This window comes from Bradyrhizobium sp. CCGB12 (assembly GCF_024199845.1).
Classification (GTDB): domain Bacteria; phylum Pseudomonadota; class Alphaproteobacteria; order Rhizobiales; family Xanthobacteraceae; genus Bradyrhizobium.
Genome location: NZ_JANADO010000001.1, coordinates 3,001,991 through 3,056,798, shown reverse-complemented (window position 1 = coordinate 3,056,798; position 54,808 = coordinate 3,001,991). Strand labels below are relative to the sequence as shown.

General features: G+C 63.6%; 58 protein-coding genes (2 of these 58 cut by a window edge). 26 read left to right on the top strand and 32 right to left on the bottom strand.

Going from position 1 to position 54,808, the window contains the following annotated elements; genetic code table 11:
• Window positions 1–119: the end of a L,D-transpeptidase gene (locus NLM27_RS14680; protein ID WP_254148825.1), read on the top strand. Its footprint begins 478 nt before the window's first position; 119 of the gene's 597 nt are visible here — the last part of the coding sequence; its start codon lies off the left edge, out of view; its stop codon occupies window positions 117–119.
• A 55-nt stretch (window positions 120–174) separates the two neighbouring features.
• Here the strand turns inward: NLM27_RS14680 and NLM27_RS14675 are convergent, their stop codons facing one another.
• Window positions 175–606, bottom strand: a complete 432-nt coding sequence (locus NLM27_RS14675) for a hypothetical protein (RefSeq protein WP_254143982.1) — start codon at window positions 604–606, stop codon at window positions 175–177.
• Window positions 607–727: 121 nt separating this feature from the next.
• Window positions 728–1,192, bottom strand: coding sequence for a MarR family transcriptional regulator (locus NLM27_RS14670; protein ID WP_254143981.1), 465 nt, complete (start codon window positions 1,190–1,192; stop codon window positions 728–730).
• A gap of 104 nt (window positions 1,193–1,296) precedes the next feature.
• On the opposite strand from NLM27_RS14670, the gene NLM27_RS14665 reads away from it, so the two are divergent.
• The 5 genes from NLM27_RS14665 to NLM27_RS14645 all read left to right on the top strand — a co-directional run bounded on the left by NLM27_RS14665 (window position 1,297) and on the right by NLM27_RS14645 (window position 5,652).
• Complete coding sequence (locus NLM27_RS14665; RefSeq protein ID WP_254143980.1) at window positions 1,297–3,219, top strand: FAD-binding monooxygenase; 1,923 nt, start codon at window positions 1,297–1,299, stop codon at window positions 3,217–3,219.
• 155 nt (window positions 3,220–3,374) lie between these two features.
• Window positions 3,375–4,355, top strand: a complete 981-nt coding sequence (locus NLM27_RS14660) for an SH3 domain-containing protein (protein ID WP_254143979.1) — start codon at window positions 3,375–3,377, stop codon at window positions 4,353–4,355.
• Window positions 4,356–4,516: 161 nt separating this feature from the next.
• Window positions 4,517–4,795 carry a hypothetical protein gene (locus NLM27_RS14655; RefSeq protein WP_254143978.1) on the top strand — a complete coding sequence of 93 codons (279 nt, stop codon included), beginning with the start codon at window positions 4,517–4,519 and terminating at the stop codon, window positions 4,793–4,795.
• Between the two features lie 259 nt (window positions 4,796–5,054).
• Window positions 5,055–5,261 carry a hypothetical protein gene (locus tag NLM27_RS14650; RefSeq protein WP_254143977.1) on the top strand — a complete coding sequence of 69 codons (207 nt, stop codon included), beginning with the start codon at window positions 5,055–5,057 and terminating at the stop codon, window positions 5,259–5,261.
• Between the two features lie 70 nt (window positions 5,262–5,331).
• A complete protein-coding gene (locus NLM27_RS14645) occupies window positions 5,332–5,652 on the top strand; it encodes a hypothetical protein (RefSeq protein WP_254143976.1) in 321 nt (106 codons plus the stop codon).
• 17 nt (window positions 5,653–5,669) lie between these two features.
• Here the strand turns inward: NLM27_RS14645 and NLM27_RS14640 are convergent, their stop codons facing one another.
• The 3 genes from NLM27_RS14640 to NLM27_RS14630 all read right to left on the bottom strand — a co-directional run bounded on the left by NLM27_RS14640 (window position 5,670) and on the right by NLM27_RS14630 (window position 7,497).
• The gene (locus NLM27_RS14640; RefSeq protein WP_254143975.1) at window positions 5,670–6,239 is read right to left on the bottom strand and encodes a TetR family transcriptional regulator; all 570 of its coding nucleotides are present in this window, start codon (window positions 6,237–6,239) and stop codon (window positions 5,670–5,672) included.
• The gene (locus tag NLM27_RS14635) at window positions 6,239–6,583 is read right to left on the bottom strand and encodes a multidrug efflux SMR transporter (protein ID WP_254143974.1); all 345 of its coding nucleotides are present in this window, start codon (window positions 6,581–6,583) and stop codon (window positions 6,239–6,241) included. Before NLM27_RS14635 ends, NLM27_RS14640 begins: the two co-directional genes overlap by 1 nt.
• Before the next feature lie 248 nt (window positions 6,584–6,831).
• Window positions 6,832–7,497: an O-methyltransferase gene (locus NLM27_RS14630; RefSeq protein WP_254143973.1), complete on the bottom strand. Its 666-nt coding sequence runs from the start codon at window positions 7,495–7,497 to the stop codon at window positions 6,832–6,834.
• A gap of 97 nt (window positions 7,498–7,594) precedes the next feature.
• On the opposite strand from NLM27_RS14630, the gene NLM27_RS14625 reads away from it, so the two are divergent.
• The 3 genes from NLM27_RS14625 (at window position 7,595) to pdxY (ending at window position 9,829) form a co-directional block, all read left to right on the top strand.
• The gene (locus NLM27_RS14625; protein ID WP_254143972.1) at window positions 7,595–8,227 is read left to right on the top strand and encodes a TetR family transcriptional regulator; all 633 of its coding nucleotides are present in this window, start codon (window positions 7,595–7,597) and stop codon (window positions 8,225–8,227) included.
• A 101-nt stretch (window positions 8,228–8,328) separates the two neighbouring features.
• Window positions 8,329–8,970, top strand: a complete 642-nt coding sequence (locus NLM27_RS14620; protein ID WP_254143971.1) for an FMN-binding negative transcriptional regulator — start codon at window positions 8,329–8,331, stop codon at window positions 8,968–8,970.
• A gap of 40 nt (window positions 8,971–9,010) precedes the next feature.
• Entirely contained in the window at window positions 9,011–9,829 is an 819-nt protein-coding gene (pdxY, locus tag NLM27_RS14615; protein WP_254143970.1) for a pyridoxal kinase, read from the top strand.
• Window positions 9,830–9,834: 5 nt separating this feature from the next.
• Here pdxY and NLM27_RS14610 read toward each other — a convergent pair whose 3' ends face one another.
• The gene (locus tag NLM27_RS14610) at window positions 9,835–11,151 is read right to left on the bottom strand and encodes a hypothetical protein (RefSeq protein ID WP_254143969.1); all 1,317 of its coding nucleotides are present in this window, start codon (window positions 11,149–11,151) and stop codon (window positions 9,835–9,837) included.
• Between the two features lie 361 nt (window positions 11,152–11,512).
• On the opposite strand from NLM27_RS14610, the gene NLM27_RS14605 reads away from it, so the two are divergent.
• From NLM27_RS14605 to NLM27_RS14590, 4 genes are all read left to right on the top strand, one after another.
• The gene (locus NLM27_RS14605) at window positions 11,513–11,677 is read left to right on the top strand and encodes a Flp family type IVb pilin (protein WP_256570218.1); all 165 of its coding nucleotides are present in this window, start codon (window positions 11,513–11,515) and stop codon (window positions 11,675–11,677) included.
• An 85-nt stretch (window positions 11,678–11,762) separates the two neighbouring features.
• Entirely contained in the window at window positions 11,763–11,969 is a 207-nt protein-coding gene (locus tag NLM27_RS14600) for a hypothetical protein (RefSeq protein ID WP_254143967.1), read from the top strand.
• 170 nt (window positions 11,970–12,139) lie between these two features.
• Window positions 12,140–12,388, top strand: a complete 249-nt coding sequence (locus NLM27_RS14595; RefSeq protein WP_254143966.1) for a hypothetical protein — start codon at window positions 12,140–12,142, stop codon at window positions 12,386–12,388.
• 313 nt (window positions 12,389–12,701) lie between these two features.
• On the top strand, window positions 12,702–12,848 hold the full coding sequence (locus NLM27_RS14590; RefSeq protein WP_254143965.1) for a hypothetical protein: 147 nt from the start codon (window positions 12,702–12,704) through the stop codon (window positions 12,846–12,848).
• Here NLM27_RS14590 and NLM27_RS14585 read toward each other — a convergent pair.
• Window positions 12,815–13,429 (bottom strand): bifunctional transcriptional activator/DNA repair enzyme AdaA, encoded by a 615-nt coding sequence (locus NLM27_RS14585; protein ID WP_254143964.1) that lies wholly within the window; start codon window positions 13,427–13,429, stop codon window positions 12,815–12,817. The two genes, NLM27_RS14590 and NLM27_RS14585, sit on opposite strands and share 34 nt — an antisense overlap.
• A 131-nt stretch (window positions 13,430–13,560) precedes the next feature.
• On the opposite strand from NLM27_RS14585, the gene NLM27_RS14580 reads away from it, so the two are divergent.
• From NLM27_RS14580 to NLM27_RS14565, 4 genes are all read left to right on the top strand, one after another.
• Window positions 13,561–13,977: a nuclear transport factor 2 family protein gene (locus NLM27_RS14580; RefSeq protein WP_254143963.1), complete on the top strand. Its 417-nt coding sequence runs from the start codon at window positions 13,561–13,563 to the stop codon at window positions 13,975–13,977.
• An 87-nt stretch (window positions 13,978–14,064) separates the two neighbouring features.
• Complete coding sequence (locus tag NLM27_RS14575) at window positions 14,065–14,988, top strand: DMT family transporter (protein ID WP_254143962.1); 924 nt, start codon at window positions 14,065–14,067, stop codon at window positions 14,986–14,988.
• A 380-nt stretch (window positions 14,989–15,368) separates the two neighbouring features.
• Window positions 15,369–15,770, top strand: a complete 402-nt coding sequence (locus NLM27_RS14570; RefSeq protein ID WP_254143961.1) for a VOC family protein — start codon at window positions 15,369–15,371, stop codon at window positions 15,768–15,770.
• A gap of 235 nt (window positions 15,771–16,005) precedes the next feature.
• Window positions 16,006–16,662, top strand: coding sequence for a cell envelope biogenesis protein TolA (locus tag NLM27_RS14565; protein WP_254143960.1), 657 nt, complete (start codon window positions 16,006–16,008; stop codon window positions 16,660–16,662).
• A gap of 245 nt (window positions 16,663–16,907) precedes the next feature.
• Here the strand turns inward: NLM27_RS14565 and NLM27_RS14560 are convergent, their stop codons facing one another.
• Window positions 16,908–17,165, bottom strand: a complete 258-nt coding sequence (locus NLM27_RS14560; protein ID WP_254143959.1) for a hypothetical protein — start codon at window positions 17,163–17,165, stop codon at window positions 16,908–16,910.
• 234 nt (window positions 17,166–17,399) lie between these two features.
• Here NLM27_RS14560 and NLM27_RS14555 point away from each other — a divergent pair, with 234 nt between their 5' ends.
• A complete protein-coding gene (locus tag NLM27_RS14555; protein WP_254143958.1) occupies window positions 17,400–17,681 on the top strand; it encodes a hypothetical protein in 282 nt (93 codons plus the stop codon).
• A 405-nt stretch (window positions 17,682–18,086) separates the two neighbouring features.
• Window positions 18,087–18,593 carry a hypothetical protein gene (locus NLM27_RS14550; protein WP_254143957.1) on the top strand — a complete coding sequence of 169 codons (507 nt, stop codon included), beginning with the start codon at window positions 18,087–18,089 and terminating at the stop codon, window positions 18,591–18,593.
• A 1,735-nt stretch (window positions 18,594–20,328) separates the two neighbouring features.
• On the opposite strand, the gene NLM27_RS14545 is transcribed toward NLM27_RS14550, so the two are convergent.
• Window positions 20,329–21,084: a ThuA domain-containing protein gene (locus NLM27_RS14545; RefSeq protein ID WP_254143956.1), complete on the bottom strand. Its 756-nt coding sequence runs from the start codon at window positions 21,082–21,084 to the stop codon at window positions 20,329–20,331.
• Window positions 21,085–21,449: 365 nt separating this feature from the next.
• On the opposite strand from NLM27_RS14545, the gene NLM27_RS14540 reads away from it, so the two are divergent.
• Complete coding sequence (locus NLM27_RS14540) at window positions 21,450–22,406, top strand: ABC transporter substrate-binding protein (RefSeq protein ID WP_254143955.1); 957 nt, start codon at window positions 21,450–21,452, stop codon at window positions 22,404–22,406.
• Window positions 22,407–22,541: 135 nt separating this feature from the next.
• On the opposite strand, the gene NLM27_RS14535 is transcribed toward NLM27_RS14540, so the two are convergent.
• From NLM27_RS14535 to NLM27_RS14525, 3 genes are all read right to left on the bottom strand, one after another.
• The gene (locus tag NLM27_RS14535) at window positions 22,542–23,612 is read right to left on the bottom strand and encodes a hypothetical protein (protein ID WP_254143954.1); all 1,071 of its coding nucleotides are present in this window, start codon (window positions 23,610–23,612) and stop codon (window positions 22,542–22,544) included.
• A 358-nt stretch (window positions 23,613–23,970) separates the two neighbouring features.
• Window positions 23,971–24,483, bottom strand: a complete 513-nt coding sequence (locus tag NLM27_RS14530) for a GNAT family N-acetyltransferase (protein ID WP_254143953.1) — start codon at window positions 24,481–24,483, stop codon at window positions 23,971–23,973.
• A 195-nt stretch (window positions 24,484–24,678) separates the two neighbouring features.
• Entirely contained in the window at window positions 24,679–25,476 is a 798-nt protein-coding gene (locus NLM27_RS14525; protein ID WP_254143952.1) for a transglycosylase SLT domain-containing protein, read from the bottom strand.
• Between the two features lie 206 nt (window positions 25,477–25,682).
• Here NLM27_RS14525 and NLM27_RS14520 point away from each other — a divergent pair, with 206 nt between their 5' ends.
• On the top strand, window positions 25,683–26,723 hold the full coding sequence (locus NLM27_RS14520) for an acyl-CoA desaturase (RefSeq protein WP_254143951.1): 1,041 nt from the start codon (window positions 25,683–25,685) through the stop codon (window positions 26,721–26,723).
• Between the two features lie 103 nt (window positions 26,724–26,826).
• On the opposite strand, the gene NLM27_RS14515 is transcribed toward NLM27_RS14520, so the two are convergent.
• From NLM27_RS14515 to NLM27_RS14500, 4 genes are all read right to left on the bottom strand, one after another.
• Window positions 26,827–27,879 (bottom strand): hypothetical protein, encoded by a 1,053-nt coding sequence (locus tag NLM27_RS14515; RefSeq protein WP_254143950.1) that lies wholly within the window; start codon window positions 27,877–27,879, stop codon window positions 26,827–26,829.
• Window positions 27,880–28,157: 278 nt separating this feature from the next.
• Window positions 28,158–28,829 carry a phasin family protein gene (locus NLM27_RS14510; RefSeq protein ID WP_254143949.1) on the bottom strand — a complete coding sequence of 224 codons (672 nt, stop codon included), beginning with the start codon at window positions 28,827–28,829 and terminating at the stop codon, window positions 28,158–28,160.
• A 90-nt stretch (window positions 28,830–28,919) separates the two neighbouring features.
• The gene (locus tag NLM27_RS14505) at window positions 28,920–30,125 is read right to left on the bottom strand and encodes a calcium-binding protein (protein WP_254143948.1); all 1,206 of its coding nucleotides are present in this window, start codon (window positions 30,123–30,125) and stop codon (window positions 28,920–28,922) included.
• Between the two features lie 122 nt (window positions 30,126–30,247).
• Window positions 30,248–31,450: a calcium-binding protein gene (locus NLM27_RS14500; RefSeq protein WP_254143947.1), complete on the bottom strand. Its 1,203-nt coding sequence runs from the start codon at window positions 31,448–31,450 to the stop codon at window positions 30,248–30,250.
• A 461-nt stretch (window positions 31,451–31,911) separates the two neighbouring features.
• Between NLM27_RS14500 and NLM27_RS14495 the strand changes: the two genes are divergently transcribed.
• Entirely contained in the window at window positions 31,912–32,178 is a 267-nt protein-coding gene (locus tag NLM27_RS14495) for a DUF2312 domain-containing protein (RefSeq protein WP_025575662.1), read from the top strand.
• An 82-nt stretch (window positions 32,179–32,260) separates the two neighbouring features.
• Here the strand turns inward: NLM27_RS14495 and NLM27_RS14490 are convergent, their stop codons facing one another.
• The 5 genes from NLM27_RS14490 to NLM27_RS14470 all read right to left on the bottom strand — a co-directional run bounded on the left by NLM27_RS14490 (window position 32,261) and on the right by NLM27_RS14470 (window position 39,311).
• Window positions 32,261–32,776 (bottom strand): ParB N-terminal domain-containing protein, encoded by a 516-nt coding sequence (locus tag NLM27_RS14490; RefSeq protein WP_254143946.1) that lies wholly within the window; start codon window positions 32,774–32,776, stop codon window positions 32,261–32,263.
• A gap of 299 nt (window positions 32,777–33,075) precedes the next feature.
• Entirely contained in the window at window positions 33,076–33,984 is a 909-nt protein-coding gene (locus tag NLM27_RS14485; RefSeq protein ID WP_254143945.1) for a DUF2971 domain-containing protein, read from the bottom strand.
• A 99-nt stretch (window positions 33,985–34,083) separates the two neighbouring features.
• Window positions 34,084–34,887, bottom strand: a complete 804-nt coding sequence (locus NLM27_RS14480; protein ID WP_254143944.1) for a hypothetical protein — start codon at window positions 34,885–34,887, stop codon at window positions 34,084–34,086.
• A 21-nt stretch (window positions 34,888–34,908) separates the two neighbouring features.
• Complete coding sequence (locus NLM27_RS14475) at window positions 34,909–35,451, bottom strand: hypothetical protein (protein ID WP_254143943.1); 543 nt, start codon at window positions 35,449–35,451, stop codon at window positions 34,909–34,911.
• 89 nt (window positions 35,452–35,540) lie between these two features.
• Complete coding sequence (locus tag NLM27_RS14470) at window positions 35,541–39,311, bottom strand: vitamin B12-dependent ribonucleotide reductase (protein ID WP_254143942.1); 3,771 nt, start codon at window positions 39,309–39,311, stop codon at window positions 35,541–35,543.
• A gap of 764 nt (window positions 39,312–40,075) precedes the next feature.
• Between NLM27_RS14470 and NLM27_RS14465 the strand changes: the two genes are divergently transcribed.
• Entirely contained in the window at window positions 40,076–40,972 is an 897-nt protein-coding gene (locus NLM27_RS14465; RefSeq protein WP_254143941.1) for a DMT family transporter, read from the top strand.
• A gap of 12 nt (window positions 40,973–40,984) precedes the next feature.
• Here NLM27_RS14465 and NLM27_RS14460 read toward each other — a convergent pair whose 3' ends face one another.
• The 3 genes from NLM27_RS14460 to NLM27_RS14450 all read right to left on the bottom strand — a co-directional run bounded on the left by NLM27_RS14460 (window position 40,985) and on the right by NLM27_RS14450 (window position 44,625).
• Window positions 40,985–43,237, bottom strand: a complete 2,253-nt coding sequence (locus NLM27_RS14460) for a CHASE3 domain-containing protein (protein ID WP_254143940.1) — start codon at window positions 43,235–43,237, stop codon at window positions 40,985–40,987.
• A complete protein-coding gene (locus NLM27_RS14455; RefSeq protein WP_254143939.1) occupies window positions 43,234–43,656 on the bottom strand; it encodes a response regulator in 423 nt (140 codons plus the stop codon). The genes NLM27_RS14460 and NLM27_RS14455 overlap by 4 nt, the downstream gene beginning before the upstream one ends.
• A gap of 210 nt (window positions 43,657–43,866) precedes the next feature.
• Window positions 43,867–44,625 (bottom strand): BA14K family protein, encoded by a 759-nt coding sequence (locus NLM27_RS14450; protein ID WP_254143938.1) that lies wholly within the window; start codon window positions 44,623–44,625, stop codon window positions 43,867–43,869.
• Window positions 44,626–44,869: 244 nt separating this feature from the next.
• On the opposite strand from NLM27_RS14450, the gene NLM27_RS14445 reads away from it, so the two are divergent.
• Complete coding sequence (locus NLM27_RS14445) at window positions 44,870–45,277, top strand: NADH:ubiquinone oxidoreductase subunit NDUFA12 (protein ID WP_254143937.1); 408 nt, start codon at window positions 44,870–44,872, stop codon at window positions 45,275–45,277.
• Between the two features lie 486 nt (window positions 45,278–45,763).
• Here NLM27_RS14445 and NLM27_RS14440 read toward each other — a convergent pair whose 3' ends face one another.
• Window positions 45,764–46,450: a DJ-1/PfpI family protein gene (locus tag NLM27_RS14440; protein ID WP_254143936.1), complete on the bottom strand. Its 687-nt coding sequence runs from the start codon at window positions 46,448–46,450 to the stop codon at window positions 45,764–45,766.
• A 91-nt stretch (window positions 46,451–46,541) separates the two neighbouring features.
• On the opposite strand from NLM27_RS14440, the gene NLM27_RS14435 reads away from it, so the two are divergent.
• A complete protein-coding gene (locus NLM27_RS14435) occupies window positions 46,542–47,480 on the top strand; it encodes a GlxA family transcriptional regulator (RefSeq protein ID WP_254143935.1) in 939 nt (312 codons plus the stop codon).
• Here the strand turns inward: NLM27_RS14435 and NLM27_RS14430 are convergent.
• Both NLM27_RS14430 and NLM27_RS14425 read right to left on the bottom strand, forming a co-directional pair.
• Window positions 47,477–48,481, bottom strand: a complete 1,005-nt coding sequence (locus NLM27_RS14430; RefSeq protein WP_254143934.1) for a Na+-dependent transporter — start codon at window positions 48,479–48,481, stop codon at window positions 47,477–47,479. The two genes, NLM27_RS14435 and NLM27_RS14430, sit on opposite strands and share 4 nt — an antisense overlap.
• A 117-nt stretch (window positions 48,482–48,598) precedes the next feature.
• Window positions 48,599–49,546: an alpha/beta hydrolase gene (locus NLM27_RS14425; RefSeq protein WP_254143933.1), complete on the bottom strand. Its 948-nt coding sequence runs from the start codon at window positions 49,544–49,546 to the stop codon at window positions 48,599–48,601.
• Between the two features lie 207 nt (window positions 49,547–49,753).
• Between NLM27_RS14425 and NLM27_RS14420 the strand changes: the two genes are divergently transcribed.
• On the top strand, window positions 49,754–50,776 hold the full coding sequence (locus NLM27_RS14420; protein WP_254143932.1) for a DUF2155 domain-containing protein: 1,023 nt from the start codon (window positions 49,754–49,756) through the stop codon (window positions 50,774–50,776).
• 9 nt (window positions 50,777–50,785) lie between these two features.
• Here NLM27_RS14420 and aat read toward each other — a convergent pair whose 3' ends face one another.
• From aat to accC, 5 genes are all read right to left on the bottom strand, one after another.
• Entirely contained in the window at window positions 50,786–51,466 is a 681-nt protein-coding gene (gene aat / locus NLM27_RS14415; protein ID WP_254143931.1) for a leucyl/phenylalanyl-tRNA--protein transferase, read from the bottom strand.
• Between the two features lie 62 nt (window positions 51,467–51,528).
• On the bottom strand, window positions 51,529–52,632 hold the full coding sequence (locus NLM27_RS14410; RefSeq protein ID WP_254143930.1) for a sensor histidine kinase: 1,104 nt from the start codon (window positions 52,630–52,632) through the stop codon (window positions 51,529–51,531).
• Window positions 52,629–53,069, bottom strand: coding sequence for a response regulator (locus NLM27_RS14405; RefSeq protein WP_254143929.1), 441 nt, complete (start codon window positions 53,067–53,069; stop codon window positions 52,629–52,631). Before NLM27_RS14405 ends, NLM27_RS14410 begins: the two co-directional genes overlap by 4 nt.
• On the bottom strand, window positions 53,066–54,586 hold the full coding sequence (locus NLM27_RS14400) for a CHASE3 domain-containing protein (protein WP_254143928.1): 1,521 nt from the start codon (window positions 54,584–54,586) through the stop codon (window positions 53,066–53,068). Before NLM27_RS14400 ends, NLM27_RS14405 begins: the two co-directional genes overlap by 4 nt.
• Window positions 54,587–54,692: 106 nt before the next feature.
• Window positions 54,693–54,808, bottom strand: the 3' end of a protein-coding gene (gene accC / locus NLM27_RS14395) for an acetyl-CoA carboxylase biotin carboxylase subunit (protein ID WP_254143927.1). The gene runs 1,243 nt beyond the window's last position; the window shows 116 of its 1,359 coding nt (coding positions 1,244–1,359); its start codon lies off the right edge, out of view; the stop codon is at window positions 54,693–54,695.

Here is a 54,808-nt window from a genome sequence, read left to right as displayed (position 1 = left end):
GGATGCGCAACGAGGACGTCATCGATCTCTATGACCGGGTGAAGCTCAATTCGGTGGTCGTGGTGCTGCCGCCCGGGCAGAACGCGCAGGCCGAGACGGGTGCGCGCTGGCGCGGCTGAGGAAAGCTCACTCGAGCGTCAATCTATCCGGCATCCGCGGCGCACGGATCTCGCCCTAATCGGCAGGCCGCGCGACGCGCCATTGCAGCGTCATGGCATTGCCGTTGGCATCGCCGGGCGCCTTGTCGGCGGGCGAGGTGTAGAGCGGGCGATAGCGGTACGCCCACATCTTGCTGCCGTCGTCGCGGTTGATGACGGTAAAGTCGCCAACGGCTCTGGCGTCGGCGGTTGCAGCCAGGGGCACCCAGCTCTCGGTGCACTTGCCGTTGCAGTTCGACGTCTTACCGGTGGTGTCGTACTCGTAATAATAGAGCGTCATACCCTTGAGATCGACGAGCTTGGGGCCCTGCTTGGTCAGGATCACCTTTGCCGGTGCGGTCTGCGCCTCGGGTTTCGGTGGAGGAGGGTCGCCGCCGCCATGGCCGTTTGCGAGCGCATGACCGGTCGAGAGCGCGATCGCCGCGGCCGCAATGACGAACCTGAACATCCTGATCTCCCCAACCGCAAAGTTAATCGCGCGTTAAGCGCCGAATGGAGCCGAGCGTAGCAGCCGAAGGTTAGTTCCAGGTTTCGCGATCTTGCGGCAATTACGGACAAACCATCCGAAGCTACGCCTGCGCCTCGCGCAGCGGTGCGCGGCTGAGCTCATTGCCGGCGGCAATCGCCTTGCGCAGCAACCGCATCAATTCCTCGCCTTCCTTTGCGCTCAGTCCTCGCAGCAGGACGCGCTGCGCGGACTCGACGGCTGGCGTGATCCTGCGCAGCGTGCGCCGCCCTTCGTCGGTGGTCTCGAGCTCCCGTGCGCGGCGGTCTCGGCTGGAAGCGCGCCGTTCGACAAGGCCCTTCTGCACCAGGCGATCGATCACGCCGGTGATGGTGGTGCGGTCGTAGGCGATCAATCCTGCAAGCGTCACCTGGTCGAGTCCCGGATTGGCCTTGATGGTCGCGAGCGCGGCATATTGTACCGGCGTGAGATCGAAGCCGGCATCTCCGACTTCAGCCAGGAACACCGCGACCGCGATCTGCTGGAACCGGCGCGCCAGATGCCCGGGCATGTCGTTATTGTCTTTCACCGAATTCTCCGTTTGGGGCAGGGACGGTGCGGATCGTTGACAAGTATACTGATAGTCAGCATACTGAGCAATATCCAAACAGAAATTTGGCGGGAGAGGTGCTCATGCAGTTCCATCTGAATGGATTTCGGCCGGGCGATCCCGAGATTGCGGATCCTGCCGAGCGCGCTCAGGCCTCGGGTGCTGCGGGCGCCGTGCCCGAAGAGGTCGACATCCTCATCGTCGGCTGCGGGCCCGCCGGCCTGACGCTTGCAGCCCAGCTCGCGCAATTCCCTGATATCAAGACCTGCATCGTCGAGCAGAAGCCGGGCCGCCTGCTGGTCGGGCAGGCCGACGGCATCGCCTGCCGCACCATGGAGATGTTTCACGCCTTTGGCTTCAGCGAGCGCGTGCTGAAGGAGGCTTATTGGGTCAATGAGACGACCTTCTGGAAGCCGGATGAAGCGGCGCCGGAGACCATCGTCCGCAGCGGCCGGGTGCAGGACGTCGAAGACGGGCTGTCGGAATTCCCGCATGTCATCCTCAACCAGGCGCGCATTCATGACGGCTTTCTCGACATCATGCGCAAATCGCCGGCCAAGCTCGATCCGTATTACGGCCGGCGCGTGCTTGATCTCCATGTCGATCCGGTTGCCGGTCCCGCCGATCACGCCGTGACGGTGCGCCTCGAGCGCGTCGATGCCGGAGGCGAGGGCAGGGTCGAGACGATCAAGGCTCGTTATGTCGTCGGCTGCGACGGCGCGCGCAGCACGGTGCGCAGATCGATCGGTCGCGAGCTGCACGGCGATTCCGCCAACCACGCCTGGGGTGTGATGGACGTGCTGGCGGTGACAGACTTCCCGGACATCCGCTTCAAGTCGCTGATCCAGTCCGCCAAGGACGGCAGCCTGCTGATCATTCCGCGCGAGGGCGGTTACATGGTCCGCCTTTATGTCGAGCTCGCAAAGCTCGATGTCGGCGAGCGCGTCGCGAGCCGCAACATCACCGCCGATGACGTGATCGCCAAGGCGCGGCGGATCTTGAAGCCGCATACGCTCGACGTGAAGGAGATCGCCTGGTGGTCGGTCTACGAGATCGGCCAGCGTCTCACCGACAAGTTCGACGACGTGCCGGAGCCTGACGTCGCGACCCGCCTGCCGCGCATCTTCATAGCGGGTGATGCCTGCCACACCCACAGCCCGAAGGCGGGGCAGGGCATGAACGTCTCGATGCAGGATGCATTCAATCTCGGCTGGAAGCTCGCCGCTGTCCTGCGCAGGCAGTGTGCGCCGAGCCTGCTGCATTCCTATTCGGCCGAACGCCAGGCGGTTGCGAGGGAGCTGATCGACTTCGATCGCGAATGGGCGGGGATCCTCGCTTCCGCCGCGAAGGCCGGCGGCGGCGACGCCGCCAAGACGCAGGACTATTTCGTCAGGCACGGCCGCTATACCGCCGGTACTGCGACGCATTACTGTCCGTCGGTTCTCACGGGTGCGTCCTCCCATCAGCATCTCGCGGAAGGCCTTGTCATCGGCAAGCGCTTCCATTCCACGCCGGTGATCCGGCTGGCAGATGCCAAGCCGGTGCATCTCGGCCACGCGGCGCAGGCCGATGGCCGCTTCCGCATCTACGCGTTTTCGCCCGCGGAAGATCCTGCCGCCGCCGGCTCGGCCATTCGCGCCTTGTGCAATTTCCTCACTGAAGCCAAGGAGTCTCCGATCAAGCGCCATACCTCCGCGGGCGCCGACATCGACAGCGTGATCGACCTGCGCACAGTCTTCCAGCAGGATCATCGCGAGCTTGCCGTCGAAGCGATGCCGTCGCTGCTACTCCCGCGCAAGGGCCGCCATGGTCTGATCGATTACGAGAAGATGTTTTGTCCGGACCTCAAGAGCGGTCACGACGTCTTCGCAATGCGCGGTATCGACCGGAGAGCCGGCTGCATGGTCGTGGTGCGGCCGGACCAGTACGTCGCGACCGTGCTGCCGCTCGATGATTTTGCTGCGCTTGCGTCGTACTTCGACAGGTTCATGCTGCAGGCGAATTGACGGGCTGGCGGCGCGCCCTGGGCGCTGTGCCGATGAACGGCGAATGAATATTGAACCGCGCGCGGCCTGCGCCTTAGTCTTTCGACGGTTGAAATCACCGTACGCGGAACGCCCGTTCCGCTCGCGCGTTCCGACTGCCAGAGGAGGAACACGCCATGAGACTCAAGAGCGTTCTACTTGCCGCATTGCTGCTCGCCCCGACGGCCGCGCTGGCCGCGCCGGGCATCGTCACCGTCTCGACCGGCCTGCGCGCCGGACCGGGCACGGGCTTTCCCCTGGTCGATCGCGTCCCCGGGGGTGCCCGCGTCAACATCCATGGGTGCCTGCGCGGCAATGCCTGGTGTGACGTGAGCTTCTCCGACGATCGTGGTTGGGTGTCGTCACAATATCTCGAATATCTCTATCGCAATCACTACGTTTATCTCCCCGACTATGTCGATGAGATCGACGTTCCGATCGCCCCCTTCGTACTGACGTCGTACTGGTCGAGTCACTATGGAGGACGGCCCTGGTATCGCCGCCACGCCTATTGGAATAATTACTGGACCTCGCACCAGCGCGTCGCGACGCGGATGACGATTGATCCGCGTGCGGCTCGCATCGGTCGCGCGGCGACGCGCGATGCTGCGATCGCACTCGAACGCAGCGGCGTGCGCGGCAAAGGTGATGCCGCAATCTCCAGACGTGACGCCACGACGCCGCGGCACGACGCAGCCATTGCCAAGCGCAATGCTGCGGTTGCGGCCGACAGGACTCGCGCCGGACGGAGCGAACGCACCATGAATGAGCGAGCCGCCGTGCAGAGCCGTAGCCCGCGCGACGCGCAGGCGCGCATGACGCACGACCGGGCTGCGAGCCGCGCCGTCGTCCGCACGCAGCCGATGACGCGTGCGCATGAAGCGCCGCGCGTGTCGGCCGCGCCTGCGGCTCGGCCTGCGACGCCGCAGACGCCGCACATGGCTCGGCCGAATGTGAGCCACGGTTCGCCGATGAATGCTCGGGCGCAGATGCCGGCGGCGCGCGCGACCGCGCCTGCGATGCCGCATTCGGGCGGCGGCGCTCCGCACGTCAATGCGGCGCCGCGCGGTGGCAATCCCCCGGCTGGCGGCCCTGGCGGCGGCCATCAAAAGCACTAGGATTGCCTGGAAAAGCCCGGCCATCGTGCCGGGCTTTTCTTTGGTTGCTCCAAGCGCATAAAGTTTAAGACAGTTCTTCGCGGGCAGATTTCATCGATCGTAATATGTCTACTCAAAGGTGTAAGCATCCACTCGGGGCAGCGGGGCACGGGAGGATGATGATGAGACAGAGCCAGGCGCATACGCGCCGCCAAAATGTCGCGAAGCGGTCGATGACCAAGGAGGCCAAGCAGCTGACCGGCCTGATTGCCGGACTGCGCAAATCCCTCGAAGGAATTCACAAGGAACGCTCGAGCGCAAAGCTCACCGGCGCCGAGATGGGCATGCTCGACGAGCGCCGCAACAATCTGCTGCTGACCATCGCAGCCCTCGACGACCGCCTCTCGGCGGTGCAGGGACTGATCGATCTCGGCAGGCCGCACGTGATCCGCGTCCACTAGCGAGGCCGGACGGGCGCCATGGGTTCCCTCACAGTCGTGACGGAGCCGGCAGCCGATTCAGCACGACATGATGGACCTGCGGCGCTGCACACTCGGCGGCAAACACGCCCGCGACAAGCAAAATCGCATCCCTGATGCGGCGCGCGCTTATCCGGTTACCCGACTGTGAGCGTGCCGGCGCCGTACTGCCTGCGGAAGGCACCAAATTGCCACGCTCCTGGCGAATTGCCGCCAAAGCCCGCTGCCACGAGAGGAGCGGGTGCAGGGCAACGCAAGGGGAAGCGCATTGGCCTACAAAATGGTCGCAGAACGCGACAATGAGAAGTACAGTTGCGCCCGCGAAAGCCGGTTGCTCATCGTGGCCAAGGCGAGGGTATGGGCGAGTGAGGGGTGGCAGGTCGTCATCACCGATCACGACGGCAAGGCCTATGCGCCGCCTGAATTCGATCAGCTGTCGGCGGCGTGACCGCAGGACGGGCTGGGGAACAACATTGATTTCGCTGTTTCGACCGGGGCGCGACTTGATCGCGTCCTCTATGACTGTTGCCGCCGCCGCCGTTCTGACAGCGACGGTTGTAGCCGCGCAGAACCTCGACGCCGGCAAGTCGCCCGCGAGGCTCTTTGCCGACGGTTGCGCGACCTGCCACCGCAGCCCGCGCGGCCTTGCCAAGGGCCGCTTCACCCTGACGTTGTCCTGGTTCCTGAAGGACCATTACGTGACGAGTTCTGACTCGGCCAAGGCGCTTGCCGCCTATCTGGTATCGGTCGATGTGCCGCCGCCACGTGCCGCAGCCAAGCCTGGCGCAAAACCGCAGAGATCATCGCCACGTCCACCCAAGCCGGTGCAGAGCCAGTAGCCGCCGCTCCGAGTCGGCTAAGCGCGTCGATAGGTCTGCGCGATCAGGCGGTCGTGCACGGCCCGCAGGTCGGCGCTCATGCGTGTCTGTCCTGTCGTGACATAGGACAGCCAGGCGCCGTCGGCAGCGAGGCGTACGACGTGAAAATCGGGCGCACCATCGGTGGCGCGATGGCGCTTCAACCGGGCCTTGATCCAGTCGTTCCAAAGGCGGCGCAGCGACGGATCGGTGACGACGACCATGCTCAGCGCCGCCCATGGCGTTGCGAAGCCGAAGGCCTTGCCGGTGAATACCGCATTCACATAGGCCCGCGTGAAGCTGCCGCGCGGCTTGGGATCCGACTCGACCGCGCTGTCGATCTCGGCATCGACGCGAGCGAGGAGGTCGGCGAACAGGCCTTCGATCAGGGCCTGCTTGCTGGAGAAATGATGAAATAGCCCGCCCTTGGTGACGCCGGCCGCCGCAGCGACCGCCTGCACCGTGACGCCGGAGACGCCATGGTCCATGGCGATGGCCGCTGCGTGGTCGAGCAGGGCGCGTCGCACCTGCTCGGGCTGCTTGGCGCGGGCGTAGCGGCTTTCCGGCATCAATGCACCGTGGTCCCCGAGAACAGGTTGATGACCACAACTCCGGATACGATCAGCGCGATCCCCACGAAGGCGGCGGCGTCCAGCATCTGGCGGAACAGCACGAAGGAGACCGTGGCGGTCAGGATGATGCCGACCCCGCCCCAGATCGCATAGGCGATGCTGAGGGGAATGACGCGGATCGCGACCGACAGCGCATAGAACGAGGCGACATAGAACAGCACCATCGCCAGCGTCGGCCATGGCCGGGTGAACTGCGCCGACTGCTGCAGGAAGGCGGAGGCGGTGACCTCGAAGACGATGGCGAGAGCGAGTGCCGCATAGGCATTGAAGGCGGATGTCATGACGAGCTCGGGGTAGCGCGCGGCGAGAAAGATACCGCGCGGTAGGTATGTTTAGCACGCGTAACATGGCTTTTGTCCGCAGCAAATATCACGTGTGAGTGACGAGCCTGCGACAGGTTGAAACGCGGCCCGGGCGCAATGGTGTGGATACGTCGAGGTTCCACGGGCTGCCGCCGACGGCATGAAGCAAGCCGCCGCGCGATGAATCGCGCAGCGGCTCCGGGATGTTGCGACGGTTGGATCTGGCTTCAGTCGATCCGCACCGAGAGTTCGACGTCTTCGGCAAAGGGCGTGGACATGTAGCCGCTTCCGGGCTTGCGCACGCGCGCCAGATAGTCGGGGCTGTCGTCGGCATTGTCGGCGACGATGATTGCGCCTGGTTTGAGATGGGATTCGAGCAGATCCAGGATATCGGGGTAGAGCGCCTTGGCACCGTCGAGCAGCACGAGATCGATCGTATCAGGCAGATCGGCACCGAGTGTCTTCACCGCATCGCCTTCGCGGATTTCGACGAGATCGATCACGCCGCCGGCCGAGAGGTTGTCCCGCGCCCGCGCCGCCTTGGACGGCTCGAACTCGCTGGTGATGAGGCGGCCGCCGCCATTGTCGCGCAGAGCTGCGGCAAGGTGCAGGGTGGAGATGCCGAACGAGGTGCCAAACTCGACGATCGCCCTGGCGCGGGCGCTGCGCGCCAGCATGTAGAGCAGGCTGCCGGTCTCGCGTGAGACCGCAAGCGGGGCGTCCTTCAGGCGTCCATAGAGATCGCGGTAAGCGGTCTTGCTCCGCATCATCCGCGCCCGGTCGGCATCGGATAGATCGGCGACGGCGGCCAACGTTGCGCCACTTGCTGCCTCGGCTTCGTCGAACAGTCGATCCAGCAGCGGCGCAAGCGATGTGATGGTTGAGGTGGTCATTTGGTGTCTCCAGGGTTCGCGGCGAAGCGCGTGCTTGCGCGGAGACCGAAATACGACTAATTCGTCGCATTTCCTATTCGCATTCCTTGCGGGCGCCATGGCCGATCGTCGAAGCCGTTCAGTTTCCTCACGAAAACAGCCGCAACAGGCCCGCTCCGCGGGGTTGGTGGCGGCCATCCTCGATGCCGCTGTTCAGGTTCTGGCGAAGGAGGGGGCGCAGCGCTTCACGACGGCGCGGGTGGCAGAGAGAGCCGGGGTGAGCATCGGATCGCTCTATCAGTATTTTCCGAACAAGGCGGCGATCCTGTTCCGTCTCCAGAGCGACGAGTGGCGGCGTACCAGTGAGCTGCTCGCCGGCATCCTCGCGGATCGGACGAAGCCACCGCTGGCGCGGCTGCGTGCGCTGGTTCATGCCTTCATCCGCTCCGAGTGCGAGGAAGCTGCGATCCGCGTCGCGCTCAGTGACGCCGCGCCGCTTTATCGCGATGCGCCCGAGGCGCAGGACGCGCGGGCGGCTGGCGAGGGCATCGTCGCCGCCTTTATGCGGGAGGCGCTGCCGAAGTCCTCGGCTGCGACGCGCAGCCTCGCCGGCGAGCTGATCACGACGACGCTGAGCGAGGTCGGCAAGGATTTTTCGGAAGAGACTCGGAGCGAGGCGGAGATCGCGGCCTATGCCGATGCCATGGCCGACATGTTCTGCGCCTATCTTACGCGGCTGGCGCGGCGCTGAGGCATTGCTGACATCAGCGTTTGCGGGCCGATTGTTCTTCAGATTTCGGCGGGATGGAGTAGCCTCGCCTCGTCCGTCATCCCATGATCGAGCGCCGCGCCATGCACGTCCTCCGCCCCCAGTTCCGCATCGAGGAGCAGCGCGCGCTGGAATTTGCCGCACACCGCGGCTTCGGCGTGATCGTGGCGGGGGACGAGCACGGGCCGCGGGCCTCGCACGTGCCGTTCGTGCTGGGCGAGCGCGGCGGGCAGGTCATCGTGCAGATTCATTTCACCGCCAGAAATCCGCTTGTGCCACTCGCCGACGGCACCAGGCGATTCCTGCTGATCGTTGCCGGCGATGATGCCTACGTCTCCAACGACTGGTATGCCTCGCGCGACAACGTTTCGACTTGGCTCTATGAGGCGGTGCACCTGTCGGGCGTGGCGCATCTGCGCGACCAGGGCGAGAACCGCGATCACGGCGATGCGCTGCTTGCGGTCTCCGAGGCGCGGTTGCCCAAGCAGCCCTGGGACCTCGCGCAGATGGAGCCGGGCAAGCGCGAGAGCATGTTGGCTGCGATCCGCGTCGTCGATCTCGTGGTGGACGAGATCGAGGGACAGGCCAAGCTCAACCAGCACAAAAGCGATGCGGACCATGTCGCGGTCGCAAACCAGCTGGCCCGGTCGGACGAGACGGGCCACCGGCGGCTGGCGCACAAGATGCAGGCGCTGCGGCCGGGACTTGGATACGATATCCCGTAACCCTTGCCTCGTCTGACGTTTGACCTTACGGACCTCCCTCATGCTTGTCATCTCCATTCAAAGCCAGGTGGTCCACGGCCATGTCGGCAACAGCGCGGCTGCCTATGCCGTGCAGGCGGAGGGTGTGAACGTCGCGGCGGTGCCGACGACGCTGCTGTCGAACCATCCGCGCTATCCGAGCCTGCGCGGGCGGGTGCTGGAGACCGAGCTGGTCGCCGATCTCTTGAAGGGCGTGGAGGAGCGCGATCTCGTCGACGAGGCGGCCGTGCTCGTCACCGGCTATCTCGGCTCGCCCGGCAATGCCGCCGTCGTCGCCGACTTCGTCGAGCGGGCCTTGGTATGCAATTCGAAGCTCGTCTATCTCTGTGATCCCGTGATCGGGGACGACGGCCGCGTCTATGTCGCCGACGGAATCCTGGACGTGGTCCGGCATCGGTTGCTGCCGGCCGCGAACCTGACCACACCGAACCGGTTCGAGCTCGAGCTGCTGGCGGGCCTCACGATTGCCGATGCGCAGGACCTGCGCACCGCCTGCGCGGCGCTCGCGGGACACGGACGCATCGACGTCGTCGCGACCGGCTGCACGCTCGCGGATACGGCTGAAGGGCAGTTGGAGACGATCCTCTGCGCCGACGGCCATTTGTCGCGCTTCGCAACGCCGCGTCTGCCGATCCGGCCCTATGGCACTGGCGACCTCCTCACCGGTCTGATTGCAGCGCATCTGGCCAAGGGCGAGGCGACGGAGGTTGCGGTGCAGCTCGCGGTGGAGACCATCTTTGCGGTGCTGGTGCGCACGCAAGAGGCGGGTACGGCCGAGATGCGTCTCGTGCCGCTGCCGACCGCAGGCGGCAAGCCGTAGCGGCTTCAGGTCGCGCGTTTGCCGGCCGATTGCGCCGCCTTCTGCGGCTTTGCCGGGCTCTTCTGCTCGCGCGCGGCATGTGCTTTGGACGGCTTTGCATGGGCCGCTGCGCGCACCTTCCTCTGCTTAACGTTGGCGGCTTCCTTGCGATCCCCAGTGCCCCGGCGCGAGATGTATTCCGGGCCGTCGATCGGGCCGACATGCGGCGGATCGCGGCCGAGATAGGGCCGGCCGATGCCGAATGCCTTGCCGTTGGCGTCGACCCACTTCCACAGGATTTCGGTGGAGACCCAGCGCTGCGCGCGGTTGTTACCCTGGGTGCTGACGATGTCGGCGGCCATGCCGTGGCCGTAGCCACCGCGCGTGCTGCCGCCGTGATAGGAGCGGTCGGAGGCGGCCTTGAGCCCGCTCGCGATCGACTGGCGATAGTCGTCGCGGAACGCGCTGGTGATGCCCGGTGACAGGCCGGCGGCCTCGGCCGCGAGTAGCGTGCGAAACAGCTTTCGCTTGAAACTCTTGTCCATGCCGCCGATGACGTAATCCATCATCGACATCTTGGCGTGCTCGGCCGCCTTAGGATCCTTCCAGGTGAAATCCTGGTCGACCAGCTTGGTGAAGCTGCGCATCACGGTCACCGTCTTGCCTCTGCGCTTGATGGTGACAGGGCGGCGCTCCTCCACCTTGATCGAATCCTCCTTCGGCGTGCGCTGGTAGAGCGCCCAGAGATAGCGGTCGATGCAGGCGTCCACGACGAAGCATTCGTCGAGCACGGCGACGGTGTCCGCGGGCGGCGACGCCTTGCTTGCAACCGGGGCGGATCCGCTCGCGATCGTCGCGGGGGTCAGTGCGTCCGTGGCCACGATTTCGGTGGGATCGGCGGATGCGAGTTTGACGGGCTCGGGCGCCGGTGGCGGCGCTAGCGGAGCCTCGCTCACGACAGGCGCTGGTTCAGGTGAAACCGGTTCAGGTGAAATCTGAGGCGCGGGCGGCTCCGCCGGCAATATCAGCGCAGGATCGGTCGACGCCAGCTGGACGGCGGGGGCGGGCGCCTCCGGCGCCGCTGCCGCTTCAACGGTTGGCGGGATCGCCGCCGCAGCAGCGATGTCGGCGGTCAAGGCGACACCGTCCTCGATGGTTGCCGCGCGCGGGACGTCGGCGAGGTCGAGGTGGCCGAGATCCTTCGCGCGCGAGACGGCAGCCGCATTTGCACCGCTGTTCTCGATGAGGGCAGGCGCGTAGGCGGACAGTGAGAGCACCAGCCAGCCGGCGAGAACGGCCGAGGGGCACGAGACCGCCACCAGAAGAGACCGCCGATCGTTCATGATCCCTGCCTCCAAACGGTTCTGTCCGAACGAGTCTGGTTCGAACAGTCATGATGCAAACAGTCGTGATGCAACAGACTTGCACGGAAAGGCACGCAGCACGTCGATTGTTCGGAGGACGGTGTGGCGGCGCAATGGCGTAGTTCAACGAAATCAGGCTTTTCGGAGAGGTGTTGCGAAGTTGCAACGAAAGTTCCTCGGCGGTTCCAAATCTGCAGCGTCCGGAAAATATACTGCGAAAGGCGCAAGCCCGGATTGTCGTCAAATTGAAGGATTCAGATTTACTCAATCTTGGATTGTGGTGTGCCTTGCTCGCGCGCCGGCAATTTTCGGCAGGAATGGGAAGGACGCATCCGTGAAGTTGAAATGCAAATGGGCCGAATTCGTCGCCGATGAATCCGGCGCCACCGCGATCGAATATGGACTGATCGCAGCCGGCATCGCACTCGCGATCATCGAGATCATCTATGCGCTCGGCACCAATCTCGTCGCAAAGCTGCAATCGCTCGCGGCCGCACTGAAATAGGCGGTCACGGCTTTCGCGATGGTCGTTGGCGAGGTGACTTGCGTGCGCCTCGCAACTTTGCGCAGGGCCATACGTTGGTGGACCCATGAGCACGCATTCCTCGCTTCGTCCGATGGACGGCTTCGATCCCACCGAGCCCGCCATCCTGCATGATCGTCTGTCCGATACGATCATCACCTGGACCGCCGATCAGGCCGATGACTACCGGCAGGCCAGCCGGCCGCGCGAGGATGGAACCGTGGTTTGGAAGGCCTACCTCTTCGATGGTTGGGGCAATGTGCTCGGTGGCTGACCGCCGCCCATAAAAGCGCCATGTCGCGGTCGGCGTGATTCGGCCAAGGCTTGTACGCATTAAACATATCGCCATGCGCGGCATGCCTTGTTGCAATGCAACAGCGCATGTCGCAATGCAACAAAGTGCGCTTAAATGTGTGCTCCGAATCTTCCATCAGGAGCATCACAATGAACAAGACTTTGACGATCGCCGCCGTGCTGACGATCGCGGGCGCTACCTCGGCCTTCGCCGCGGAGCTGCCGACCTACGAGGCCAATGGATTTCCGGCCTCTCCCCTGCAGGTTCGCGTGCTCGGTGCCGGCCATGTCGAGCAGCAGGCCGCGGCGCCCACCACGCTCGCCTCGGTGCACCAGGTGAAGGTGCTCAGCCCCCGCAAGGTCAAGACCGCGGACGTCACGACGGGCGCCGCCCGCTGAACTGACATCGCATGAAGGGCAGGCGGGTCCACGCGCGACCCGCTGCCTCATGCGATCATCCACATTACGACGCCGCATGCGCCGCGCGCGTGTGGCGCAGCGCGCGATCTCTTCTCACGCGTCTCGTCGAGACAATTGCGCCACGATGCGCTGACTGAGAATCCGGCCGCGAACAAGTTCGCGTGAAGGCGCCGGTTATGTATGCTCGTTCATAACGAGCGTGATGCTTTTTAACAGTTGATTTGCAGGTCACATTGCTTGATGCGGCCGCCGCATCGTCGCGGCCAATTTTGAAATCATAATGGAGGCCATCATGCCCGTTGCGCAGAAAGCTGTTATTGCCACGACCTCCCCGCGTGCGTTCATTCTCAGGCACGCCACCCTGTTCGCAGCCGCCGTGCTGTTCGTGTTCGTGCTGAGCCTGACCTATGGGCTGGATCTCAGCCCGGGACTGTTCTGAGCGGTTACGCGCAGACCGGATGACGTGCGCGGAGCACGCAGGCTCGACGGCGAGCGGCCATAGAGTTCTGCGAAGGCGGCGTTGAAGCGGCGCAGGCTGCCGAAGCCGGCCTGGAACGCGATCTCCGTCATGGTGTGATGGCCGGCATCGAGCAGGCGCTTGGCGCGCTGCACGCGCAACGTCTTGGCAAGCTGCTGCGGCGTGGCGCCGACATGCCGCTCGAACAATCGCGCCAGATGACGCGAGGAGATGCCGAGCCGCATCGCGAGCGTCACCACCGAATCCTGGTCGAGTGCGCCGTCGTTGATCAGCTTCACCGCACGCGCGACCGTCGAGCGCGTGCCGTTCCAGGCCGGGCAGAACGGTGCGGTCTCGGGGCGGCAGCGCAGGCAGGGCCGGAAGCCCGCCGCTTCCGCCGCGGCCGCCGTCGGATAATAGCCGACGTTGCGCGTCAGCGGCTGCTTGGCCGGGCAGACCGGGCGGCAATAGATCCTCGTGGTCTTCACCGCCGTGAAGAAACGGCCGTCAAAGCGGGGATCGCGGCGCAGGCGCGCGGCGTTGCAGGTCGCAAAGCTCAGCATGACCGCATGATAGCGCAGACGCCTGCGGAGGGAAGTGCTGGGGGGATGACCGAGTCCGATTGTGGCGAGCGGCAAAGCGCATCAAGGCCTAGAAGGCGGCCCTCGTTTCAATGCAAGCCGCGGAGCGCCTCGTGACCAGCCCAAGAGACATCGTCCTGAATGCCTGGAAGACCTTCTCCTCGCGCGATGCTGCGCGTATCGCGGCGCTGTTCACGGATGATGCCCAATGGATCGCGCCGAAGGGCAATGCCACCGCGATCGCGCTCGATCACACCGACCACATGGTGGGCGCGCAAGCGATCGCGCGCTTCATCGCGCAGGAGATGCACAGGTTGTTCTCGAACATCGATATCGCGTTTCGCGGCGTCCATGCCGACGGCGACGTGGTGATCGTGGAGGAGCGGATGCGCGCCACGCTTCCCGGCGGCAAGCCGTACGAGAACGACTATTGCTTCGTGTTCACGGTGGCGGGCGATCGGATCCGTGAGGTGCGCGAATACATGGATACGCGCAAGGGCTGGCGGATGGTGTTCGGGGAGGAGAGGTGATGCTCCACGGCTGCGTAAGCTCGTCGCGTGCCAGCCCTGCAGCCGCGTGGGTTGAGCGGACGGGTGCGCCGACATAAGGCTTTTCCCATGGATCAGCGGACGAGCGGCGCTGACGCTCTCACTCAACAAACCAACGATGCAGGCCCGGCGCTGCTCGGCGTCGTCTGCGGGGTGGCCGCGGCGCTGTTCTGGGCGCTCGGTTTTGCCGGCACGCGGCATGGTCTCAAAGTCGGTTTCACTCCGGTCGATCTGCTCGTGCATCGCTATGTCTGGTCGGGGATCGCGTTCCTGCCGCTGGTCTTCCGTGCCGGCATCTCCGATCTCTGCGGCATCGGCTGGGGCAGGGGCCTCGTGCTGATGGTGCTGGGCGGCCCGGTGATGGCGCTGATCTCCTACACCGGTTTCCTGTTCGTGCCGCTCGGCCATGGCGCCGTGATCCAGCCCTCCAGCGCAACGCTTGGCGGACTGCTGCTCGCGGCCTTGTTCCTGAAAGAGAAGATCTCCGCCTCGCGCCTTGCGGGCGCTCTCGTCATCGTCGGCGGCCTCGGCGTGATCGGCGCGGAATCGATCGGCCATATCGGGGCCGACGGCGTGCAGGGCGATCTGATCTTCGTGCTCACCGGATTCATGTTCGCCGGTTTTGGTGCGCTGCTGCGCCACTGGCGCGTCTCCGCCGTGTCGGCCGCGCTCGTCATCAACGTGCTGTCGCTGCTGCTCTTGCCGATTTATCTCGCGACCGGCGGGCTCGCCCGCATCGCGGCGATCGGCGTCTCCGAGAACGCGATCCAGGTGCTGGCACAGGGCGTGCTCGCAGGGCCCGCCGCGCTCTATCTGTTCGCTGTCTCGGTCCAGCGCCTCGGCGTCGCCCGCGCCGCCGTCTTTCCCGCGATCGTGCCGGCGCTGACGCTCCTGATCGGCTGGCTGCTGCTCGGCGAGCCGCCGACGACGTTGCAGACGGCGGGGCTCGTCACGGTGCTGTGCGGGTTTTACCTCGCGCAGCGGCAGCGGTAGACCGCAAGTTGCATCGCGGTGCACGACAAGAGAAAGGCCGCCCGGAGGCGGCCGCTCAAGTCTCAAAGCTGTGATGCAATCGATCAGGTAACCCTGAAAAGCCAGCCCCGGGTTGAAAAAATCGCTACGCGCTGCAAACGCCTGCCCGGCATCCGTCAGCTTACACGGAATTGCGACAACGATAAGAACATTGTTTGTTCCGGGACGAGGAACCGGCGTTAGCGTTACCGCGACGGACGGCCTTCCTCGCTGCGCCCTCCGCATGAACTCCGATGTCCGGTTCATCGCGCCGATGCCGTCGATCCCGCAGGCGATGTCGCGACGGGAGGTGCGGCACAATCCCGGATTGCGCGGTGCGCCATCCGGGCTACGCTGCGCCCATGACCTTCCTCCTCAACATCGACGTCCCCGACGTCGAGACAGCCACGACCTTCTACACCGAAGCATTCGGCCTCGCCGTCGGCCGCCGCTTCGGCACCGACTTCGTCGAGCTGCTGGGCTGGCCGGCGCCGGTGTATCTGCTCACCAAGCAGGCCGGCACGGTGGGTGCCGGCGGCGACCGCCGCCGCTACGCGCGGCACTGGACGCCCGTGCATATCGACGTCGTCGTCGACGATGTCGATGCCGCCGTCGAACGCGCGCTGCGCGCCGGCGCGATCCTCGAGGTCGCCGCAAGCGATGCGCCATATGGGCGGATCGCCATGTTGGCCGATCCGTTCGGGCACGGGTTCTGTCTGCTGGCGTTCAGCGAGCGGGGCTATGACGCGCTGATCGGGGCGTAGGCATCCAGCAAAATGTCGAAAAACAACCCCATGCACAGTAGAAAAGGCGAGGGATTTCAAGGTTCTAAAATACCGAATCCTTTCGTGATCCGGATTTCGCTTCCGCCTGCACGCGCTCCCGGCCAACTTCGGTGATACCGAAATAGAAATTGACGCGTCGGGCAAAACAGGGGCATTATGGCATGGTGGCGCCGGTGCGACGGGGAGCTTGTGCGTCGCCAGGCCGCGGGGCGACATGCCAAGAAAATTGAAAAGCGAGCCGAACAGCAAACCGAAGCGAAAACTGAAGACCTACCAGACCTCGCTCGGTTTCTTCGACCAGGCGATCGCCGCGCCCTCGATGAAGGCAGCGCTGGACGCCTGGGGCGCCAGCTCCAACCTGTTCCATCAGGGCGTCGCCAGAGAGACCGAAGACCCCGACATCGTCGCCGCGACCATGGCAAGCCCCGGTGTCGTGCTCAGGCGTCCGGTCGGATCGGACGGTCCATTCACCGAAAGCGCGGAGCTGCCGACCGATCTCGCCGACGGCGATGCCAGGCCCAAACATAAGCCCAGGAAGGGTCCGGCCGCCAAGACCGCAAAGAAACCGTCGCGCAAGACCGACGACCAACAGGCGCGCAAGGCTGCCGTGGCGTTCGAGAAGGAAGAGCGGCGGCGCGAAGCCGAGCGCCGCAAAGAAGAGGCGGCCCGCGCCAAGGAGCGCGCACGGCGAGAGAAGGCGGTCGCCACAGCGCAGGCCGCGCTGGACAAGGCAAGGCGTGAGCACGAAGCGCGCGCGGAGGCGATCGACGCGGAGCGGGCGGCGCTCGATGAACGTGCTGAGGCGGAGCAGGCTCGGTGGGACAAGCAGAGGATGAGGCTTGAGGAGGCGGTGCGTCGCGCACGGGAGTAGCGCACGACGCTAAAGCGGCATGGTTTTAAGTTGAATTGATTGGCCGCGGGCTCTTTCCAACCTCTCCCGCTTGCGGGAGAGGTCGGCGCGAAAGCGCCGGGTGAGGGCTCTCTCCACACAGGGGTTCTCGCTTGCGGAGATACCCCCACCCCAGCCCTCCCCCGCAAGCGGGAGAGGGAGCGCATCTCCTCCGTTGCAGCATCAAACCTAATCTCATCGTGCGCTAGCTCTGCCTGGAGGCGGAGTTAGCCGTGCGCCTCGAGGCAGGCGCGGACCTTGTCCGCCTGCGGGCGCGGCACGGCATGCGCGCGCCACTGCTCGCGCGTGGCGCCGGCTGCGGCCAGGCACCGGTTGATGTTGCGATCATAGGTGTCGCGCGACATGCGATCGCGCTTGGCCTGACAGGCAGCATTGCCGCCACACTCGTACAGGGGAGCGGCCTTGGCCATCGAAATGCCCAGCGACAAAGACGTCACGATGAAAGCCATCATCAGCTTGTTCATTTATCCCCCAGAGGTGCGAATCGACTTGTTTCAAAGGCCTAACGTCTAGCGTGTTGAATTGCGGTCCGCAATCTTGGGGAGCGCACGACGTTTCAGCTGGTTTGCGCGCAGCTCCGTGCGGACGGCGGCCGAAGGCCACCAGAGCCGACAGCGTTCGTTCAAGCAAAGTCGGGAGCGGATTTGGCTTGCGTTGGTTTGCGTCCTTGAGCACTCTTGCGGCAAGGAGACCGATGCATGAAAACAATGACCGTCGCAGGTGCTCTCGGAACGGCCCTGGTGCTGTGCAACCTCGGGATATCGGGCGCTGAAGCCCGGCCGCGAAAGGCCCAAGTTGTTCGTGAACCCCAGCAGAGGCTAATCGTCACGGCGCCCGTGCTCAGGCCGACGGCGTGGGATTATTACATCGTTCCCCGATATCGTTATCGCCCTGAGGACGACAAGGTCGATCCCTACGGCCCGCCGATGGTGTCGTCGTGGGTGCGTTACGAGGGGTGGCGCTGGCCATACTGGTGGTGAGCCGACGCGGAGCTGAATAGCTTGCAGTTCGTAGCCCGGATGGAGCGCAGCGCAATCCGGGGCCGTACCACTCCACATCGAACGACCGCCCGCATGGCACGAATCCGGATGACGCAGAGCCTGTCTTCGGGCGGCGCTACGCGCTGACCCAACCGGGCTACGCTCGCTCCAGCGAACTCATTTCTCGCTCGACAGCTCGATTTCTGCAAAACCTGCCAGCTTGGCCAACCGCGACCAGGAGCGGTTGAGCGCTGCTGACTCCAATATCGCTGCGTGCGGCGCCATCGATTAGGAAAAATGGCAAACCTGAGACTGTCAACAGTAGATCGGGGTAGAACCGAATTTATCCCCGTAATAAACCAAATACTGTTTGGGGTCCGGGGCGCGTATTGAGAGGATCAATCCATGGCAAGTGTTGAAGTATTGCACAGACGGGAAGGCGTGAACCTGGTTCAGCTCGAGGCGGACATTGCTTCGGTCCGCACGGGCAGCTCTCTCGCATCCATTTCTCTGCCCGATTATGTCGAACATACCGAGGGGGTGTCACGCGTCGGCGCGCTCAGCGCAGAGGCGGTCATTCGCGACTATGAGTCCGCGGCAAAAGAGATCGAGGCCATGGGTACGGAGTTGATCGACGCCGCGCGGAAATGCGAGGCGCTGACGGCCCAGGTCCACGATGCGATCGCCTTCATGCGGGAAACGGCGGCGGGGTATCGTGAAGAGGGACGGAAGATCTTCAAGCGCATCGAAGAATGCGCGCTGTTCACCGAGGACGTCCGCAAGACATGCGAACAGGTCAAGCGCAGAATGACTGAGGGGTCGGTTGGCCCGTTTTCCGATGACGAGCCTGCGCCGCAAGACTCCGAGCTGAGCGGGATCGCCGCCCAGGTGTCGATGAGCGAGCTACGCTGAGGCAGGCGTAAAGCGCAGTTCGTAAGATGGGTTGAGCTGTTGCGAAACGCGTCGTCGCGCCTAGCGTCGATGCGTATCGCTTCCGCTCGGCGAGCCAGGGCGGCCAGGTCGCTCCACCCATCCTACGGTCTGCGGACTGAACGGAATCTGTAGCCCGGATTACGCTTGCGCTCGATCCGGGCTACGTTCGTTTGCTGATTTACGCTGCGCTCCATCCGGGCTACTTCATCGCGTTGAGCCTAGAAGCTCGCGCCTGACGCCATCAGCACCGCACCGGCGGCCATCAGAACAATTCCCGGCCAGTTCGATGCGATCCCAAGGAATCCCAGGCCGCGCCGAGGCGGTTCCAGCGTGTCGCGAACCTGTCGAGGGGAGTCCCGACCGCTAAGGGGTCCCCGCCAAATAGTAGTGCGCGCCATGTAGAGGAGTCCGCCGAAGATGAGCAGCGCGCCAAGTCCCGTCAGGAACATTTTCGCCTCTCAACTTGTCACTGCCACCCTTAACGGAGGCAGCAAATCTCAAAACAATGGAGGTCGATTGGTTCCTCCCATCACAAGCGCTGCCGCAGCCGATGGGTATTGCTTCCGCCTTCGCTCGTCGCGTGACGGCGGATGGGTCGCTGCACCCATCCCACGGGCGGAAATTCACTTCGGTCCACCTTCCTGACGCGCTAAATGATGACGCCGGAGTTCAGTCTGACGGCGTACGAGGATCCGATGAAATCGCTTCTGCTGCTCACGGCGAGCGGTTCGCTTTATCGCGTTGACCCGCTCGTGATAGTTCGTAGCCCGGATGGAGCGCAGCGCAATCCGGGGTGTTGCCACGGGGCACACGGGTCCCAGATTACGCTTGCGCTCCATCCGGCCTACGTTCGTTTGCTCGGGCGCGGACGTTTGGCCGGACGCAATGCTTCCGGGCACGCCCCGGTTGGACGCTAACGGGTAGAAGCGGACATCAGCCAGCCGACAATCTCTCCTGAAACCGTCCAAAATGACCCATCGCGGACCTCACTGCTCGCTCCCACGTACAGAAATTGGCTTGAGCGAACCACAATGGATTTCTCTGATCTCATTTTTTGATCTTACCTTACGAGTGAAATCAATTGCCTGATCGTCGCCTCACCGCGCTCAAAGAAGCAGCGTTCGGCCGTGGCTACCGACCGATCTTCTTGATGCATGTGGGTTCGCCTATGGGATGAGGTGTGCAATCCCAATCGGGTCCAAAGCCCGCATTGGCGTCCCGCTGTGGCAGGAAGGGGTAATAAACCGCAACCGCTGCAAAGATGGCGATAGCAATAATTGCTAACACCAGCATCCATACAATGCCCGCGCGGTCCGGACTCCAGTGGAGTCGCCGAACGGATCGATGCTTCCTTGGATTGGGGTGCTTCACCGGCGTACCATCGATTGCATGCGATTTGCACCCAAGCCTTCGATCATGTCGATCACAACTTAAGCGCTAATCGATCAAATCGCACGTGAGCTCGCGCTCACGATTAATAGATCGTTGCCGAGGAGCCTATTGGCAGCAGACGTCCGGAATTGGCCCCAAGCCGAACAGCGCCCAAGCTATCGAAATGTCGGCTATGGGCGGTAAACCAGACGCTAGGCCGCAGTGGCCTCCACCGCCGCTTGTGACCCGGAGCGGAAGTCGCAGACCAAGACCGTCCGAACCGCTGGCACGGACCAGGCTACGAATCCGGCGGTGGCGCAAATGCGAAGTGCCGCGGCGTCTACTAGGGCGACCTTCGCATAGACCAAGTGATAGCGTTCGTGAGGATTCGCTGGTAGCGGGCGTCCTGCCAAACTGACGGCTCGTGGCCTAGCGCCGAATAAAATACTCGTCCCTCGCCATAGAATCGGGTCCAGGTGAGAGGCCAGCCATAGAATCGTTGATGTACGCCAGTCTTGCCAAGGTCCACCGAGCTTGGGTCGAGGCGCAGAAGCACGCGTGATCCACGATAGTCGAAGTCGCTGATCTGGTAGATCTCGTCCTCGACTTGCAACGAATTCCCGAGAAAAGCCACCAGGGGATCGCCGGCATCAACCACCTCGATCTTCACGGCCTGATGCCAAGGATGACCATTAAAGTAGCCGCCGATCAGGTCGAGATAGTCCGGCCAATTGTAGAACGTGTCCGTCGCCGAATGAACGCCGAGGAACCCGCGGCCCGAGCGCACAAAGTTGAGAAGAGCTCTCTTTTGCGCGTCGCTCATCGGAAGTTCTCCGGTTGTGTAGAACATCACCGCTGCGTAGCGCTCGAGGTTTTCGGTAGAAAATTCAGACGTGTCTTCCGTTGCAGTGACTTCAAAGACACCCGAATTGCTTCCGAGCTGAGTCAAGATTACCTTAGAAAGCGGTATGACATCATGCCGGTAGCCGGCGGAGTATGTGAAATAGAGGATGCGCTCTGGCGGACGCTCAGCATGCGCGCCGAGTGGTCGGATTGCCGCCGCGCCGCCGAGGAGCGCGATGAACTCACGTCGCCTCACAATCGCCTCCGCCAAAGCCGTCCAACCATGTTTTGAAGACTAACACAGATCAGCCCGGCCCTGGGGCATCGCCCGCTGGCGTCCTATGCAACGCGCTTGCCCATCAGTGTAGTGGAACCGTCTCATTGAGGTCAGCTTCGTGGGTGGCAGCGGACTAGTTTTGCTCAGGCCGAGTTCTTCGCATTTTGACCCAACTGCGACATCGCGCGGAGACGCGCCCTGTAAGCTCAATGCAGCGACCATGATCGAGACGTGATACAGTGCGTGCCGCCGTCCTCAAGCTGCCGTGAGGATCGAGTGAAGCGGCGAGAGTTCATAGCGGCTTTTGCGGCGTTGCTCGTTTCACCACGGAAGCGGGGGCGATCATGAGGCGCCGACATTTTCTGGGTCTTGTAACCGGAGGGGTCATTTGGCCAATCGCGGCTACAGCGCAGCCGGTCACGCGCCTCATTGGCGTACTCGTCCTCGGCAATCCGAATCCCGAATCATTCCTGAAAGAACTGCGCGACGGACTTCGGGAACTCGGCCATCTCGAGAATCGGGACATCCAGCTGCAAATCCGTTCGGCGGGAGGCAATGCAGCCGTGCTTGCCGACGCGGCCGCCGACCTCGTGAGGCTAAAGGTTGACATTATCGTCGCCTGGCAGACGCCAGCGGCTACGGCTGCAAAACGTGCCACAGCCGAAATACCGATCGTGATGACCTCAGGCGATCCGGTCGGCACTGGCCTCGTCGCCAGCCTGTCTCGGCCGGGCGGCAACGTAACCGGAGTGGATAGTTTCGGGGCTCAGCTCGGAGGCAAATGCGTCGAACTGATTCGCGATACGATTCCGTCGGCGCATCGGGTGGCGATCCTTGCCAATGCGGCTGACCCATTCACCAAATCCTTCCTCGCGGAGATTGACAAAGTCGCGGGTAGTATCGGTGTCGCGACGCAGCCATTGATGCGCCATCCCGACGATGAATTCGAGACCGCTTTCGCTGAAATGCGGAATGGCGCGGCCGATGCTGTGATCATTCAGCCTACTCTTTTGCGCGCTACCAGCATTGAGTTGGCGCTGAAAAACAAACTTGCGTCATTCTCCATAGTACGGGCATTGCCGGCGGCGGGTGGGCTCATGGCGTACACGCAGGATGCGGCGGAGCAGACCCGAGCAATGGCAAGCTACGTCGACAAGATATTGAAGGGAGGAAAGCCGGCTGAGATGCCGGTTTCGCAACCGACCAAATTTGAGCTGATCATCAACCTCAAAACCGCCAGGGCACTCAATCTCCATATTCCGCCGACCCTGCTCGCGCGGGCCCACGAGGTGATTGAATAGGGCGGTTCATGTCTCCTCATGGGCCCGTAGCCGACGTTTCGGGGCCGCCAGCCGATTGTCAGCTTGTGAGCCTTTGCGGACATATCGAAATCAAAACAGACCGAAATGGCTGAGACGAGAAGCACTGCGGCTCAACTACGGAAGTCCTTTTGTCACCGTAAAGGGATTGAACCCACGTTCCGCGAGGGCAGCCCACGAAGCTGCGCCAAGATGTGGCAATCGGAAATAGAGTCGCGGCTTGGTCGGATCGGTGTCCAACACGAACCCAGTCGGTAACTCGCGGGCAGTTGTGGCATACAACCCACCATCCGGCGACCTCTGGGATTCGATGACAGCGATCAACGACTTTGCCCTCCCAGTCCTGCCAAGCAATTTCAACAAGAGAGCCATTTGGCCCGTCCCTTCGGTCCACACACCGTCTCGGTCTTCACCGTAGGAAAAGCCCTCGTCGACCCTCATTCGCTGTTCGGCGGTAGTAATTGCCGATGCAAATTTCTCGGCCGCTCCGGGGAGCGCCATTAAAGGCCAGACCTGGGCATCCAGAGCCAAAATCGGATTGTGCGTGACACCGTCTTCAGCGGTACCTGCGGCGAAACAGGCGCATGCCGGATCCCACATCGTATTTACGAAGTACTCGGCAACCGTTGCCTTATCGCGCCAGCGCGACTCGCCTGTACGGATCGCAAGAAGGCCAAACGCGGCGGCAAGGTCCGTATTATGTTCAGTCGATTTCCACGTCCGCACTTCCGGCGTCGGTTCGTGCCCAAACGTACCACCCGTGAAACCGCCAGTACCGCGCGTATCGGCCCATTGCGCGACCCAGGCGCCAAGCCGTGCTGCACCATCGCGGAACCGAGAGCCGGTGTTCACATCATCAATCGACAGCAATGCCAACATGGCCCATGCCATGTTACCAACATCGCTGCCCACCTGATATCGATCTTCTAACCACTTGTTCTGAGTATTGTCCCACCAACCCGGAAGTTTGGCGGAGCCACTCGCCAACACACCCGCGGCGTAAGCGTTCCGGAGCCGTCCATCATGCCAGGTCCGGTCGTTATCGATAGCCCAGAGAATCGCCGCGCCGATCCGACGTGCTTTGTCTCGCTCACCGCAACCGACTAATGCGATGGCGGCCACCGCATTGTCATAAAGGTATGCGGCGCCATGGAGAGGCCCCGATTCCACGGTCGGATAGCTGGACAAGAACAACGGCCCTGGCGGTGCCTTATCGATTAGACCAGCGAGGTACCCGCATGCAGACGCTTCTGGTGTTGCTAAAGCCCGTGGTGGGGTGGCGGCCATAATGATTATGAAAGACGTTACGATCCATACGAAGGTTTCTAATCGGTCCACTTGCTGTTCTCCGGGGTGGACGATGATCCTATATACCCATCGGCGATGTCAGGAAGTGGCCCCAAGCCGAACAACGCTCAAGCCATCGAGATGTCGTCTATGAGAGGTAGACCAGACGCCGGGCCGCACTGGCGTCCACCGCCGCTTTTCACCCATAGCGGAAATCGTGCCTGCTGGTGAGCAGTCGATCTCGGCGTCGCAAAATAATTCAGTGCCGCGAGAGATCCTTTGCCATGAGAACCAAGTCGTAGTAGCGGCCAGCTTGCTTCAGAGCGTTCTTCTCCACGCCGTACTCCAGAAAGCCCAATCTCGCGTAGAGACTCCGGGCCTGTTCATTGTCCAGCACCACGCCGAGCTGGATCAGCTCAACCTGCTGACGGGCGTGATTGCATACCGCTTCGACCAACCGTCGACCGACCTTGGCATTCCTTGCGGCGGGTCGAACGTACATTCCCCAAAGCGCGCCTTTGTGAGCTTCTTTCAGGCCCTGTTGGACAGCAAAGCCGACAATGCCGACGAGCTTTGTGTCGCGGAACGCGCCGAGCACTGTAGAGCTGCCGAGCCGATCCGAGAACAGACTCAGCGGCTGAGCATCTTCAACCTCGAAGGTGCTACCGAACGCTTCCGGGTTGGCTTGAAGAGCCTCCAGTCGAATGTCTCGATAGAGGATTGCGTCCTCCCGTGCGAGGCGACGTATCTCAATGCCGTCGTCGTCGGTCATCCTTCGTCTTCACCAGCAGCCAGGGAATATTCCTAGTGAGTTGCACAAGATAACTTCTGCGACACCGCAAATCCAGAGAAGCTCGACTTGTGATTTTGGCCCATTGCGACCTATGCGCTGCGGCGCGAACTTGCACGCAATAGGAGCAAAGCGAAGGTGTCAGCCTGACGCGCGGCGGGTTTATGGGGGCTCGACCTAGTCGCTGCCGTCCGCCGCAAGGCGCAAAAACTGCCGCTTCATCGCGTTGACCCTGGCGACATAGCTTGCGACGAGGTGATCGCCGCACTTCTCGTCGGCGGTCATCTGAAACTTGCGGCGTGCATAAGCCGTGGCGGGACCAGCGCCGCAAAGATGGATGAAGGCGGCCAGATCCTGCTTCTGCTGCGCGCTGGCCCTTACATCGCCCGCGCGGGCGAGAACGTCAGCCACTTGGCGATCGAGATAGACCGATGCCAGTTCGATGGCGTGGCTCGGGATCACGCGGATGTAGAAGCTGGTGAACCCGCACGCAGTCTCCGTGACCGCGTTGCCGCGGACACAGAACCGTGCGGCCTCGGCGAAGGCCGGATCGGTCATCTGGAAGAGGCCGACGGCGCTGGAGGCGGGGCGGTAGATCGCGAGCGGATTGAAGCTCCATCGCCAGCGCCAATAGGTGCGCGCCACCGGATTGCCTGAACTCTCGACCTGCGCCAGCGCGGCGAGCAATTCCGGCGTGATCGTCGCGGTGGAGTAGGTGCGGAACAGCGGCCCGTATTGCCGCCAGTTCTCTGCCGGCTCCTTGTCGAGGGTGTGGCCGATGACGGCGAACAGCTCGGTTGGCTTGCGGATCGTTTGATAGGCGATGTTCAGGAGCGTTGCCGCCGCAAGCAGCATCGCCACGCCTGCGGTGACCCGAACCATCCGCGGTGCGCGCGCGAACCTCTTTCGTGCCCACCGCACGCCGCGCCGGAACCTGCGCAGGCGAGGGAGGAGGCTGGTGCTTTTCCTTGGCATCGGCGCCGCGGGAGTGAATTGCGGAGAGTTTGTATTTAGTTAATGCCGTCCGCCCCGCCTTGAAATCTCGCTTCATTTCACGCTGGCCGCGTCTTTTCGGGCCGCTGCTCCGTGCTCCTACGGCCGCTCGCGTCCTTGATGGAAATAACCCGAGGTTGTAGGTTGCGCCGCAGAACAGTTAATTTTGCGTAAATGGATCGAGTCAAATGACCGCAATCGAGGACCTGGCGTCGGAGGCAGTGCCGAACCCGAAAATGCCGCCGGGCGTGCTGCTCGAAGGCCCGGTGGTCGACGCCAAATTTCTCGATTCCTACATCGCGTTCGGCTTCATGATCGGCGGCTCGATCGCGGCGCTGGTCTGGGCAGTCTGGCAAGGCATCGGCCGGGTGGAGATTTCGGTCTTCGTCGGCATGTTCATGCTGACCACGGTCGGGATTGGCTTCATGCATCGCTACTTCGTGCACCGGAGCTTCCGCTGCGGTCCAGTGATGCGGACGATCTGCGCCGCGATCGCGACGCTGGCGGTGCAGGGCTCGATCCTGAAGTGGGTGAGCAACCACCGGCGGCACCATCTTCACTCCGACAAGCCCGGCGACGTCCACAGCCCGTACTATGACGGCTTCGGCAACCGCTATGCGAGCTTCCTCACGGGGATGTCGCATGCGCAAGGCGGCTGGGTGTGGGACCAGGCCACCACCGATGGCGAATACTACGCCAGGGATATTCTGGCCGACCCGATCGCCATGTTCTTCACGAGGACGCGCTGGTACTGGTACGCGCTGTCGGCGGTGATCATTCCGGGCGCCATCGGCTACGCCTTCGGCGGCGTGCACACGATGATCGGCTGCATCCTGTTTTCCGGCCTGTTCCGCAGCTACATCATGACCATGGCCACCTCGCTGGTGAACTCGGTCTGCCACAGCGACGGCCGCCTCGGTTACCGCCGCCACGACACCAATGACGGCACGACCAACGAGCTCGTGACCACGATCCTCACCTTCGGCGAAGGGCTGCACAACAACCATCACCGGTTTCCGCGCGACGCTTACATTTCCCACGCCTGGTACGAGATCGACATCAATGGGCTGATCATCCTGGGGCTCGGGAAGCTCGGGCTGGTGCACGACATCTTTGGGGTCGGGGTGCGTCGGCGGTTGGCGCCGGCAGATGCGGAGCAGGGCGGGGCCGTCGCGAGTCAGAACGCATTCGACGGCGTCGCCGAAGACCTTCGCTCGGCCGGAAGGTAGATTTGCGCGCTTAACGCCGGCCACTAAAGGCGGGCCGGAGCCGCAGCTCGCAGGGCTTCAAATCCAATCGCGCCTTCGGGAAACAAGCCCGCGCCTTCCGGGCTCACCAATCCGGATCGCCGTAATAATAGGGGTCGGCCATATAGCGCGGGGGCATCCAGGGTCCTCGCGGCGGTGGTCTGGGCCGCCGGGGGGCGGCCGCTGGTACCTGCGGCCGGGCATGCGCAGCCGCATCACTGTTCATCACGCTGCGCACGACGGGCTTGGCGGCTGCAGACGCGGAGGAGGCGGTCAGTTGCGTTTGCAGCGCCTGGACCTGCGCGGCGAGGCGCGCCTTGTCCACGGAATCCTTCTCCTGCGCCGCCTTGAGCTGCTGAATGGTGTCGGACTGCTCACGCAGGGTCTGCTCGTTGCGGCTTTTCAGTTGCTCGAGCTTCCCGTTGATGTTTGCTAGCTCGCTCGTGATGGCCTTGAGCGATTGCGCGAGCTCGGACGATGGCGGGTCAGGCGCTGCGGAGCCAGGCTTTGGGGCGCTTTCCGTTTCCTTGGCGGCCGGCGGCGCGGGCATCGGGCTCGACTCATCCGCAGCAGCCAGTTGCACGGCGGGCGGCAGCGCCGGACTTTCCACCGCGGACGCTTGAGGGGGGCTGCTCGCGGCCGGCGGAGCCCATCGCGCCATGATCGACTTGCTGATCGATTTGGCCTCATCGCGATATTGCGAAGCGAAGGCGGCGCCGAGGAGGCCGATCGCCAGCACGAGGCCGACCAACGCGCGCATCATGGTTCGATCTCCCTTCAAGCCTTGATCGCGAAGCCCGGCATTCGGAATCTTGGCATTCGGAACCCCGGCATCCGGCGTCGGCGCCTTGTTTCCGGGAGTGGCGGCTGCCGTCGCACCAAGGCTTGCGTGCGAGGCCTGCGGACCTTCGCTGCTGCGTTCCATTCCGGAAACCAGCCGGTCCAGCCGCGCGAGGTCTTCCTCTGCGCTCTTGATCCGGTCGTAGGCCCGCGCCAGCCCGCCGTCGGCGCGCGCCTCATCCGGCTTGGACGCATCGGGCTTGGCGCTATCTAACTTGGCGCTATCTGGCTTGTCGGCATCAGGCTTGTCGGTATCAGGTTTGGGATCGTTCGTTTCAGGCACCGATGCGCTCTCCATCCGGTCGGCGTCAATGGGAGGCAGTCCGATCACTGGAAGGATAGGTCTCGCCGCTGTCCAACACAACGCGTGTGCAAAGGAAAAATTATGGCGGGCCGGGGAGCGGGCGGAGCGAGCGCGTCGGGTGGGTTAGCTCCGCGACCGTGCAAAGCGCAGTTCGCAGGATGGGGCGAGCGGAGCGAAGCCCATCAACGCCGATGAGCGCACGATGGGTTTCGCAAGGGTTCTACTGATCCTGCGGGCTTCCGGGCCCGCGGCGCCGGAATACGCAGCTGTCGTTAGTGACGGGTTGCGCGGATTTCGAGCGTCGTCTGGGTGAGCCTGGCCACGAACCCCTCAAAATGCATGACCCTTTGTCTGGTCAATTGTTCATGCAACTCGGCGATCTTCTGGGATTCGGCGACAAACGAATCGGACGCCTGTTTCGCGTACTCCATCTGAAGCTCAAAGGCCTCGACGGGTGAGCGCGCCGCCGCGAGCTTTCCCAGGAAGGCCCAGGCGCGCTCAAGCGACGTCCTGAGATAGTCGCTATAGGCATTGGCAATCGCCTGCGTGCTGGCCGGGGAGGGTTCCACCGGTGCGACGGGCGGGCTTGCAGCGATCTCCATCCCGGAAGCCTCGTCGGGCAAGGCTGCGGCCGAAGGTACCTGCGCACTGATCTGTCGGCTTGGCTCTTGCCTGATCTCTTGCTCGGTCTCTTGCCTGGTCTCTTGGCTGATCTCCGCCGAGGCATCCGGCGAGTGATGCGCTGCGCTTGTGTGTTGCTCGACGGCCCCGGTCCGTTGCCCGGCCTTTTTCTTCTTCCCGCCGCGCCGGCCGGATTTTCCCGTTGGCTTATTTTCTACCGCACTCAACATTGCAAATGGCTCCTGAATATCGCTGAAGCCGCAAGCCTCCGTCGCGTTTGCGCTGAAATCGCGATTGTCGGTTGTCGCTTGCGTGGCGGCCATGTGGTGAGAATTTGCCGGGCATCGGCACCAGGGGCAACCCCGCATCTCGCCCCGCTGTGGGCGGGGCGAGATGGTTCCAGAGCAACGCGCTCAGATGAGGAAGTCGGTCTGGTGCAGGCTCGCGGCGTGAACGCCATCGAGGGTGATGGTGTCGTTGGCCGAGAGGTGAACCACGGCATCGCCGGCGGCATTGTCGCTGATCATTTTCGACAGCGCCGCCCAGTCCGCAAACCCGTAGTCGTGCACATTGATCAGATCGTTCTCGGCCGCGGTGCTGCCGACCGCCTTGTTGCCCTGATCGAAATCGGTGATGAGGTCGTTACCGGAGCCGGTGTTGAAGACGAAGGTGTCGCTGTTTCCTCCGCCCGAAAGCTTGTCGTCGCCGGCGCCGCCGTTGAGCACATCTCTGCCGCCGGTGATTGAGCCCGGCCTCGCGGGGTTGTACTGCGCGGCATCGCCATACAGGGAATCACCGGTTACCCCGCCGGTGAGAAGATCGTTGCCGCCATGGGCATTGCCGGACATGGTTGGAGCATCGCCGTAGAGCGCCGGGTGCGAAAGTTGGAGCGTGTCGGGGACATTTGTCTCAAGTGTGAGAATGTCATCTCCCCCTTGGGCATTGTCGGTCAGCGAGGTCGCCGAATCTCCGTACCCATATCCGCCGGTCAAGACAATGTCGCTGCCGAAGGTGAGAGTGATGTTGTCGTTGCCGCCATGCGCATCGCCGCCGATGGAGCCGGTGGCGTCGCCGCTGGCATGCGCTGAACCTTCTCGGGTGTCCACACTGACGACGAGCGTGTCATTGCCGCCCTGCGCCGCGCCGCTCATGGAACCTCCGGCATCGCCGGCGTACACATTGTCGTAGGCTCGCCAACCCACTGCGCCGGTGATGGTGTCACTGCCGCCGTGCGAATTGCCCGACATGTCGCCGGCGACGTCGCCGAAAGCATGTACGTTGGTGTACAACGAGTGGTTCTCGGTACTGATCGTGTCGTTGCCGCCCCTGGCGTCGTCGGTCATCGCCTGGGCATCGCCGACCACGAGGGCGGCGTTCCAGCCGTAGTTGAAGTTGACCGTGAGCGTGTCGTTGCCGCCGTGGGACTGGCCATGCAGCGTCGTGTTGTCGTCGCCGAAGATCGTGACCTCTGCTGTGGGCTCGGTGATGGTTGCCGTCACGGTGTCGTTGCCGCCCCAGGCGTCCGTGGTGGTCGGAAAGTTCGGATCTCCGTTGAGGCTTTCGATTTGGCCAAACTGGTCGAGCAGGACGTCGATGGTGTCGTTCGGCAGATGTTGCACGGCGTAACTCCCATTTCATTGTCGGAAGCGGGCCGGACGTCGGCAAAATTCTTGCGCGACGTGCTGTGACCACGCTTCACGGAGACGAATCTACTTTCGGTAGAAGGCGGAGGTTTGCTTCCTCAGATGATGAAGTCGGTCGGATGCAAATTGGCCGCCTGAACCCCGTCCAGCGTGATCGTGTCGTTGGCCGCGAGATGAACCACGGCATCGCCGGCGGCATTGTCGCTGATCAGGCTCGACAGTGCGGTCCAGTCCGCAAATCCGTAGGCGTGCACGTCGATCAGGTCGTGTTCCACCGCGGTGCTGCCGACGGCCTTGTTGCCCTGATCGAAGTCGTTGATCACGTCGTTGCCGGAACCTTTGTTGAAGACGAACAAGTCGCTGTTCCCTCCGCCCCACAGCTGGTCGTTGCCGGCTCCGCCGTTCAGCGTATCCATGCCGCCGGTGATTGAGCCAGGCGAGGCGGGCTCATAGGTCCGTGCATCGCCATACATGAAATCGCGACCCGCGCCGCCGGTGAGGATATCGTTGCCACCATGGGAATTGCCCGTCATGGTCGGCGCATCGCCGTACATCGACGAGATCGCATCCGCGTTCTGGCCGTCGATCTTGACGGTGAGGACATCGTCGCCGCCTTTGGCAAAATCCATCAGGGACGTCGACGAATCCCCCGACAGGCTTGCACCGGATATGGGGCTGTCGCCGTCCAGCGTCACGGTCAGATTGTCGTTGCCGCCTTGCGCAAGGCCGCGCAGGGCACCGATGGCGTCGCCGCTGACGGTCGCCCCGCCGTCGATGGTGAGCACGCTGACATCGAGCGTGTCGTTGCCGCCGTGCGAGGTGTCGATCATGGAACCGCCGGCATCGCCGGCGAACAGGTTGGCGCCGCCGCGCCACCCGATCGAGCCCGTGATGTCGTCGTTGCCGCCCTGCGCATTGCCCGACATATCGCCCGCGACGTCGCCGAAGGCCGAGACGGCGGTGTAGACCGTGCCATGGGCATCCGCGACGATGGTGTCATTGCCGCCCTTGGCGTCGTCGATCATCGATTGGGTATCGCCGACCACGAGGGCGGTGTTCCATCCGCCGCTGATGTCGGCGAAGAGCGTGTCGTTTCCGCCTTGCGAATGACCAAGCAGCATCGTGTGGTCGTCGCCGAAGATCGTCAGTCTCGTATTGAGCTCGGTGACGGTAGCCGTCACGGTGTCGTTACCACCGAAGACGTCCTTGGCTGCGGGAAAGCCGGGGTCTCCGTACACGGTCTCGATTTGACCAAACTGGTCAAGGGTGACGTCGAAGGTGTCGTTCGGCAGATGCTGCATGGCGTAACTCCCATTTCCATTGTCGGAAGCGGGGCCTGACGCCTGCAGATTTTCTTGCAAGTCGCGTTGTTGACCACGCTTCACCGGCAGCAATCTACCTCCGGTAGATGGCAGAGATTTGCAGGAATTCGGGAGAGAGTTTGGCTGCATGGAACCGCCGCGTGCAGTCGGCGGCGTCGACGTGGTGTCATCGTCGAGACATGAAGGCCATGCAGCTGGTGTCACCTAGCATCTACAGAGAAGGCTAGCTGAAGCCGCAGCGCGTTGCGCTTCAAATCCAATCGCTGTTCAGGAACAAGCCGGCATCTCGCGGGGCTGACGTCGGCGACATCGCCTGCGAGGACGATCGCCTCAGCGTTGCCCGGCGATCACCTGAAACTCGCCTACGCCTGGCTGCGAGGTTAACACATTGGTCATTTCTTTGCGGTCATTTTCACGACCTCAGTCAGCAAAGAGGCACCATGTCCGACATCACCATTCCCGGCGGCAAGATCCGTTCCTTCGTCGAGCGGATCGAGAACCTCGACAGCGAAATGCAGGAGTTGAGCGAACAGAAGAAGGAAGTCTTCGCGGAAGCCAAGGGCGAGGGCTTCGACGTGAAGATCCTCAAGGAGATCATCAAGCTGCGCAAGGAAGACAAGAACGAGCGCGACGAGCGCGAAAGCCTGCTCGACCTCTACATGCGCGCGATGGAGACGGCCTCGCCGGAGCAGGCGAAAGCGGCGTGAGAGGATCGCGATAATGCAGGGAGAGGTAGCCGCGGCTTGCGGCTATCGCTCTCGCAGGACGACGACGAGCTGATCCCGGCAATCAGTAGCGGCCGCCGCTGCCCTTTTGCTGCGTGATCCAGTCCGACAATGTTTTCGGTGGCGCTTTCGCAGTCCGGCCCGCTGATGCCTTCGGATTGTCGCGGACGCCTTTCGTCTGGCGGGTGCGCGACGCCTCCGTTGCGCCAGCACCCTTCAAGGCAGCGGTCGATGCCTCTGCGGCTTCCTTCTCCAGGCGCAACTGCTTCAATCGCGCCATCTTGAGGCGCTCTGCCTCGACTTCGGGTCTTTCGGCTAGCTGCGGCTTGTGTTGAGCAAGCTCGGCCGTAACAAGGACGCCGAGAATGGTCGTCTCGCCGAGCGCCTTGCAGGCTTCGAGCCGATGCAGTCCCTCGACCAGAACGAGGCGGTCTCCGTCGAGCCTGATGGAAATGGGGGCCTGTTGTCCGATGTCCAGAATACTTTCCGCGATCTCAGCGACGGTCTCGGGCTTGATGGCCTTCTTCTGCTTCGTGGGAACGAAGATCTTCTCGATCGGGAAGCTTTCCGGTTTGGGCATAAGTTTACTCCGCTTCTACCGGGGCCGTCGGAACTCATGCCGGTGAGGTCGGAGTTTAGAGGTGAAGCGGTCAACCGCAAAGGTAATTTCGGCGGTGCTTATTGATGAGCAGCGAAGCCGGAACCAGGATGCCATCGCGGAGGGCAGTGCACTCAATCCGGAGCGGGTGTGAAAGTCAGCGGAACTAGCCGATCTGGCACCAGCAGACCAATTTGGTGCATTGTCTCGTAACTCAGGATACGACGGGACATGTGCTCTCCTGCAGGCAAGGACAAGCCAGGAAGGAAAATGCGCGCCTCTTAGAGACGGAGCGAAGAGCTCGTTTCACCAACCTCGGCGTCGAATCCATTCTGCGCGAGTAGGCGGTACGCGTGAGCCGCTCGTGTAAATTCGGTCGTCTCATTGCCAGGGCCGATCATAAGTCTTGGAATGAGGGTATTCCTTTCATTGTGGTTGGGTTGGTCTTGCCTCTCTTTTTTGGCAAGGAGGCTGAATGGAAGATAGCCGACGAGCCCAAATGGTAGCTTTGATCGGAATTGCATCTTGTTGTCTCCGTCAATTCCGGTAGCGCGAACAAGCCGCCATTCGCGTTCTCGTTCGAAAGACTCAGCTTTGAAAAAGGGGGCATAGCCAAGCGTCAATCGACAAAGAAAGCTAACAACCTCATTATAGTTGCTCTCAGTAATCGGGCGCTCTATGGCTTCGAGTTTGTGCAGGTTGTCCTTCAGTACAGCAGTCGCAATATTAATTGCGGTTGATTCTCCATATAACGTAGGTCCGAGTGTGAAGCCTTGGCTGTCCGCCAAGGCCTTGAGCTGGTAGGTGTCAAATCCGAGCGAGTATCCTGCCTTACCTGCGTACTGATACCAGTGTTCGTTTCGATCCGCGTCTAAACAGAACGAGCAAATAAATATGTTCCAAGTGTTGTAGAGGGTCGTGACAAACTCCGCGATACTGTCGCTCGTTTCTCTTCCGAATATTGCTACGAGTTCTTCGCGAATGCGGGCGATCAAATGGATCGCAAAGGCAGAAATTTCCTTTCTATCGTTGAGATAGCGGTATTCCGTGCACCATAAGACTTGATTTCGGGCAATGCCCAGAAGTGCATCGGCGTTTGTGTAGTGCCACAGGAGTGATGGTGGTGTCTGAGTCTCCCAAATGTAATTGGAGATTGGGCTTGTCTTTACACCGTCCGACGCGTTTTGCATTGCTGTTCCTCAGCCCGTAGGATGGGTCGAGCCCTTGCGAAACCCATCGTTGCTTGGTTGCTGTTGATGGGTTTCGCTTCGCTCTACCCATCCCACGGTCTACCTACTCTGGATCAATTGGCGGGTGATGTTCTTACATACTTCCCAGAAGAGCTGGGCGTCGTCTGGGTTCAAGTGGGTGTTGTGACTGAGCTGCTTGTACGGATGGATATAATTTCTATAGTCACGTAAGACTTCTCCGACGTCCTTCACTGATACTGAAACCCATTTCATTTCGTGAGCGACCTTGATGTAGTCGCTCAACATCCATTCTTTTAGTTGCTTTGTTTTGCCCTGAGGATCGCGCGGGGCGGCCTTAGCCTTAAAAACGTTTGCTTTGTCGTGCTCCGAATTTACTCGCGCCAGCAGAATAGCCTCGAGGAGTCCCCCCATCATGACCGTCGCTGCTAGAGCTGCTTTTGCATGAAGACAGAGCGTGCATTCGGTCCAGCGAGCCAAGAGGATTTCCTGCATGGCGGCATCTGAGATCAGCGGTGAAAAATCTGGCGGCTGATCTGCGTTTGGATGGTTGATCGGCGCCGATCCTAAGCAGATCGACCGCAGGCGAAGCGTTTTGCTACGCATGGATTTAAGTGTTGAGAGATACTTCGTCCGAGTCCCGGCGCGCTCCGATGCTTCGAATATGGATCTAAAGTCTGCGTCAAGAGATTGAACATCCTGCTCAGACACATGCTCAGCAACGGGAGGTCGATGATTTCTGAACCAAGTGTGCGCGGTCGCTTTAGCTAACGCGCGTTCGTCAGACGACCGGACCTGTGCTTGATTTCGTTCCTTCTTGAGAACGCGCGTCAGTCGATCAATCTCTGCAATAGCAGCATCCAGTGCCGATACCGCATCTGTCATATGATGCTCATTGCGGTCGCCTCATTTGCGCGAAGCGCGGCCGGACGAATTAGTCTCTGGAAGCGCCATAGCTACGAGGTTTTCGCCTACTGTATTTAAGGTATAGGTTCCGCGCTCTCCCGCCTTGTCCAAATAACCTTGAGCATGTGCGTTCAACAGAGTCTTGCTCGGAGTTGTTAGACGCTCGCGGCCTACCTTGCGACATGCATCTTGCAAGTCTGTCGAACTGATCGACGGCCTTCGTTCTCCTTCAGCGGCTTCAAATTTGTAAAAGAAAGCTACCGTCGCTGCGAACTGACTGTCACTTTTGGGATTTTTGGCCGTAACGAACGTCTTTATGTTCGTGGAATGCGTCGATGCAGACGCGGGTTGAGCCGTTTCCGTTGGAGATGGGTTGGTTGCTCTTGTTGCAGGACCAGAGCTATTGCCCACTTCCATTGGAAGGCCGAGCTTCTCTCTCGTCCAACGCAATATTCTCTCTTGGTCAGCGGCATCAAAATCTGCAAGAGCCGTTACCACCGCGCGGACAGCCTCCAAGTCGTCCAATGCAGGTTTAGCCGTCATCAAATACCTCGACAGGATTATTGTGCTTGTTTTGTTCGCTCAAAGCAGAGACGGCGCGTTTTCGCGCCGTCCGCAGCTAAAGCTAGCGCTTAGCTACACCCCGTCGTGCTTCCGCAAGTATCGCACTTCATGCAGGTGCCATTCCGTACCAGCGTGAAGTTGCCGCACTCCGAGCACATCTCGCCTTCGTAGCCCTTGGCTTTCGCTTCGGCGCGGCGCTCGGCCTTGGTGGGGGCGGCGGTTGCGGCGCTGCCGGCCTTGCTCCACTGCAACTGCTCGAGCTTCTCCGTGGGGGAGAGGTCGTGGCTGGCTTCCTGCTTCAGGGCGACGGCGCCTTCGATGGCATCGCCGACACGGGCTGACGCACCGTGCGAGGCGAGGGCCGTGACCTTGCTGCCGCCTGATGGAGCGCCGTCGTTGCCTTGCGACACCGCTGCCGAGCCGCCGCGCATCACGACGAGGTTGTCAGTCCGCGAGCGGGTGAGGCCGCGCGAAACCAGCTTGGTCGCGTGATGGGCGCCGTCCTCGTCCGGCTCCTTGCCTTCCTCGACGCCCTTGCCGAGCGCGTCGAAATTCGACTCGGTCGGATCGACATGGGCGAGATCGAAGCGCGACATGTAGCTCACGGCGAGCTCGCGGAAGACGTAGTCGAGGATCGAGGTCGCGTACTTGATGCTGTCGTTGCCCTGCACGGGGCCCGCCGGCTCGAAGCGGGTGAAGGTGAAGGCGTCGACATATTCGTCCAGCGGCACGCCGTATTGCAGGCCCAGCGACACCGCGATGGCGAAGTTGTTGATGAAGGAGCGGAGCGCCGCGCCTTCCTTGTGCATGTCGATGAAGATCTCGCCGAGACGGCCGTCGTCATATTCACCGGTGCGCAAGTACACCTTGTGGCCGCCGACGACCGCCTTCTGGGTGTAGCCCTTGCGCCGGTCAGGCATCTTCTCGCGCTCGCGCATCACGATGATGCGCTCGACCAGCTTCTCGACGATCTTCTCCGAGACCTGGGCGGCGCGCGCCGCCATCGGCTTCTCGTAGAGCGTCTCGACCGCATCGTCCTCGTCCTCGTCGTCGCTGATGAGCTGCGAGTTGAGCGGCTGGCTGAGCTTGGAGCCGTCGCGATAGAGCGCGTTGGCCTTCAGCGCGAGCTTCCACGACAGCATGTAGGCGGACTTGCAGTCCTCCACGGTCGCGTCGTTCGGCATGTTGATGGTCTTGGAGATCGCGCCCGAGATGAAGGGCTGCGCCGCCGCCATCATGCGGATGTGGCTCTCGACCGACAGGTAACGCTTGCCGATCTTGCCGCAGGGATTGGCGCAGTCGAACACGGAGTAATGTTCCGCCTTCAAATGCGGGGCACCTTCGACCGTCATCGCGCCGCAGATGTGGACGTTGGCCGCCTCGATCTCGCGCTTGGTGAAGCCGACGGCCTGGAGCAGGTCGAAGCCGGGGGCTGCGATGGCTTCAGCGCCGATGCCGAGCTGGTCGCGGATGAAATCCTCGCCAAAGGTCCACTTGTTGAAGGCGAACTTGATGTCGAAGGCAGTCGGCAGGGCCTTTTCGACCTTGGCGATGGCTTCATCGGTGAAGCCCTTTGCCTTCAGCGTCGAAGCGTTGATGCCCGGCGCGTTCGACAGCGAGCCGTGGCCGACGGCATAGGCCTCGATCTCCGCGATATCAGCTTCGCGATAGCCGAGCGCGCGCAGCGCCGCGGGGACCGCGCGGTTGATGATCTTGAAGTAGCCGCCGCCGGCGAGCTTCTTGAATTTCACCAGCGCGAAGTCCGGTTCGATGCCCGTCGTATCGCAGTCCATGACCAGGCCGATCGTGCCGGTCGGCGCGATGACAGTGGTCTGGGCGTTGCGATAGCCGTGCTTCTCGCCGAGCTCGAGGGCCGCATCCCAGGCGGCCTGCGCGTGGCTGACCAGGTCAGCCTGCGGGCAGGACACGAGGTCCAACGGCACCGGGTTGACGGAGAGCGCCTCGTAGCCATTGGACTGGCCGTGCGCGGCGCGGCGGTGGTTGCGGATGACGCGCAGCATGTGCGCGGCGTTCTTCTTGTAGCCGGGGAAGGTGCCGAGCTCGGCCGCCATCTCGGCCGAGGTCTTGTAGGTGATGCCGGTCATCACCGCGGTCAGCGCGCCGCAGAGCGCACGGCCTTCCTTGCTATCGTAGGACAGGCCCATGGTCATCAAGAGGCCGCCGATATTGGCGTAGCCGAGGCCGAGCGTGCGGAACTCGTAGGAGAGCTCGGCGATCGCGCGGGACGGGAACTGCGCCATCATGACGGAGATTTCCAGCACGATAGTCCAGAGCTGGCAGAGATGCTCGTAACCGGCGACGTCGAACTGCTTGGTCGTGGTGTTGTAGAACGTCAGCAGGTTCGCGGACGCGAGGTTACAGGCCGTGTCGTCCAGGAACATGTATTCCGAGCACGGATTGGACGCGCGGATGTCGCCGGACGCCTTGCAGGTGTGCCAGTCGTTCATCGTGGTGTTGAAGTGCAGGCCGGGGTCGGCCGACGCCCAGGCGGCGTAGCCGATCTTCTCCCAGAGGTCGCGCGCCTTCAGCGTCTTCGTCACCTTCTTGGAGGTACGGGCGTTCAGATTCCAGTCGCCATCCGTCTCGACGGCGCGCAGGAAGTCGTCCTTCAGCGAGACCGAGTTGTTGGAGTTCTGGCCGGAGACGGTGAGGTAGGCTTCGCTATCCCAGTCGGTGTCGTAGGTGTCGAACTGGATATCCTTGTAGCCCTGCTTGGCAAATTGGATGACCCGCTTGATGTAGTTGTCGGACACCAGCGAGCGGCGCGCGAGCTTGATCTCGCGGCGGAGGGCAGGGTTCTTCTCGGGGTCGAAGCAGTCATCGCCCGAGCCTTCGCAGTTCACGCAGGCCTTCAGCACCAGCTTGAGGTGCTTCTGGTTGATCTTGGATCCCGTGACGAGGGCTGCAACCTTCTGCTCCTCCTTCACCTTCCAGTCGATATAGGTCTCGATGTCGGGATGATCGACGTCGACGACGACCATCTTGGCGGCACGGCGCGTGGTACCGCCCGACTTGATCGCACCCGCGGCGCGGTCGCCGATCTTGAGGAAGCTCATCAGGCCGCTCGAGCGGCCACCACCCGACAGCTTCTCGCCTTCGCCGCGCAGGCGCGAGAAGTTGGAGCCGGTGCCGGAGCCGTACTTGAACAGGCGGGCCTCGCGGACCCAGAGGTCCATGATACCGCCCTCGTTGACGAGGTCGTCACCGACGCCCTGGATGAAGCAGGCGTGCGGCTGCGGGTGCTCGTAGGCGGACTTGGACTTGGTCAGCTTGCCTGTGAAGGGGTCGACGTAATAGTGGCCCTGGCCGGGGCCGTCGATGCCATAGGCCCAGTGCAGGCCGGTGTTGAACCATTGCGGCGAGTTCGGCGCGACCATCTGCATGGCGAGCATGTAGCGGAGCTCGTCGTAGAAGGCCTGGGCGTCTTCGTCGGTGGAGAAATACTTGCCTTTCCAGCCCCAATAGGTCCAGCAGCCGGCGAGGCGGTCGAACACCTGCTTGGCTGAGAGCTCGCTGACATAGCGCTCTTTCTCCGGCAGGGCGGCGAGAGCCTCGGTGTCGGGCACGGAACGCCACAGGAAGGAGGGGACGGATTCCTCCTCGACCTTCTTCAGGCGCGCGGCAACGCCGGCTTTGCGGAAATATTTCTGGGCGAGCACGTCGGAGGCGACCTGCGACCATTCGGTCGGGACCTCGACGCCGTCCATTTTGAATACGACCGAGCCGTCGGGATTGCGAATCTCCGACGTGGTCAGCCGGAAATCGATCCCAGCGTAAGGTGACTGTCCTGAAGTGGTGTGGCGCCGCTCGATCCGCATTGTCTTGCCCCGTCCTATTCTATGACCGAACCGCCTCCGTTCAGGCGTCCAGGTCGACATTTCGTTTGGCGAGTCCTTGAAGGCCTCGCGGCCCCAGGGGTTTCGCAGTTCTGGCCGGTGGATCCGGCTCACTTTCTCCCGGCGCAAGCCTGGTGCGAGCACCCTGCATCCGCCGGCATGTCCAGACCCGTCCGCCCCCAAGGGGATGGGTCCGACATGCGTTCAACGCCCCACAACGTCACAACTTCTACCGATGCCATCCGAGCCTGTTGCCGGCCCGTTCTGGCGCCCCGGAAGTCCGCATTTCGCGGGCAGACAAGCCCTCATCCCGCAGCCTTTGGCTGGCTGGCGGAGTTGAGATTTGCGAGACCCTTTGGGGGAGTGCCGGCGGGACGCAAACTCACTCGCGCCGAACGGACCGAAAGCTAGGACTCTCCGTTGCGCCCGTCAAGAACTAGTGCGAGTTCCTGAATCAAATACTAAATATGGTGGATTGCGGGGGATAACAGGGGGCAAGCCCGCGCCTGTTGTTGAGCCAAGTATCAGTGAGTCCTCAGGGATTCCCAACCGAAAAAATTTCCATCTTGTGTGGATGCCGACCCTTCACCCCGCTCTTCACAGGGCAGGTATATTTTTGGGCAACGGGGTTGCGCCGGTGGGACTCACGTAGCCCTACGGAAGGTGAGGGCAGGCATGCCCGCCGGGGTGGTGGTGGGGCCAGCGAATCCGCGCCAAGCTGACCCAGATTTTGCCGGATTACCCTCATGCATGATTCGACCCGCCGGGATGCGCGGCCGCGCATCGCCCCGGCCGGCCTGATGTTCCTCGCGATCACCTCGATCGGCTGGGGCTTCAACTGGCCGGTGACCAAATTCCTCCTCGCCGAGCTGCCGCCGCTGACCCTGCGCGGGGTGACTGGCGTGCTCGGCGCGGCGCTGCTGGCGCTGCTCGCGATCATGCGCCGGCAGAGCCTGCGGGTGGAACCCGGGATTTGGCCGCGCCTGCTGACCGCCGCCGTGCTCAATGTCACCGGCTGGATGGTGCTGATGGGCCTGGCGCTGCTCTGGCTGCCGGCGAGCGAGGCGGCGCTGATCGCCTACACCATGCCGGTCTGGGCCTCGATCATCGCCTGGCCGGTGCTGGGTGAGCGGCCGACGGTGCTGCGTACGCTGGGGCTGGTGATGGCCTTTGCCGGCCTTGCCTCGATCATGGGCGGCAACGGCATTGCCGCCAGCGCAGAGAAAGCGCCTGGAATCATCATGGCGCTGTGCGGCGCGCTCGGCTTCGCCGTCGGCACGGTATTCTCCAAGAAGTATCCGATCCACCTGCCGCCGATCACGGCTGCGGCCTGGCAGATCGGGATCGGCTGCCTGCCGATCTCGATCATCGGCCTGCTGGTCGAGACCACGCATCTGGACAAGGTGACGCCGGTCGGCTGGTGGCTGCTGGTCTATTCGACCGTGGTGCAGTTCTGCATCGCCTATGTCAGCTGGTTCGCCGCGCTGGCACGCCTGCCGGCCTCGGTCGCCGCCATCGGGACGATGGCCGTGCCTGTCATCGGCGTCGTCGCGTCGGCGATCGCGCTGGGCGAGCCGCTCGGGGCAGGGCAGATCGCAGCGCTGATCTTTACGCTGGCGGCGGTGGTGCTGGCGACGCGTTAGGATTCACCTCTCCTAGCCCGCCATTCCCCCACCCAGCGCCTTCCTGATCATCTCCGCGAGCTGGTTGCGGCGGTAGGGTTTGGTCAGCAGCAGCACGCCGTCGTCGAGCTTGCCGTGATGGACAACGGCGTTGTCGGTGTAGCCGGAGGTGTAGAGCACCTTCAGGCCCGGCCGGCGCTTGGCCACCTCGTCGGCGAGCTCGCGTCCGCTCATGCCGCCGGGAATGACGACGTCGGTGAAGAGCAGATCGAACCGCTGGCCGGCCTCGATCAATTCCAGCGCGGCCTTGCCGTCGGGCGCGGCCACCGTCTTGTAGCCGAGGCCCTGGAGCTGCGCGGTGACGAAGTTGCGCACCAGCGTGTCGTCCTCGACCACGAAAATGATCTCGGCGCCGCCTTCGGCCTGCGGCACGGCGGGAGCGGCCACGTCTGCCGTGCCTTCGCCCGGCGGCAGATAGAGCTTGATCGTGGTGCCGTGGCCTTCCTCGCTGTAGATCTTGATGTGGCCGCCGGACTGCTTGACGAAGCCGTAGACCATGGAGAGGCCGAGGCCCGAACCCTTGCCGACCTCCTTGGTGGTGAAGAACGGCTCGAACGCCTTCTGCTGGACCTCGGCCTGCATGCCGGTGCCGGTGTCGCTGACGGCGAGCATCACGTAGGGGCCGGGCCGGACGTCCAGATTGTTCTGCGCATAGGCCTCGTCGAGCACGACCCGGTGGGTCTCGAACAGCAGCTTGCCGCCGTTCGGCATGGCGTCGCGGGCGTTGATCGCCATGTTCAGCACGGCATTGGTGAGCCGGGATGGATCGATATGCGCCGTCATCGGCCCCTGTTCCAGCGCGGTCTCGATCTGGATCTGCTCGCCGAGGGTGGGGCGCAGGAGCTTCGCGATGTCCGCGACCGCGGCGTTGATCTCGACATTGCGCGGCTGGAGCGGCTGCCGGCGCGCAAACGCGAGCAGATGCTGGATCAGCTCGGCGCAGCGCTCGGCGGCATCGTCGATCAGGCGCGCCACGCGCTGGAGCTCCGGCTGCTGCTTCAGGCTCTCCACCAGCGTCTCCGTGTTGCCGGAGATGACGGTCAGCATGTTGTTGAAGTCGTGAGCGACCCCGCCGGTCAGCTGGCCGATGGCATCCAGCTTCTGCGACTGATGCAGCTGTCGCTCCGTCTCCCGCGACGTGGTCGCGTCATGATAGACCAGCACCGCGCCGGAGATGTGGCCTTGCCCATCCCGCATCGGCCGGCCGCTGATCATGAGATGGCGGGGAGAATTGCCGCTGTGCGGGCGGACGATCATCTCCAGCTCTTCGAACTGCTCGCCGCGCAGCACACGCATCGACGGCAGCTCGTCGGCCGTGAGCGGCGTGACGCCGTCGCCGTGAAACACAGAGGATAGCGCGCGCAGATTGCGCAAGTTCATGCCGGCGCGATGCAGCAGCATGCGCTCCGCGGCCGGATTGGACAGAAGGACATTGCCTTCTGCGTCGATCACCAGCACCGCCTCCGCCATGCTGTGGAATGTGCTTTGCAGCACGTTGATCGACAGGCGCAGCTCGTCATGCGCGGTGACCAGATGCTCGGTCCGTTCGGCCACCGCCGCCGCGAGCGCCTCCTTGGCGGCGGTGGTCTCCATCAGCGTGCTCTTGAGCGCGACCTGGGTGCGCTGGCTTTCGCGCATCACCATCACGACCAGCAGCAGGATCACCAACGCGCCGGCAACGTCGATGCCGAGCAGCACGATGCCGGTGCGGCGCGAGTCCTGGGAGCGCGCGGCGAGCAGGCGTTCTTCCTCGGCGCTCAACTGGTCGAGATTGGCCATCACGGTATCCATGAGGCCGCGGCCCTCGGCCTTGCCGTTGAGCACGGCAATGCCGGCCAGGTCGTTCTCGGAACGCAGGCGCATCGCCGTGGCGGCGATCTCGAGCCGGCGTAGTGCGATCGGCTCGGTGGCTTCCAGCAGCGCGATCTGATTGGGGTTGTCGTGCACGTCGCGCTTGAGATCGGCGAGCGCCGGCGCGATCCCGGCGTGCATCGCCTGGAACTCATCGCTGAAGCCCGGGGTGCGATAGAGCTCGTAGCCGCGCGCGGCGCTCTCGGCGCGGCGCAGCAGCACACGCAAATCGGAGATCTTCTTCTGAATCTGGACGGTGTGACTGACCCAGGTCGCATCGGACCGTGACTTGACGTCGAGGGCGATCGAGGCCGCCGTGATGATCAGGAGGATGGCGAGTCCGGCACCGAGAATGACGCGCTGCGTTGGGATCAAGGGGCTTCTTTCTTGTCCTTCGGCTGTGCGTTCCCATTCGCGCCGGCGAGGCATTCGCGGATCGTGGTCAGCAGCGCGTCCGGCGTGAACGGCTTGCGCAGGCAGCGGCTCGCGCCGAGCTCCAGCGCCATGCGGAGAAAGTCGGGCGAGGGCGAGGCGGACGAGGCGAAGGCATAGCCGGACATCGCGATCAGCGGGGTCGTTGGCGCGCGCTCGTGAAAGATGCGGATGGATTCGAAACCGCGCATGTGCGGCATGAAGATGTCGACCAGCATCACGTCGAAAACCTGAGTTTCGAGCGCAGCCAATCCCGTTTCTCCGCCGTCGGTCAACGTGACGTCGAAGCCCTGTCGTTGGAGGAGGACCTCGATGGTCGCGCCGACCATCGGATCGTCATCAACCACGAGAATACGCGGCATGACACTTCCCAGTAAGTCGAAGTCCCCATACGGGGTGATACAGGTGAATCGCGCACCGGGTCAATTTTGGATTGGGTCAACGTAGATATGCACGGCGCGGTGCATAGAGGTCCCGTTTGCCTCAATTTGTAGATATCCTGGCAACGGCATAGGCGCGAAAAAGGCGCCGCATCGCTGCGACGCCTTTTCCTTCAATCGTCTGCGACTGGATTACGGGCAGGGATGACGCTGACCGTCGTAACCGAGATAGGTGCCCGAAGCCGGGTCGTACGATTTGTAGCGCTGCGCGCAATAGGCCGCGGAGTCGCCGCCGCCGTCGGGCACCACCGCCACTGATGGCTCATCATAGTAGCTGTCGCCATAGTAGTAGGGATCATCATAATAGCCATAGCCGCCGCCGTAATAGGCGTACGAGCCGAGCCCGCCGATCGCCGCACCCGCCGCAAATCCTGGCCAGAAGCCGCCGCGACGATGATGCCAGTGGCGGCCGCTCCAGTTGCGCCCGCCCTGCCAGTTGCCCGCCGTTGCGACGCTGCGCGTCCCGCTGAAGGCCGGCGCCACGGCCGCACGGTTCGCTGCGCCGGCTACGAAACTGCCGCCGCTTGGACGCATCGCTGTTCGGGCCGCGAAATTGCCGCCGCTTGGACGCATCGCTGCTCCGGCCGCAAAATTGCCGCCGCTCGGCCGCATCGCTGCTCCGGCCGCGAAATTACCGCCGCTCGGGCGTGCCGCGCCGGCTGCGAAATTGCCGCCACCACCGTGGAACGCGGCGCCGCCGCCACCCATCCGCGCGCCGCCACCGAAGCCGCCGCCGCCCATGCGGGCGCCGCCTCCGCCGAAACCACCGCCGCCGACATGCGCGCCGCCACCACCGCCGCCACCGTGGCGGCCCTGGGCGAAGCTCGGGCTCGCCAGCGGAAGAATCAGCGCCACGGTTGCCGCGGCGCTCAAATATTTCAGGCTATTCATGATCAAACTCCTTTCCCAGAAGCCAACCCCACGAAAGGGTCCTGGTTCCTGGATCACGCCGGTTTGCATGCGTTCAGGAAACTTCTCACCTGATCGCTGTATCCGGCATGAACGGATCGCGTCCGATTCGCGGCAGGCCCGTGCAGGGGGCACCACATTTGCGGAGGGTAGGGCCGCCGCGACCGAACTGGACATTTCGGCGTCCGGATGGCATCAGGGCCCCACGAAGCAGGGCCCTTGCCGCATGAAACAGTTCTTCCTCAAGTTCTTCACCTGGTGGAGCGGCCAGACTTTTGGCACGCAACTCTGGACCAGGCGGTACGGCGAGCTGGTCGGCGAGGACGAGCAGGGCAACCGCTACTACCGCACCCGCGGCGGGGCGATCGATCCGACGCTCGGCTTCGAGCGGCGCTGGGTGATCTACAACGGCTATGCGGAAGCGAGCCGCATCCCGACAGGTTGGCACGGCTGGATGCATCACGTCGTCGACGTGCCGCCGACCGAGGAGAACTACCAGCCGCGCGAATGGCAAAAGCCGCATCAGCCGAACCCCACCGGCACGCCGAACGCCTATCGTCCCTCGGGCTCGACGCTCGCCAGTGGCCGGCGGCCGAAGGCGACCGGCGACTACCAGCCCTGGACCCCCGGCTAACCGCTCGCGATCTTCCATCGTTCGATTGGATGCACTCGCATCCGCATCACGCCGCTGTGGACAACGGGAACAGCGGGGATGCCGCTTGCGCCGGCGTTGCGCTCACGCCAGCGATGCGGCTCAATGGTCCCATCTTACGGAGATGGGAGACCATCGCGTTCGGTTCGGGCAACAGTTCGCGACTGCCCCGAGATGCAGCGGCTGCCGAGTAAGGACTCGATCGGGAGATAGGCCCCCGGTCTGGAAGTTCCGAAATCGCCCGATGGAATGTGCAGCTGCCGTAAGACAGGAAAGGCCGCTTGGGAAACCGAGCGGCCTTTTTCTGTTGGGCTTGCGAGGGACGAATGCCGCTGCTCCACATTCCGTCATTGCGAGCGCAGCGAAGCAATCCAGACCGCCGCTGCGGAAGGATTCTGGATTGCTTCGCTACGCTCGCAATGACGATGCTGATGCAGCTTGCGCCAGACTTCGCTTCGTGCCCCGAGGCTACATCATCCGCTCGGCCGCGCGCTTCACCGCCTCGAGGCGGCGGGCCTGGTTTTGCGCCCCACGCTCTCTGAGCAGCGCCAGCACCTCGGCGGGTGCGGTGTCCGGCGATCCCGAATTGAACGGCGGGGCCGGATTGTATTCCATCTGGAGCTGGATCGCTTCCGCCGTGGTTCGGTCGCGCAGGATCGAAACCAGCGTCAGCGCGAAATCTATTCCGGCAGTGACGCCGCCGCCGGTGATGCGGTTGCGGTCGATGCAGACGCGTGTCCTGGTCGGCGTTGCGCCGAAATGACCGAGCATCTCCATCGCGCTCCAATGGGTGGCGGCGCGGTAGCCCTTCAACAGGCCGGCGGCGCCGAGCGCCAGCGATCCCGTGCAGACCGAGGTGACGTATTTTGCGCCTTCGGCCTGCCTGCGCAGGAAATCGAGCACCTCCTCGTCGTTGAGCAGGTCGTTGGTGCCGCCGCCGCCGGGCACGCAGATGACGTCGAGCTGGGGGCAGTCCGCAAAGCTCGTGGTCGGCGTCAGCGTCATGACGGAATCGCTCGGCACCAGTTCGATCCGCTTCCAGATCAGATGCAGATTTGCGCCGGGAAGCATGGCGAACACCTGCAAGGGGCCGGTGAAGTCGAGCTGGGTGACGCGCGGAAACACCAGGATTCCGATCTGGAGCGGTGACGACATGGGAGCCTCCGATAATGAGCTTGACGCCGGCAGCATGGCATGATGCCTTTATGTCAGAAATGGCGTAATTCCCTCACTTTCGGACAAAACCATGATCGGCATCCTGATCTTCCCGGATTTCCAACTGCTCGATGCGGCCGGTCCGATCTCGGCGTTCGAGGTCGCGGCGCGCTGCTCCGGCAAGGCACTTGCGCTCCGCGTGCTGGCCGTGAATGCGGGGCTCGTGCGCTCTTCGTCCGGCGTCGAGATGATGGCGCGTGATTTCAAGTCGGCGAACGCGATCACGACGCTGGTCATCGCGGGTGGCGCGGGCGTCGCGGATGCCGCGCGCTGTGAGGTCACCCGCGCCTTCGTGCAGCGGCTCGCAAAGCGTGGCGTGCGGGTCGCGAGCGTCTGCTCGGGCGCCTATGTGCTGGCCGAGGCGGGCCTGCTCGACGGGCGCCGCGCCACCACCCATTGGGGGCGGACGCGCGATTTCGTCGCGCGCTATCCGAAGGTGAAGTTCGAGCCGGACCAGATTTTCACCCGCGACGGCAATGTCTGGACGTCGGCGGGCATCACGGCGGGCATCGATCTCGCGCTCGCGATGGTTACCGAGGATCATGGCGAGGAGATCGCGCAAGAGACCGCGCGGCACCTCGTACTCTATCACCGCCGCAGCGGCGGCCAGTCGCAATTCTCCTCGCTGCTGGAGCTGAAGACGCCAAACGGGCGCTTCGGCGCGCTGTTGTCCTGGGCGCGCGAAAACCTCGAAGCGCCGCTGACGGTCGAGGACCTCGCCGATCGCGCCGGCATGAGCGCACGGCATTTTGCCCGCGCCTTTGCCGCCGAGACCGGCACCACGCCGTCGAAGGCGATCGAGCGGCTGCGGCTCGAAGCGGCACGCGAGCGGGTGCAGTCCTCGCGCGAGGCGATCGAGCTCGTCGCGGAAACGACCGGCTTCGGCGACCCCGAGCGAATGCGCCGCGCCTTCATCCGCGCCTTCGGCCAGCCGCCGCAGGCGCTGCGGCGCGCGGCGCGGGCCGGCTAGGTCGTGTTGCCTGCGGCCGCGCCGGCCGCATCCGCGCGTGCCGTCAATCGCCGCGCGATCGGCATCAGCAGGTACGGCGCGAGATGAATCGGAAATTGCGTCATCGCGAAATAGAGCCAGGTGGTGGGCGGCAGTGCGCCGGCCGTCGCTGCCAGCATCAGGCCGAGATTGCGCTGTGACACCATCAGCCCGAGCGCCAGCGCGCGCTCGGTACCGATGCGGCGGAACAGCAGCGTGGTGACCGCGAGCAGGGTGAAGTAGATCGCGAAGGACAGAGCTGCGAGGCCGATGGTGAAAAGCGGCTGCGCGAGGAGGTCGCTCACGACGTCGCCCATGATCGCGGCAGCGAAGATGAAGAGGATGATGATGTTGAGGCCGTCGATCGGCTTCTTGTGATGCTGGATCGCCTCCGCGCCGAAGATCCATCTGATGGCGGTCGCGGCCAGCAGCGATGCTGCGAGGATGCCGAGCAGTTTCAGGCCCAGCGTCAGCGGCGTGATGCTCAGCATGTCGCCGAGGAAGATGCCCGCGAACAATGAGGCCGTGAAGGGCACCAGCGCGGTCGAGCTCACCAGCGTGATCAGCACGATGGTGGCATCGAGACCCATCAGTGCGGCCAGTGCAGGGGAGGCCATCATCGGCGAGGCCATGCTCTGGAGTATCAGTGCGAGGGAAAGCCCGGGCGCGCGAGCCGTGAGCCCGGTTGCGTGCGCGATCAACCCGACGATCAGCGGCACGCCGATCGTGGTCCAGGCCGTGGCAGTTGCAATCAGCGCCGGTCGACGCAGATGGCTGTAGAGCGCGGCCAGATCGACCCGCATGAAGGAGATACAAAGCAGGCAGAGGATTGCCTCGGTGAGATAGGGCCGCAGCAATGCGCCGAGCGGTGGCACGGCGGCCGCGATGAACACGATGGCGGCGACCCCGCGCGTACCCTGGCTGCCGAGCCAGGTCAGGGCGCGCAGCGGGACGGCGACGATGGTTTGAAGAACGGCAAGCATGTTTTCCGGTGTCGATACGTAGCCCGGATGAGCGGAGAGATATCCGGGACAGGTCTTGTCGTGAGGTGAGAGCGGACCCGCATGCCGCTGTCGCTCGTGCGGGCTACGGGAGTGCCGTCAGCCCAATCCCTTCAGCCACGCGCCGATCTCGCTGACTGCAATGTTGGCCTGTTGCAACAGCTTGCCCATGGTGAAGAAGCCGTGGAATTGGCCGGGATAGTGCTTGCTCGTGACGGGCACGCCGGCCTGCTCGAGGCGCTCGGCATATTCGTCACCCTCGTCACGCAGGGGATCGGCGCCGGCGGTCAGCACATAGGTCGGCGGCAGTCCGACGAGGCTTTTGGCGCGCGCCGGCGAGGCGCGCCAGTCGTGGATGTCGGCGGCGCCATTGAGATAATGGTCGCGGAACCAGCGGATCACCGAGTGGGTCAGCAGCACGCTGGTCTCGGGCTCGCTGTGGGAGCCGTGCGTCATGGCGAAATCGGTCGCCGGATAGATCAACACCTGGCCTGCGATGGCGGGACCGCCGGCGTCGCGCGCGGCGAGCGCCACGACTGCGGCGAGATTGCCGCCAGCGCTGTCGCCGCCGATCGAGAGGCGCGAGGCGTCGATGCCGAGCTCGCGCGCGTTCGCGGCGACCCATTTGGTCGCGGCGATGGCGTCGTCGGCTGCGGCCGGAAACTTGTGCTCGGGCGCGAGACGGTAGTCGACCGAGATCACGATCAGCGCACCTTCGACCGCGAGCTGGCGGCAGACGACGTCGTGGGAATCGAGATCGCCGATCACCCAGCCGCCGCCGTGGAAGAACACCAGCGCCGGCGACAGCCCGTCGTGCCGGCGCTGCTCCTTCGGGACGTAGAGACGGGCGGGGATCGTCCCGTGCGGCGCCGGGATCGCGAGGTCCGCAACGCGGGCGAGCTCCGGCGGCTCGGGGTTGGTGGCAACGCGCGCCTGCGCGTAAGAGGCGCGCGCCTCCGGTGCGGTCAGGGTCTCGAAGGCGGGGCGGCCGGCCTCCAGGAAGGCCCTGTAGACGGCGGCGGCATCGGGATCGAGCACAACGGGCATCGGGTAGCGGCCTTCTGGGGTTTTCCAGTGATGGTTGGAACGTCGTTTGGGGGGCGACGCCTGCTTTGGCCCCGTGGAAGGGGGCGACTATCCCATCCGGAGACCGGTCTGGCCAGCCGGCGCCGGGAAGGGCAGGGATGCCGCCCTTCCCCCGCCGTATTCGCCGTGTTAACCGGAGGGCCTGCGAGCGGCGGTATCCCCTGTAGAATGTCCAACGAGCCCGATTCGCTGTTGAAGCCGCGCGAGATGTTCAAAACCTTTTCCCTGACGGGCCTTGCGGCATTGCTGGCCGCCACCGCGCTGACGGTTGCGACGCCGGCACAGGCGCAGATCGGCACGATCTTCTCCGATCCGCCGCCGCTGCGGCCGCCCGGCAACATTCCGCGCGGCCAGCCGCAGCCGCAGCAGATTCCGGACGACGACGAAGAGGTGCCGGAGCTGCCGCCGCAGGGCCGCGTGCTGCCGTCGCGCCCGATGCCACCGCCTCCGGGCCGCCAAGGTAACGTGATGCCGGGGCCGGTCGAGAGCCAGCCCCTGGCGCCGCCGCCGGGCTCGACCGTCGCACCGCCCAACCAGCCGCCGTCCGCGGCGATCGCTCCGCCCGGTCCGCAAGGCGCGCCTGGTCAGCGCCAGCCCCAGCAGAAGGGCGCGCCGGGCACGGTGCCGCAGGCGCCGGCGAGCCTGCAGCCGGGCGACGAGGTCGTGACCGAGCCGCCGGCCCAGAAGATCGTGAACAAGAAGGCGACCTTCTCCGGTCTCGACAAGATCACCGGACGCATCATCAATTTCGACGAGGAGATCGGCGAGACCGTCCAGTTCGGCGCACTCAGGGTCAAGACCGACGCCTGCTATACGCGGCCGGCAACGGAGGCCACCAACACCGACGCCTTCGTCGAGGTCGACGAGATCACCTTGCAGGGCGAGGTGAAGCGCATCTTCTCGGGCTGGATGTATGCCGCGAGCCCTGGCCTGCACGGCGTCGAGCATCCGATCTACGACATCTGGCTCACCGACTGCAAAGAGCCGCAGCAGACTATTGCGACCGCAGCGCCTGATCCCGCGACCAAGCCCGCGCCGCCGCCTGCGCAGAAGAAGGCCGCGCCCAGGCAGGCCACGCAGCAGCGTCCGCCGCAGCCCTTGCCGCCACCGCCGCAGCAGCAACCGGCTCCGCCACCTCCGCCGCCACAGCAGCAGCCGGGCCTGTTCAACTTCCCCGGGTTCAGCCGGTAAAATCCGTGATTATTGTCGTGCAGTGATGATCTCGAGCGCACGCGCGCCCGGGATCGCTTCACCGGCCGAGAGCTTCAGGAAATCGCCGGGCTCGCCCGCGAGCGCCTTGTCGAGCAGCGCGGTGTAACGCCGCCGCGAAATCTCGACCGCGCCAAAACTCTTCAAATGCTCGGTGACATATTGCGTGTCGAGCAGCTCGAAGCCGCCATGGATGAGCCGCGCGACCAGGTGCACCAGCGCGACCTTCGAGGCATCGCGCGCGGTGTGGAACATGCTCTCGCCGAAGAAGGCGCGCCCCAGGCTGACGCCGTAGAGCCCGCCGACGAGATCGTCGCCCTGCCAGGCCTCGACGCTGTGGCAATGGCCGAGCTCGAAGAGGCCGCCATAGAGGTCGCGGATGCGCTTGTTGATCCAGGTGTCCTCGCGCCCTTCCTGCGGCGCGGCACAGCCGGCGATCGTCGCCTTGAACGCGGTATTGACGGTGACGCGGAACGTATCCGAACGCACCGTGCGCGCGAGCCGTGACGCGACGCGAAAGCCCTCGAGCGGGATGACGCCACGCAGCTCCGGCTCGACCCAGAACAGGGTCGGATCGTCGGCGCTCTCGGCCATCGGAAAGATGCCGCAGGCATAGGCGCGCAGCAGAACGGCCGGCGTGATTTCAGACGAGGCAGAGTCGCGCGAATTCATGACCTGCGACAATAGCAGGATCGCGAGTTGGTTGCGATGGGTGGCGCACCGAACGGCTAAAGTCAGCTAGCGGCCGCCGTGTTGGGCTTGTCGGGGGCCAGGGGCACGCGGCGGAACCTGAGCACGACGCGGGTTCCGCTATGGGCGGGATCGCGATCGACGGATGCATCGAGCTTGGAGGCCATGGCCGCGACGATGCGCTGGCCCATGCCGGTGGAGCGCGGATCGGCCTTGACGTTGTCGCCGACACCGTCGTCGGTGATCGACAGCAGGAGATCGTCGCCGCGCGAGACCAGCTCGACATGGATCGGGCCGGCACCGTCGGGATAGGCATATTTCACCGCGTTCATCACCAGCTCGTTGACGATGATGCCGACGGCGACCGCACGGTCCGGATCAATCTCGATCGGCTCGGCCTTCAGCGTCAGGCGCGACATCCGGTTGCCTTCGGCCGAGCGCCTGAGGTCCTCGAGCAGGGAGTCCAGGTATTGGTTCAGGACCACGCTCTTCAGGTCCTGCGAGGTATAGAGGCGGCGGTGCACCTGCGCGACCGCGGCGACGCGGCCCATCGCATTGGTCAGCGCCGCCTTGACCTCGTCCTGCGCGGCGGAGCTCGCCTGAAGGTGCAGCAGCGAGGCGATGATCTGGAGCGAATTGCCGACGCGGTGGTTGACCTCGCGCAGCAGCAGCTCGCGTTCGGCGGCAAGCGCCGCGTAGCGGTCGCGCGAGGCGTGGACCTCGGCTTCGGCTTCCTCGCGCGCCCTCTGCAACTCGGCCTGGCGCAGCGCGCCTTCGGCGGCGACGTGGAGCAGCGGAATGAAATCGCCCTGGACGTCCTTGACCAGATAATCGGCCGCCCCCGCCTTCAGCGCGGTGACCGCGATGCTGGAATCCTGCGACGCGGTGACGAACACGACCGGCGGCGCGTCCGGAATCGCCATGATCTGCTCGAGCGTCTCCAGCCCGTCGAGGCCCGGCATGTACTGGTCGAGTGCCACGACATCGATGCCGCCCTCGGCGCCCGCGCGGCGGATGCGCTCGAGGCCTTCCTCGCCGCTCGCGGCATGGACGACCCTGTAGCCGCGCCGCGTCAGGCCGCGGTCGACCAGGCGCGCCAGCGCCCCGTCATCGTCGATGTAGAGCAGTGTTGGCGTGCGCTGGTTCATGGGGCGGCGGGCGGGACCTGGATGACCGAGAAGAACAGGCCGAGCTGCCGGATGGCATTGGCGAAATTCTCGTAGTTGACGGGCTTGGTGATGTAGACGTTGCAGCCGAGCTCGTAGCAGCGCTTGATCTCCTGGGAATCGTCCGTGGTGGTCAGCACTACCACGGGCGAGGCCTTCAGATATTTGTTCTCCTTGATCTGCTTCAGGATGTCGATCCCGGTCATGTCGGGGAGGTTGAGGTCGAGCAGGATCAAGAGCGCATTGCCCTTCTGCACGAGCCCGGAGCCATCAGGCCCGAACAGGTGCGTCATCGCATCCGTGCCGTTCTTGAAGGAGACGATCTCGTTGTTGACGCCGGACCTTCGGATGTTGCGCTCGATCAGGCGGGCGTGGCCCTCATCGTCCTCGATCATGATGATGGTGACAGGCTGGGTCATCGATCTCTGTTCCGGTTGCTCACGTTCCAGGCGATCGGCAGCGTGATGGTGAAGGTGCTGCCCGTGTTAAGTTCCGATGATACCGACATGGTGCCGCCGAGGCGACGGACAAGTGCACGCACATGCGCAAGTCCGATGCCTTGGCCGGGCTTGTCCTGGGTTCCCGCGCGGCGGAACAGGTCGAATATCCGCTGGTGATCCTTCGGGTCGATGCCGCGGCCGTTGTCGCTGATCTCGAAGATGGCATAGCCGAGCTTGGTACGCCCGCGGATTCTGATCTCGCCGGGCACGCCGCTCTTCAGGTACTTGATCGCGTTGTCGATCAGGTTGGAGAAGATCTGCTCGAGGGCGAGGCGGTCGCTCACGAGGTTTGGCAGGGGCTCGACGCGAATCTCGGCCTGCGCCTCGGCGGCCTGGTGCGCCAGCGTCGCGGCGATGGCCTCGATCAGCTCCCTTGTGTCGATCTTCACCGGCTGGAATTCGCGACGGCCCTCGCGGGTCAGGTTGAGGATGGCCGAGATCAGCCGGTCCATCTTGGCGATCGACGACTTGATGAAGCCGAGCGCTTCGGAGAAGTCCTCCGAGAGCTGCTTGTCGGCGCCCTCGAGCGCGATCTCGCCCGGCCCGGCGGGCGCCAGCGGCGGTCCGTCCGCAGGGACGAGGCTGCCGATGCGGCGAAAGATGTCGCCGCCGAGCTCCTCGAGTTCGCTGGTGAAGCCCATGATGTTGACGAGCGGCGAGCGCAGATCGTGGCTGACGATATAGGCAAAGCGCTGGATCTCGTCGTTGGCTTCGCGCAGGTCCGCCGTGCGTTCATCGACGACGGCTTCCAGATTGACGTTGGAATCGCGCAGGCGCGCCTCGGCGTCATCGCGCGCGCGCGCCGAGCGCCGCACCAGCCAGATCGAGATCAGGGCCAGCACGACGACGAGGCCGGAGCCGATGCCGGTCATGGATGCACTGAGCGTCTGGCTCCGGTCGGCACTTTCCGATCGGAGCCGGAACAGCCGCTCCTCCTCACGCATCATCGCGTTGGCGAGGTTGCTGATCGTGGTCGTGGTGGTGCCGGCGGCAGCCTCGCGGATCAGCGCCGTGGCCCTGTCGGGCTGCCCCTGCTTCACGAAGGTCATCTCGCGCGAGAACTGCTCCAGCCGGGTCTCGATCGCCGCGCTCAGCTTCTCGATGCTGTCGCGTTGGGACGAATTGTCGCCGATCTGGCGCGTGAGCCTGTCGAGCGCCGGAACGATCGCCGCGACGGCCTTCTCATGATCGGATTGGAAATCCGGGCCCTGGGTCAGGAGAAAGCCCCGGACGCTGCTCTCCGCGCGCCGGACTTCGAGCAGGAGGGCGTTGATCTGATTCTCTACCTCGATGGTGTGAACCACCCATTTGCTGTCGCCCCGCGCCTTGTTGACGAGGTAGACGGAGCCGGCGCTGATCACGGTCAGCACCAGAAGGCCCGCCGAAAGCAGCAGGATCTGCAAGAGTGCGCGCCGTCGATGACCTTCAGCCGTCACGACGGTTCACCTGTTTATGGTCAATGGAGTTCAAAACGCCCCCTTGGAACTGGCCCCAACCGTCCAGAACGCGATTGCGGCCAAAGGGTTCCATAAGAGACGAAGTCTATCTCGGGGCCGGTTCCGCCTTGCCGGCCAAATACTGTTCCAGCCAGTGAATGTGGTAGTCGCCGTTGATAATATCGTCTTCGCGGACCAGCGCACGGAACAGCGGCAGCGTGG

Bases quoted from the DNA above. Each gene is read 5' to 3' on its own strand.
- NLM27_RS14470 (WP_254143942.1), bottom strand. From the start codon at position 39,311: ATGCGGATCGAGCGGCGCCACACCACTTCAGGACAGTCACCTTACGCT.
- NLM27_RS14420 (WP_254143932.1), top strand. From the start codon at position 49,754: ATGTCCAACGAGCCCGATTCGCTGTTGAAGCCGCGCGAGATGTTCAAA.
- NLM27_RS14500 (WP_254143947.1), bottom strand. From the start codon at position 31,450: ATGCAGCATCTGCCGAACGACACCTTCGACGTCACCCTTGACCAGTTT.
- NLM27_RS14635 (WP_254143974.1), bottom strand. From the start codon at position 6,583: ATGACATCCGCCTTCAATGCCTATGCGGCACTCGCTCTCGCCATCGTC.
- NLM27_RS14640 (WP_254143975.1), bottom strand. From the start codon at position 6,239: ATGCCGGAAAGCCGCTACGCCCGCGCCAAGCAGCCCGAGCAGGTGCGA.
- NLM27_RS14645 (WP_254143976.1), top strand. From the start codon at position 5,332: ATGACTGTTGCCGCCGCCGCCGTTCTGACAGCGACGGTTGTAGCCGCG.
- NLM27_RS14475 (WP_254143943.1), bottom strand. From the start codon at position 35,451: ATGACGGCTAAACCTGCATTGGACGACTTGGAGGCTGTCCGCGCGGTG.
- NLM27_RS14540 (WP_254143955.1), top strand. From the start codon at position 21,450: ATGAGGCGCCGACATTTTCTGGGTCTTGTAACCGGAGGGGTCATTTGG.
- NLM27_RS14465 (WP_254143941.1), top strand. From the start codon at position 40,076: ATGCATGATTCGACCCGCCGGGATGCGCGGCCGCGCATCGCCCCGGCC.
- NLM27_RS14435 (WP_254143935.1), top strand. From the start codon at position 46,542: ATGATCGGCATCCTGATCTTCCCGGATTTCCAACTGCTCGATGCGGCC.
- NLM27_RS14665 (WP_254143980.1), top strand. From the start codon at position 1,297: ATGCAGTTCCATCTGAATGGATTTCGGCCGGGCGATCCCGAGATTGCG.
- NLM27_RS14425 (WP_254143933.1), bottom strand. From the start codon at position 49,546: ATGCCCGTTGTGCTCGATCCCGATGCCGCCGCCGTCTACAGGGCCTTC.
- NLM27_RS14525 (WP_254143952.1), bottom strand. From the start codon at position 25,476: ATGCCAAGGAAAAGCACCAGCCTCCTCCCTCGCCTGCGCAGGTTCCGG.
- NLM27_RS14445 (WP_254143937.1), top strand. From the start codon at position 44,870: ATGAAACAGTTCTTCCTCAAGTTCTTCACCTGGTGGAGCGGCCAGACT.
- NLM27_RS14565 (WP_254143960.1), top strand. From the start codon at position 16,006: ATGCCAAGAAAATTGAAAAGCGAGCCGAACAGCAAACCGAAGCGAAAA.
- NLM27_RS14455 (WP_254143939.1), bottom strand. From the start codon at position 43,656: ATGCCGCGTATTCTCGTGGTTGATGACGATCCGATGGTCGGCGCGACC.
- NLM27_RS14510 (WP_254143949.1), bottom strand. From the start codon at position 28,829: ATGGCCGCCACGCAAGCGACAACCGACAATCGCGATTTCAGCGCAAAC.
- NLM27_RS14405 (WP_254143929.1), bottom strand. From the start codon at position 53,069: ATGACCCAGCCTGTCACCATCATCATGATCGAGGACGATGAGGGCCAC.
- NLM27_RS14555 (WP_254143958.1), top strand. From the start codon at position 17,400: ATGAAAACAATGACCGTCGCAGGTGCTCTCGGAACGGCCCTGGTGCTG.
- NLM27_RS14610 (WP_254143969.1), bottom strand. From the start codon at position 11,151: ATGAACGATCGGCGGTCTCTTCTGGTGGCGGTCTCGTGCCCCTCGGCC.
- NLM27_RS14480 (WP_254143944.1), bottom strand. From the start codon at position 34,887: ATGACAGATGCGGTATCGGCACTGGATGCTGCTATTGCAGAGATTGAT.
- NLM27_RS14585 (WP_254143964.1), bottom strand. From the start codon at position 13,429: ATGCTGAGCTTTGCGACCTGCAACGCCGCGCGCCTGCGCCGCGATCCC.
- NLM27_RS14595 (WP_254143966.1), top strand. From the start codon at position 12,140: ATGAACAAGACTTTGACGATCGCCGCCGTGCTGACGATCGCGGGCGCT.
- aat (WP_254143931.1), bottom strand. From the start codon at position 51,466: ATGAATTCGCGCGACTCTGCCTCGTCTGAAATCACGCCGGCCGTTCTG.
- NLM27_RS14630 (WP_254143973.1), bottom strand. From the start codon at position 7,497: ATGACCACCTCAACCATCACATCGCTTGCGCCGCTGCTGGATCGACTG.
- NLM27_RS14495 (WP_025575662.1), top strand. From the start codon at position 31,912: ATGTCCGACATCACCATTCCCGGCGGCAAGATCCGTTCCTTCGTCGAG.
- NLM27_RS14570 (WP_254143961.1), top strand. From the start codon at position 15,369: ATGACCTTCCTCCTCAACATCGACGTCCCCGACGTCGAGACAGCCACG.
- NLM27_RS14600 (WP_254143967.1), top strand. From the start codon at position 11,763: ATGAGCACGCATTCCTCGCTTCGTCCGATGGACGGCTTCGATCCCACC.
- NLM27_RS14520 (WP_254143951.1), top strand. From the start codon at position 25,683: ATGACCGCAATCGAGGACCTGGCGTCGGAGGCAGTGCCGAACCCGAAA.
- NLM27_RS14620 (WP_254143971.1), top strand. From the start codon at position 8,329: ATGCACGTCCTCCGCCCCCAGTTCCGCATCGAGGAGCAGCGCGCGCTG.
- NLM27_RS14410 (WP_254143930.1), bottom strand. From the start codon at position 52,632: ATGAACCAGCGCACGCCAACACTGCTCTACATCGACGATGACGGGGCG.
- NLM27_RS14450 (WP_254143938.1), bottom strand. From the start codon at position 44,625: ATGAATAGCCTGAAATATTTGAGCGCCGCGGCAACCGTGGCGCTGATT.
- NLM27_RS14675 (WP_254143982.1), bottom strand. From the start codon at position 606: ATGTTCAGGTTCGTCATTGCGGCCGCGGCGATCGCGCTCTCGACCGGT.
- NLM27_RS14490 (WP_254143946.1), bottom strand. From the start codon at position 32,776: ATGCCCAAACCGGAAAGCTTCCCGATCGAGAAGATCTTCGTTCCCACG.
- NLM27_RS14430 (WP_254143934.1), bottom strand. From the start codon at position 48,481: ATGCTTGCCGTTCTTCAAACCATCGTCGCCGTCCCGCTGCGCGCCCTG.
- NLM27_RS14560 (WP_254143959.1), bottom strand. From the start codon at position 17,165: ATGAACAAGCTGATGATGGCTTTCATCGTGACGTCTTTGTCGCTGGGC.
- NLM27_RS14590 (WP_254143965.1), top strand. From the start codon at position 12,702: ATGCCCGTTGCGCAGAAAGCTGTTATTGCCACGACCTCCCCGCGTGCG.
- NLM27_RS14655 (WP_254143978.1), top strand. From the start codon at position 4,517: ATGAGACAGAGCCAGGCGCATACGCGCCGCCAAAATGTCGCGAAGCGG.
- pdxY (WP_254143970.1), top strand. From the start codon at position 9,011: ATGCTTGTCATCTCCATTCAAAGCCAGGTGGTCCACGGCCATGTCGGC.
- NLM27_RS14625 (WP_254143972.1), top strand. From the start codon at position 7,595: ATGGCCGATCGTCGAAGCCGTTCAGTTTCCTCACGAAAACAGCCGCAA.
- NLM27_RS14550 (WP_254143957.1), top strand. From the start codon at position 18,087: ATGGCAAGTGTTGAAGTATTGCACAGACGGGAAGGCGTGAACCTGGTT.
- NLM27_RS14485 (WP_254143945.1), bottom strand. From the start codon at position 33,984: ATGCAAAACGCGTCGGACGGTGTAAAGACAAGCCCAATCTCCAATTAC.
- NLM27_RS14660 (WP_254143979.1), top strand. From the start codon at position 3,375: ATGAGACTCAAGAGCGTTCTACTTGCCGCATTGCTGCTCGCCCCGACG.
- NLM27_RS14440 (WP_254143936.1), bottom strand. From the start codon at position 46,450: ATGTCGTCACCGCTCCAGATCGGAATCCTGGTGTTTCCGCGCGTCACC.
- NLM27_RS14515 (WP_254143950.1), bottom strand. From the start codon at position 27,879: ATGGAGAGCGCATCGGTGCCTGAAACGAACGATCCCAAACCTGATACC.
- NLM27_RS14575 (WP_254143962.1), top strand. From the start codon at position 14,065: ATGGATCAGCGGACGAGCGGCGCTGACGCTCTCACTCAACAAACCAAC.
- NLM27_RS14530 (WP_254143953.1), bottom strand. From the start codon at position 24,483: ATGACCGACGACGACGGCATTGAGATACGTCGCCTCGCACGGGAGGAC.